The sequence below is a fragment of the Pseudomonas sp. P20 genome (genome assembly GCF_016463925.1).
In the GTDB taxonomy this organism is placed as follows: Bacteria; Pseudomonadota; Gammaproteobacteria; order Pseudomonadales; family Pseudomonadaceae; genus Pseudomonas; species Pseudomonas aeruginosa.
Window position 1 is genome coordinate 223454 of sequence record NZ_JAEMVM010000002.1, and the last position, 54614, is coordinate 278067.

Annotated in this window: 56 protein-coding genes and 1 tRNA gene (2 of these 57 running past the window's edge); 27 read left to right on the plus strand and 30 right to left on the minus strand. The window is 67.9% G+C overall.

Going from position 1 to position 54614, the window contains the following annotated elements; translation table 11 throughout:
- From JHD77_RS02035 to JHD77_RS02050, 4 genes are all read left to right on the plus strand, one after another.
- Positions 1-419, plus strand: the 3' end of a protein-coding gene (locus JHD77_RS02035; protein ID WP_003091003.1) for an aminotransferase-like domain-containing protein. The gene continues 1021 nt to the left of window position 1, outside the view; the window shows 419 of its 1440 coding nt (coding positions 1022-1440); its start codon lies off the left edge, out of view; its stop codon occupies positions 417-419.
- A gap of 328 nt (positions 420-747) precedes the next feature.
- On the plus strand, positions 748-1332 hold the full coding sequence (sbrI, locus tag JHD77_RS02040; protein WP_003119848.1) for an ECF family RNA polymerase sigma factor SbrI: 585 nt from the start codon (positions 748-750) through the stop codon (positions 1330-1332).
- The gene (gene sbrR, locus JHD77_RS02045; RefSeq protein ID WP_016253214.1) at positions 1329-2093 is read left to right on the plus strand and encodes an anti-sigma factor SbrR; all 765 of its coding nucleotides are present in this window, start codon (positions 1329-1331) and stop codon (positions 2091-2093) included. Before sbrI ends, sbrR begins: the two co-directional genes overlap by 4 nt.
- Before the next feature lie 345 nt (positions 2094-2438).
- Positions 2439-2861: a hypothetical protein gene (locus JHD77_RS02050; RefSeq protein ID WP_003091000.1), complete on the plus strand. Its 423-nt coding sequence runs from the start codon at positions 2439-2441 to the stop codon at positions 2859-2861.
- Positions 2862-2874: 13 nt separating this feature from the next.
- On the opposite strand, the gene JHD77_RS02055 is transcribed toward JHD77_RS02050, so the two are convergent.
- The 8 genes from JHD77_RS02055 to JHD77_RS02090 form a co-directional block, all read right to left on the minus strand.
- Positions 2875-4701, minus strand: coding sequence for a long-chain-acyl-CoA synthetase (locus JHD77_RS02055; RefSeq protein ID WP_003117644.1), 1827 nt, complete (start codon positions 4699-4701; stop codon positions 2875-2877).
- A 161-nt stretch (positions 4702-4862) separates the two neighbouring features.
- Complete coding sequence (locus JHD77_RS02060; protein WP_003101741.1) at positions 4863-5687, minus strand: SDR family oxidoreductase; 825 nt, start codon at positions 5685-5687, stop codon at positions 4863-4865.
- Positions 5688-5738: 51 nt separating this feature from the next.
- Positions 5739-7724 (minus strand): geranyl-CoA carboxylase subunit apha, encoded by a 1986-nt coding sequence (gene atuF, locus JHD77_RS02065; protein ID WP_019726505.1) that lies wholly within the window; start codon positions 7722-7724, stop codon positions 5739-5741.
- 45 nt (positions 7725-7769) lie between these two features.
- Complete coding sequence (gene atuE / locus JHD77_RS02070; protein WP_003119850.1) at positions 7770-8564, minus strand: isohexenylglutaconyl-CoA hydratase; 795 nt, start codon at positions 8562-8564, stop codon at positions 7770-7772.
- A 20-nt stretch (positions 8565-8584) separates the two neighbouring features.
- Entirely contained in the window at positions 8585-9745 is a 1161-nt protein-coding gene (gene atuD / locus JHD77_RS02075) for a citronellyl-CoA dehydrogenase (protein ID WP_003101733.1), read from the minus strand.
- A 116-nt stretch (positions 9746-9861) separates the two neighbouring features.
- Entirely contained in the window at positions 9862-11478 is a 1617-nt protein-coding gene (gene atuC / locus JHD77_RS02080; protein WP_003114738.1) for a geranyl-CoA carboxylase subunit beta, read from the minus strand.
- Between the two features lies 1 nt (position 11479).
- The gene (locus tag JHD77_RS02085; RefSeq protein ID WP_003090991.1) at positions 11480-12358 is read right to left on the minus strand and encodes an SDR family oxidoreductase; all 879 of its coding nucleotides are present in this window, start codon (positions 12356-12358) and stop codon (positions 11480-11482) included.
- A 69-nt stretch (positions 12359-12427) separates the two neighbouring features.
- A complete protein-coding gene (locus JHD77_RS02090) occupies positions 12428-14230 on the minus strand; it encodes an acyclic terpene utilization AtuA family protein (protein ID WP_003130781.1) in 1803 nt (600 codons plus the stop codon).
- A 253-nt stretch (positions 14231-14483) separates the two neighbouring features.
- On the opposite strand from JHD77_RS02090, the gene atuR reads away from it, so the two are divergent.
- Positions 14484-15107, plus strand: a complete 624-nt coding sequence (gene atuR / locus JHD77_RS02095) for an atu genes transcriptional repressor AtuR (RefSeq protein WP_003117641.1) — start codon at positions 14484-14486, stop codon at positions 15105-15107.
- Here the strand turns inward: atuR and JHD77_RS02100 are convergent, their stop codons facing one another.
- Both JHD77_RS02100 and JHD77_RS02105 read right to left on the minus strand, forming a co-directional pair.
- Complete coding sequence (locus JHD77_RS02100) at positions 15108-15872, minus strand: CPBP family intramembrane glutamic endopeptidase (protein WP_003090986.1); 765 nt, start codon at positions 15870-15872, stop codon at positions 15108-15110.
- 231 nt (positions 15873-16103) lie between these two features.
- Positions 16104-16271 carry a DUF2897 family protein gene (locus JHD77_RS02105; protein WP_003090984.1) on the minus strand — a complete coding sequence of 56 codons (168 nt, stop codon included), beginning with the start codon at positions 16269-16271 and terminating at the stop codon, positions 16104-16106.
- Positions 16272-16507: 236 nt separating this feature from the next.
- Here JHD77_RS02105 and JHD77_RS02110 point away from each other — a divergent pair, with 236 nt between their 5' ends.
- Both JHD77_RS02110 and JHD77_RS02115 read left to right on the plus strand, forming a co-directional pair.
- Positions 16508-17809, plus strand: a complete 1302-nt coding sequence (locus tag JHD77_RS02110; RefSeq protein WP_003160587.1) for a sensor histidine kinase — start codon at positions 16508-16510, stop codon at positions 17807-17809.
- Between the two features lies 1 nt (position 17810).
- On the plus strand, positions 17811-18722 hold the full coding sequence (locus JHD77_RS02115) for a response regulator (protein ID WP_003090981.1): 912 nt from the start codon (positions 17811-17813) through the stop codon (positions 18720-18722).
- Between the two features lie 8 nt (positions 18723-18730).
- Here the strand turns inward: JHD77_RS02115 and JHD77_RS02120 are convergent, their stop codons facing one another.
- A complete protein-coding gene (locus JHD77_RS02120) occupies positions 18731-19201 on the minus strand; it encodes a multidrug/biocide efflux PACE transporter (RefSeq protein ID WP_003101714.1) in 471 nt (156 codons plus the stop codon).
- Positions 19202-19292: 91 nt separating this feature from the next.
- Here JHD77_RS02120 and JHD77_RS02125 point away from each other — a divergent pair, with 91 nt between their 5' ends.
- A complete protein-coding gene (locus JHD77_RS02125) occupies positions 19293-20183 on the plus strand; it encodes a LysR family transcriptional regulator (RefSeq protein WP_003090978.1) in 891 nt (296 codons plus the stop codon).
- Between the two features lie 22 nt (positions 20184-20205).
- Here the strand turns inward: JHD77_RS02125 and JHD77_RS02130 are convergent, their stop codons facing one another.
- Positions 20206-20847: a DUF924 family protein gene (locus tag JHD77_RS02130; protein ID WP_003122518.1), complete on the minus strand. Its 642-nt coding sequence runs from the start codon at positions 20845-20847 to the stop codon at positions 20206-20208.
- A gap of 45 nt (positions 20848-20892) precedes the next feature.
- On the opposite strand from JHD77_RS02130, the gene JHD77_RS02135 reads away from it, so the two are divergent.
- The 7 genes from JHD77_RS02135 (at position 20893) to JHD77_RS02165 (ending at position 28328) form a co-directional block, all read left to right on the plus strand.
- Positions 20893-21786 (plus strand): LysR family transcriptional regulator, encoded by an 894-nt coding sequence (locus tag JHD77_RS02135; RefSeq protein WP_003101696.1) that lies wholly within the window; start codon positions 20893-20895, stop codon positions 21784-21786.
- 96 nt (positions 21787-21882) lie between these two features.
- A complete protein-coding gene (gene pyrF / locus JHD77_RS02140; protein WP_003090975.1) occupies positions 21883-22581 on the plus strand; it encodes an orotidine-5'-phosphate decarboxylase in 699 nt (232 codons plus the stop codon).
- Positions 22582-22809: 228 nt separating this feature from the next.
- On the plus strand, positions 22810-23727 hold the full coding sequence (locus JHD77_RS02145) for an AAA family ATPase (protein WP_003090974.1): 918 nt from the start codon (positions 22810-22812) through the stop codon (positions 23725-23727).
- Positions 23727-24680, plus strand: coding sequence for a DUF58 domain-containing protein (locus JHD77_RS02150; protein WP_031756750.1), 954 nt, complete (start codon positions 23727-23729; stop codon positions 24678-24680). The genes JHD77_RS02145 and JHD77_RS02150 overlap by 1 nt, the downstream gene beginning before the upstream one ends.
- Positions 24677-26683 (plus strand): protein-glutamine gamma-glutamyltransferase TgpA, encoded by a 2007-nt coding sequence (gene tgpA, locus JHD77_RS02155; protein WP_023517768.1) that lies wholly within the window; start codon positions 24677-24679, stop codon positions 26681-26683. Before JHD77_RS02150 ends, tgpA begins: the two co-directional genes overlap by 4 nt.
- Positions 26680-27450: a CHAD domain-containing protein gene (locus tag JHD77_RS02160; RefSeq protein ID WP_003101680.1), complete on the plus strand. Its 771-nt coding sequence runs from the start codon at positions 26680-26682 to the stop codon at positions 27448-27450. The genes tgpA and JHD77_RS02160 overlap by 4 nt, the downstream gene beginning before the upstream one ends.
- Positions 27451-27530: 80 nt before the next feature.
- A complete protein-coding gene (locus tag JHD77_RS02165) occupies positions 27531-28328 on the plus strand; it encodes an acyl-CoA thioesterase (RefSeq protein WP_003090970.1) in 798 nt (265 codons plus the stop codon).
- Positions 28329-28336: 8 nt separating this feature from the next.
- On the opposite strand, the gene JHD77_RS02170 is transcribed toward JHD77_RS02165, so the two are convergent.
- The 5 genes from JHD77_RS02170 to JHD77_RS02190 all read right to left on the minus strand — a co-directional run bounded on the left by JHD77_RS02170 (position 28337) and on the right by JHD77_RS02190 (position 33398).
- Complete coding sequence (locus JHD77_RS02170; protein WP_023095418.1) at positions 28337-29914, minus strand: GGDEF domain-containing protein; 1578 nt, start codon at positions 29912-29914, stop codon at positions 28337-28339.
- Between the two features lie 9 nt (positions 29915-29923).
- The gene (locus JHD77_RS02175; protein WP_023084131.1) at positions 29924-30412 is read right to left on the minus strand and encodes a hypothetical protein; all 489 of its coding nucleotides are present in this window, start codon (positions 30410-30412) and stop codon (positions 29924-29926) included.
- 86 nt (positions 30413-30498) lie between these two features.
- Positions 30499-30858, minus strand: coding sequence for an Mpo1-like protein (locus JHD77_RS02180; protein WP_003110282.1), 360 nt, complete (start codon positions 30856-30858; stop codon positions 30499-30501).
- Between the two features lie 125 nt (positions 30859-30983).
- On the minus strand, positions 30984-32456 hold the full coding sequence (locus tag JHD77_RS02185; protein WP_003110283.1) for a methyl-accepting chemotaxis protein: 1473 nt from the start codon (positions 32454-32456) through the stop codon (positions 30984-30986).
- A gap of 138 nt (positions 32457-32594) precedes the next feature.
- A complete protein-coding gene (locus JHD77_RS02190; RefSeq protein ID WP_009876725.1) occupies positions 32595-33398 on the minus strand; it encodes a TatD family hydrolase in 804 nt (267 codons plus the stop codon).
- 246 nt (positions 33399-33644) lie between these two features.
- Between JHD77_RS02190 and JHD77_RS02195 the strand changes: the two genes are divergently transcribed.
- Together JHD77_RS02195 and JHD77_RS02200 are read left to right on the plus strand one after the other, a co-directional pair.
- Complete coding sequence (locus tag JHD77_RS02195; RefSeq protein WP_003114749.1) at positions 33645-35075, plus strand: transglycosylase SLT domain-containing protein; 1431 nt, start codon at positions 33645-33647, stop codon at positions 35073-35075.
- A 98-nt stretch (positions 35076-35173) separates the two neighbouring features.
- Positions 35174-35608, plus strand: coding sequence for a DoxX family protein (locus tag JHD77_RS02200; RefSeq protein ID WP_003090958.1), 435 nt, complete (start codon positions 35174-35176; stop codon positions 35606-35608).
- Positions 35609-35774: 166 nt separating this feature from the next.
- Here the strand turns inward: JHD77_RS02200 and JHD77_RS02205 are convergent, their stop codons facing one another.
- The 3 genes from JHD77_RS02205 to thpR all read right to left on the minus strand — a co-directional run bounded on the left by JHD77_RS02205 (position 35775) and on the right by thpR (position 38526).
- The gene (locus JHD77_RS02205) at positions 35775-36797 is read right to left on the minus strand and encodes a lipase secretion chaperone (RefSeq protein WP_031756748.1); all 1023 of its coding nucleotides are present in this window, start codon (positions 36795-36797) and stop codon (positions 35775-35777) included.
- A gap of 49 nt (positions 36798-36846) precedes the next feature.
- Complete coding sequence (gene lipA, locus JHD77_RS02210; RefSeq protein ID WP_003104192.1) at positions 36847-37782, minus strand: triacylglycerol lipase; 936 nt, start codon at positions 37780-37782, stop codon at positions 36847-36849.
- 195 nt (positions 37783-37977) lie between these two features.
- Positions 37978-38526 (minus strand): RNA 2',3'-cyclic phosphodiesterase, encoded by a 549-nt coding sequence (gene thpR / locus JHD77_RS02215; protein ID WP_003119863.1) that lies wholly within the window; start codon positions 38524-38526, stop codon positions 37978-37980.
- A 176-nt stretch (positions 38527-38702) separates the two neighbouring features.
- Between thpR and JHD77_RS02220 the strand changes: the two genes are divergently transcribed.
- Positions 38703-39020, plus strand: coding sequence for a hypothetical protein (locus tag JHD77_RS02220; RefSeq protein WP_003104187.1), 318 nt, complete (start codon positions 38703-38705; stop codon positions 39018-39020).
- A 12-nt stretch (positions 39021-39032) separates the two neighbouring features.
- Here the strand turns inward: JHD77_RS02220 and greB are convergent, their stop codons facing one another.
- The 3 genes from greB to JHD77_RS02235 are packed head-to-tail and all read right to left on the minus strand — an operon-like array spanning position 39033 to position 42775.
- Positions 39033-39539 carry a transcription elongation factor GreB gene (greB, locus tag JHD77_RS02225; protein ID WP_003090951.1) on the minus strand — a complete coding sequence of 169 codons (507 nt, stop codon included), beginning with the start codon at positions 39537-39539 and terminating at the stop codon, positions 39033-39035.
- A gap of 51 nt (positions 39540-39590) precedes the next feature.
- On the minus strand, positions 39591-42083 hold the full coding sequence (locus JHD77_RS02230) for an ABC transporter permease (RefSeq protein ID WP_191519461.1): 2493 nt from the start codon (positions 42081-42083) through the stop codon (positions 39591-39593).
- Between the two features lie 8 nt (positions 42084-42091).
- Positions 42092-42775, minus strand: a complete 684-nt coding sequence (locus JHD77_RS02235; protein WP_003119866.1) for an ABC transporter ATP-binding protein — start codon at positions 42773-42775, stop codon at positions 42092-42094.
- Positions 42776-42785: 10 nt separating this feature from the next.
- Here JHD77_RS02235 and tesA point away from each other — a divergent pair, with 10 nt between their 5' ends.
- From tesA to JHD77_RS02250, 3 genes are all read left to right on the plus strand, one after another.
- On the plus strand, positions 42786-43391 hold the full coding sequence (gene tesA, locus JHD77_RS02240; RefSeq protein WP_003114753.1) for an esterase TesA: 606 nt from the start codon (positions 42786-42788) through the stop codon (positions 43389-43391).
- A gap of 55 nt (positions 43392-43446) precedes the next feature.
- A complete protein-coding gene (locus tag JHD77_RS02245) occupies positions 43447-43725 on the plus strand; it encodes a hypothetical protein (RefSeq protein WP_003090947.1) in 279 nt (92 codons plus the stop codon).
- 77 nt (positions 43726-43802) lie between these two features.
- Positions 43803-44774, plus strand: coding sequence for a L,D-transpeptidase family protein (locus JHD77_RS02250; RefSeq protein ID WP_003104177.1), 972 nt, complete (start codon positions 43803-43805; stop codon positions 44772-44774).
- A gap of 123 nt (positions 44775-44897) precedes the next feature.
- Here JHD77_RS02250 and oprI read toward each other — a convergent pair whose 3' ends face one another.
- Positions 44898-45149, minus strand: a complete 252-nt coding sequence (oprI, locus tag JHD77_RS02255) for an outer membrane lipoprotei OprI (protein ID WP_003090944.1) — start codon at positions 45147-45149, stop codon at positions 44898-44900.
- 416 nt (positions 45150-45565) lie between these two features.
- A tRNA-Ser gene (locus JHD77_RS02260) sits at positions 45566-45655 on the minus strand.
- A gap of 155 nt (positions 45656-45810) precedes the next feature.
- On the opposite strand from JHD77_RS02260, the gene earP reads away from it, so the two are divergent.
- The gene (gene earP, locus JHD77_RS02265) at positions 45811-46941 is read left to right on the plus strand and encodes an elongation factor P maturation arginine rhamnosyltransferase EarP (protein ID WP_003104174.1); all 1131 of its coding nucleotides are present in this window, start codon (positions 45811-45813) and stop codon (positions 46939-46941) included.
- Positions 46942-46983: 42 nt separating this feature from the next.
- The gene (gene efp / locus JHD77_RS02270; protein ID WP_003090942.1) at positions 46984-47550 is read left to right on the plus strand and encodes an elongation factor P; all 567 of its coding nucleotides are present in this window, start codon (positions 46984-46986) and stop codon (positions 47548-47550) included.
- An 87-nt stretch (positions 47551-47637) separates the two neighbouring features.
- Here the strand turns inward: efp and ohrR (JHD77_RS02275) are convergent, their stop codons facing one another.
- The 3 genes from ohrR (JHD77_RS02275) to JHD77_RS02285 form a co-directional block, all read right to left on the minus strand.
- The gene (gene ohrR / locus JHD77_RS02275; protein WP_003104171.1) at positions 47638-48066 is read right to left on the minus strand and encodes an organic hydroperoxide resistance protein OhrR; all 429 of its coding nucleotides are present in this window, start codon (positions 48064-48066) and stop codon (positions 47638-47640) included.
- Between the two features lie 144 nt (positions 48067-48210).
- The gene (gene ohrR, locus JHD77_RS02280) at positions 48211-48666 is read right to left on the minus strand and encodes a hydroperoxide stress response transcriptional regulator OhrR (protein ID WP_003104169.1); all 456 of its coding nucleotides are present in this window, start codon (positions 48664-48666) and stop codon (positions 48211-48213) included.
- Positions 48667-48751: 85 nt separating this feature from the next.
- Positions 48752-49708 (minus strand): LysR family transcriptional regulator, encoded by a 957-nt coding sequence (locus JHD77_RS02285; RefSeq protein WP_003104167.1) that lies wholly within the window; start codon positions 49706-49708, stop codon positions 48752-48754.
- A gap of 100 nt (positions 49709-49808) precedes the next feature.
- Here JHD77_RS02285 and JHD77_RS02290 point away from each other — a divergent pair, with 100 nt between their 5' ends.
- Entirely contained in the window at positions 49809-50558 is a 750-nt protein-coding gene (locus JHD77_RS02290; protein ID WP_003104166.1) for a sulfite exporter TauE/SafE family protein, read from the plus strand.
- A 1-nt stretch (position 50559) separates the two neighbouring features.
- Here JHD77_RS02290 and JHD77_RS02295 read toward each other — a convergent pair whose 3' ends face one another.
- Entirely contained in the window at positions 50560-51414 is an 855-nt protein-coding gene (locus tag JHD77_RS02295; RefSeq protein WP_003090936.1) for a LysR substrate-binding domain-containing protein, read from the minus strand.
- A 96-nt stretch (positions 51415-51510) separates the two neighbouring features.
- Here JHD77_RS02295 and JHD77_RS02300 point away from each other — a divergent pair, with 96 nt between their 5' ends.
- Entirely contained in the window at positions 51511-51744 is a 234-nt protein-coding gene (locus tag JHD77_RS02300) for a DUF1127 domain-containing protein (RefSeq protein ID WP_003104163.1), read from the plus strand.
- Between the two features lie 82 nt (positions 51745-51826).
- Complete coding sequence (locus JHD77_RS02305) at positions 51827-53035, plus strand: winged helix-turn-helix domain-containing protein (protein WP_003110986.1); 1209 nt, start codon at positions 51827-51829, stop codon at positions 53033-53035.
- Positions 53036-53075: 40 nt separating this feature from the next.
- On the opposite strand, the gene JHD77_RS02310 is transcribed toward JHD77_RS02305, so the two are convergent.
- Entirely contained in the window at positions 53076-54422 is a 1347-nt protein-coding gene (locus JHD77_RS02310) for a class II 3-deoxy-7-phosphoheptulonate synthase (RefSeq protein WP_003104160.1), read from the minus strand.
- A gap of 175 nt (positions 54423-54597) precedes the next feature.
- Between JHD77_RS02310 and JHD77_RS02315 the strand changes: the two genes are divergently transcribed.
- Positions 54598-54614: the beginning of a spermidine synthase gene (locus JHD77_RS02315; protein ID WP_003119872.1), read on the plus strand. It continues 733 nt past the right edge of the window; only the first 17 of its 750 coding nucleotides appear in the window; its start codon is at positions 54598-54600; its stop codon lies off the right edge, out of view.

Consider the following 54614-nt stretch of genomic DNA (forward strand, 5'->3'; position numbering starts at 1 on the left):
CCTTCACCACCCATTCGGCCTGCACCGTGACCCAGATGGGCGTCGCCGCCTACCTGGAGAACGGCGGCTACGACCGCCACCTGCGCTACATCCGCCAGGAGTACCGGAAGAACATGACCGCCTACCAGTTGGCGGTGCAGCAGTACTTCCCGGAAGGTACGCAGATGACCCGGCCCAAGGGCGGCTTCATCCTCTGGGTCAGCCTGCCGGCCAAGGTCAACACCAAGGAACTCCACGTGCGGGCCCTGGAGCAGGGCATCAGCATCGCCCCGGGGCTGATCTTCAGCAACACCGAGCAGTTCAACAACTGCCTGCGGCTGACCTGCGGGATTCCCTGGAACCGCGAGGCGGAGCGGGCGATCATGACCCTCGGCATGCTTGCCGGGCAGCTTTGCCAGGAAGGCCTTATCGCCGCCTGAGCGCGAGGCGCTCCCCTGGCTGAGGGGCGCCCCGCGACAGTCCGCGAAGAATTTTCCCGGGGATTAACCCGAATCCACCGACAGCTTCGTCTCAGCGGGTATCTCCGCTGCACGACGAGGTCGTCTCGATGTTTTTCCCGGCTTCCATCCGGACCGGCACTTTCGCCGAACTGTCCGACGCTGGAAAATGTCTACCGATAGCCGCTCCGGCCGCGCTTCTGGCGACGGCCCGGGCGTTTCGTGGCGACGCCGATGCGTGCCGCGAAGGATGTGGCCGATGAGCCTGCTCTCGGTCGCCTTTGACACAGGACAGGAGTCGACCAGCGGCATGCATGCCTCCACCAGCGCCACGACGGCCGCCGGCAGCGACGAAACGCTGCTGGCGCGTTACCGCAAGGGCGACAGCGCGGCCTTCGAGGTGCTCTACCAGCGCCATCGGCAGGGTCTCTACCGTTTTCTCTGCGGCCTGGCCGGACAGACCGAACTGGCCGACGAGATCTACCAGGAAACCTGGCTCAGCCTGATCCGCAGCGAGAGCCAGCCGCAGGGCCGGGCGAGCTTCCGCACCTGGCTCTACCAGATCGCCCGCAACCGCCTGATCGATCATTGGCGCAAGCATGGCCAGCGCCAGCCGTTGCAGGACAGCTACGACGAACAGTTGCACGCGCAACCCGACCAGGGCGCCGGCCCCGAGCAGCAGCTCAGCCTGAGCCGCGACGGCGAGCGCTTGCAGAGCGCGCTGGAGACCCTGCCCGAGGAACAGCGCGAGGTATTCCTGATGCGCGCCCACGGCGAACTGGAACTGGCCGAGATCGCCACGCTCACCCAGTCGCCGCTGGAGACGGTGAAGAGCCGTTTCCGCTACGCGGTGCAGAAGCTGCGCCGGCTGCTGGCCGAGGAGGTGGCGGTATGAACCCACAGAAGCATTCCGCGAGCGTCGCCGAAGAGCAGATGCTGGCGCATTTCCGCGCCCACGCGCCGCAGCAGCCGGCGCCGGCGCTGGACCAGGCGATCCTCGCCGCCGCGCGACGCCAGGCGGCGCATGTCGAACCCGCCCGGTCCTGGTGGCGGCGCTGGCTGGAAGCCTCCCGCAGGCCGCGTTGGCAGGCGGCTTTCGCCAGCCTGCTGGGCGTGGCGCTGGTGCTGGGGCTGGTCAGCCACAACGTGCTGGACGACGCCGAGCGCCAGGCCCGCCCCGAAGTGGCGTTCAGCGATGTGCCTCTGCGCGACGGAGTCGCCGGGGCCGCTGCGGCGAAGCGGGCCATGCGCGCGCCGGCGGCGCCGGCTCCGCTGTCCAGCGAGATGTCGGAGCCCCCGGCCTTGCTGGCCAGCTACGCATCGTCCGGGGAGGCGCCGCAACTGATGGCCGAGGCCGCGCCGGCGGCTCCGGCTGCCCTGGCCGACCGACCGCCGGCCCAGGCCGCGCAGCAGGCGAAGGTCCAGGCGGCGCTGGCCGGCGACTTCGTCGCCCAGGCCAGGGGCAAGGCGGTTGCGGTGAAGCCGGAGGTGCTCGACGAGGCGCTCGGGGCGGTCCTTGCCCTGCGTGAGCAGGGCAAGACGGAGCAGGCCGCGACCCAGTTGGCCGAGCTGCAGAAACGTTTCCCCGGAGAGAACCTGGTGGAACGACTGGAACGCCTCGCGACGATAGCCGCGAGCGCCAGGAAACGGCCGTGACGACCATGGCCCGCGACGCGGCGGCGGCGTCGCGGGCTGACATCAAGCGGTTATCCGCGCATGACAGGTTAGACATGGGGCGAACAACAGAGAGAGTGCCAGGATGACGATAGTGACCCCTTGCCTTGGTTGCAGTCTGCCGTCAGCATTGCCGCAATTGGCCATACCTGCGTGACTATGAAACGTCTTTGCCGAATTTGCGTCGTTGTTCTTTTCGGTTGCTTCCTGGCGGCCTGCGATGACGGCTCCAAGGCACCGGAAAAGAAAGCCCCGGAAGCACCGCCGCAGGAGCAGCGCGCCCCTGCCAAGCCAGTGAAGCCTGCACGAGCGGAGCCAGCGCCTGCCGTGCCTGCCGCGCCGAAAACAGCTTCGAAGAAGGTCGCGCCAGCCGCGGAGCAGGTTGCCGAACCCAAGCCGCCGGCCAAGCCGAAGCCTGCGGCTGCGCCGCCGAAGCCGGCCAGCAGGCCGGTCGCCAAGGACAAGCCGGCGCCGGCGAAGCGCGCTTCCACCGCTCGTCTCGACCCCGAGGTACGCAAGCCGCTGCCGAGCGCCAAGCTGGACCTGCGCCTGCCGAAGGAACTGGTGCAGAAGATGGCGCCGCCCGGCACGGAAGAGACCCATAAGCCCAAGCCGCTGTTGCCGCCGATGTTCGAGGAAAAGGACGACAGCGACTTCCGCCTCAACGGCCAGTTGCTCTATCGCGACCGCGAACTGGGCGTGTCGCGGCCCCTGGAAGGGGCCGAGTTGCAGTTCGAGTTCCGCCAGTAGGCCGCCACGGTGCTCAGAAGCGGTAGCGCTGCTCCTGCAACGCCTGGTACAGCTCCGCGTCCAGCGGCTGGTAGCCGGCGCTGCCGGGCAACCTGACGAAGAGTTTGTCGCTGACCCGCGCGGGATCGTAGGCGTCGCGCTTGAGGTCGGTCTTCTTGTACTTGAAGGTGCCGGTGGTCTCGACTTCGCGCAGCAGGCGCAGGAACACCGGTGTGGCATAGGCCGGCAACTCGCGGTCGAGGTGCGCGGCGAGAGCGTCGCGGTCCAGTTCGACGCCATCGGCCAGGCGCAGCGCGGCCATCCCGCAGCGGCCGTTGGTGCCGGGAATCTCCACGCCGTAGACCACCGCATCCTCGACCCCGTCGAAGGCGCCGAGGGCGTTTTCCACCTCGGTGGTGGAAACGTTCTCGCCCTTCCAGCGGAAGGTGTCGCCGAGACGGTCGACGAACTGGGTGTGCTTGAAACCGATGTCGCGCATCAGGTCGCCGGTGTTGAACCAGGCGTCGCCCTTCTTGAACACGTCGCGGAGGATCACCGCTTCGCTCTTGGCCGGATCGGTGTAGCCGTCGAACGGCCACTTCGCACTGATCTCGCTGATCAGCAGGCCGACCTCGCCCTTGCCGACCTTCTCCATGAAGCCCTTGGCGTCGCGCACCGGGTGGTCGTTCTCCAGGTCGTAGCGGACGATGGCGTAGGTGGCTGGGGAGAAGCCCACCGTATTGTCGAAATTGAATACATTGGTGAAGCCGATGTTGCCTTCGCTGGAAGCGTAGAACTCGGTGATCCGCTGGATCTCGAAGCGTTGCTTGAACTCGGCCCAGATCGACGGGCGCAGGCCGTTGCCGATCATGCAGGTCAGGCTATTGCCGCGTTCCTCGGCGCACGGTGGCTGGTTCAGCAGGTAGCGGCAGAGCTCGCCGATGTAGCCGAAGCAGGTCGCCCGGTAGTGTTGCACGTCCTTCCAGAAACCGCTGGCGGAGAACTTGCGGCGCAGGGCCATGGCCGCGCCGCCGGCGAGCGCCGCGCTCCAGCAGACGGTCACGGCGTTGTTGTGGTAGCAGGGCAGGGTTAGGTAGAGCACGTCGTCGCGGCCCAGGCCCAGACCGGAATGGCCGAAGCCGCCGTAGGCCTTGATCCACTTGCCGTGGCTCATGATCGAGGCTTTCGGCAGGCCGGTGGTGCCGGAGGTGTAGATGTAGAAGCAGGAGTCCTTGAGCCGCACCCTGCCGGTGTCCTCGAGGTTCTCCGAGGTCTGTCCCTGGGCCAGGCGCATCAGGTTGCGCCAGCCCATCGGCGGCGAGCCGGGATCGCCGAGGGTGTCGCCGTCGTCGACCCAGTAGCAATGGCCGGCGTTGCCGAGCACCTCCTGGCGGACTTCCTCGAACACCTCGCGCAACTCTTCGCCGACCACGAAGTGGCCGGGCTTCACCAGGTTCAGGCTGTGCACCAGGACCTTGCCGCGCTGGGTGGTGTTGACCAGTGCGCCGATGGCGCCGAGCTTGGCCAGGGCGGCGAGGATCGCCAGCAGCTCGACGCGGTTTTCCAGCATCACCGCGACCACGCTGCCGTGGCCTACGCCCTCGGCCTTGAAGGCGCGCGCCAGGCGATTGGCCCAGCCGTTGAACAGGGCGTAGCTGATCCGCCGCTGGCCGTCGAGCACCGCCGGGTTGTCCGGGTACAGGCGTGCCGCGCGCTCCAGCGCCCAGCCCAGGGACAGGCTCTTCTCGCGGTTACGGATCGCGGTGTAGTACAGGCCGCGCAGCATGCGCGGCACGCGGCCGAAGGTGGCAGGCAGGCGGGCAACGAAACGGTTGAAAGTGATCAGGTCGGCGTGGGTCATGGCTCTCGCGCTTGTCGTTGTTGTGCGGGGCGTAGGACGCTCCCGCGACTCTAGACCGCAGCCGCCGCCTCGGCTATGACCGTTGCGCGGTCGCCCCGGGGCACTTCGGCAAATAGCCCGGAAGCCCGCCGCAGAGCGCCGCGCGCCTTTCGTCGGAGACCTCAGTCGAGGAACAGGTCGGGCACCAGCGCGCCACCCTCCGGGTCGTAGCGGTACTGCTCGAAATCGCTCTGGCCGCGCTCGCGCAGCAATTCCTCGTCGACCAGCAGGCGCCCGCTGAGGCTGCGCCCCTCGCTGGTGAGAATGGCGTGCGCGGCGTCGGCCATGATCGCCGGGGTGCGCGCGCGGCGGAAGGCGTCACGGCTGCCCAGCTCGAACTCGATGGCGGCGGTGGCGATCATGGTCTTCGGCCACAGCGCGTTGACGCTGATGGCGTATTTCCCGAACTCCTCGTGCATCCCCAGGGTAAGCATGCTCATGCCGTACTTGGTGACCGTGTAGGGGCCGTGCTGGGCGAACCACCTGCCGGCCAGGTTGATCGGCGGCGACAGGCTGAGGATGTGGCCGTTGGCGCTCCTGCGCAGGTAGGGCAGGGCGGCCTGGCTGCAGACCAGCACCGCGCGGGTGTTGATCTGGTACATCAGGTCGAAGCGCTTGGGCTCCAGCTTCTCCACCCCGACCAGGCGGATCGCCCCGGCGTTGTTGACCAGCGCGTCGATCCCGCCGAAGCGTTCGGCGGCGCGGGCCATGGCCGCCGCCACGGCCTGCTCGTCGCGCACGTCGAGTTGCAGCGGCAGGGCCTGGCCGCCGGCGGCCTCGACCTCGGCGGCGACGCTGAAGATGGTGCCTTCCAGCTTCGGATGCGGCTCGGCGCTCTTCGCCGCGATCACCAGGTTGGCGCCATCGCGCGCGGCGCGCAGGGCTATCTCCCGGCCGATGCCGCGGCTGGCGCCGGTGATGAACAGGGTCTTGCCGTGCAGTGACATGGGCGTCTCCGTTTTCTTGTCGTTGTCGTTGCGGATGAGCGGCGGGGTGTCTCAGGCGTCGGCTTCCACCTCGACCAGCACCTGCCGGTTGCGCACCTGCTCGCCACGGCCGACCTGGACGCGGCGGACCACGCCGTCGACTCCGGCCTTCAGCGGGTGTTCCATCTTCATTGCCTCCAGCACCAGCAGCAGTTGGCCCTTGCCGACCCGTTCGCCCTCGCCGACCAGCACCTCGACGATGGCGCCGTCCATCGGCGCCTTGAGCGTGCCGGAACTGGCGCCGACCTGGGCGCTGGCGCCGGCGTGGGTGACGTCGAGCAGTTCGAGGTTGCCGCCGTGGCCGTATAGCCAGAGGCGCCCGCCGTCCAGGTGGTAGGCGTGGCGGCGGCGAATGCCGTCGAGTTCGGCGCTGGCCCAGCGTCCGTCGCAGTCGAGCAGGCGCACGGCGATCTCGCGTCGCTCCAGGCGCGCCAGCAGTCGCGGCCGGCGACCGCTTTCGAGGACGTCCAGGCCGATCTCCAGGCGCTGTTCGGCGTGCTTCAGGACGATCTTCCACGGTGCCCCGGCGGCGCTGCGCCAGCCGGCCAGGCCGGGCTGGTGCGCACTGGCCTCGGCGCCGGCCTGGTAGAGCAGGGCGGCGGCCAGGGCCAGTTCCTCGGCGCCCGGCTGGCGCGGTTGCAGGCTGGGGTCTTCGGCGAAGCGTTCGGCGATGAAGGCGGTGGTCGCCTCGCCGGCGGCGAAGTCCGGATGCGCCAGGAGGTTGGCGAGGAACCGCTGGTTGCCGTCGACCCCCAGCAGCACGCAGCGCTCCAGCGCGCGGATCAGCTTGCGCCGGGCTTCGTCGCGGGTCGCCCCGTAGGCGATCAGCTTGGCCAGCATCGGGTCGTAGAAGGGCGTCACCGCCTGCCCCTCGACCAGGCCATGGTCGATGCGTACGCCGGGCAGCAGTTCCGGGTCCCAGCGCAGCACCGTGCCGGTCTGCGGCAGGAAGCCGCGACCGGCGTCCTCGGCGTAGAGGCGGACCTCGATGGCATGCCCGCGCAGTTCCACCTGTTCCTGCCGCAGCGGCAGCGGATGGCCCTCGGCGACGCGGATCTGCCAGGCCACCAGGTCCTGGCCGGTGACCAGTTCGGTGACCGGGTGTTCGACCTGCAGGCGGGTATTCATCTCCAGGAAGTAGAAGCGGCCATCCTCGCCGAGAAGAAACTCGACGGTGCCGGCGCCCACGTAGTTGACCGAAGCCGCGGCCTTCACCGCCGCCTCGCCCATGGCGCGACGCAGGTCGGCATCGAGCACCGGGCAGGGAGCTTCCTCGATGACCTTCTGGTGGCGGCGCTGCACCGAGCAGTCGCGTTCGCCGAGGTAGAGCAGGTTGCCGTGGCGGTCGCCGAACACCTGGATCTCCACATGGCGCGGGCGCAGCACGGCCTTCTCCAGGATCAGTTCGGCGCTGCCGAAGGCGCCCAGCGCTTCCGAGCGTGCGGTGCGCAACTGCTCCAGCAGTTGGTCGGGTTCCTCCACCAGGCGCATGCCGCGGCCGCCGCCGCCGGCGCTGGCCTTGATCATCAGTGGGTAGCCGATGCGTTCGGCCTCGCGCCGCAGGGTCGCGTCGTCCTGTTCGGCGCCTTCGTAGCCGGGGATGCACGGCACCCCGGCGGCGAGCATGGCGATCTTCGACAGGCGCTTGCTGCCCATCAGGTGGATGGCTTCCGCATCCGGGCCGATGAAGACGATCCCGGCGGCTTCGCAGGCACGGGCGAATTCGGCGTTCTCGGAGAGGAAGCCGTAGCCGGGGTGGATCGCCTCGGCGCCGCTGCGACGGGCGGCGTCGAGGATCGCCTCGAGATTCAGGTAGGACTGCGCCACCGCTGCCGGGCCGATGCACACGGCCTCGTCGGCCAGTTGCACATGGCGGGCGTCGGCGTCCGCCTCGCTGTACACGGCGACGCTGCGGTAGCCCAGTTCATGGGCGGTGCGCAGCACCCGGCAGGCGATTTCACCGCGGTTGGCGACGAGGATCTTGTTGAAGCTGGGCATGTCGTTCGGCTCCTGGAGGCTGTTGCCCTGTTTCGCGGTCGTGGCTCACTGGGCCCAGACCGGCTTGCGTTTCTGTACGAAGGCCAGGGTGCCTTCGCTGCCTTCGGCGCCGCCCACCGCTTCGGCGAACTGTCGCGCCGCATCGTCCAGCAGGGCGCCGAGTTCGCCGCTTTCGCTGGCCAGCAGCAGGGCCTTGGTGGCGGCGTTGGCGTTCGGCGCGCAGCGGCGCAGTTGCTCTAGGGTTTCCTCCAGGCGCTGTTCGAGGGCATCGGCGTCGGCCTCGCAGAAATGCACCAGGCCCAGACGCAGCGCCTCGCGGCCGTCGAAGCGGGCGGCGGTGAGGGCCAGGCGGCGGGCCTGGGTCAGGCCGATGCGGCGGACCACGAAAGGCGCGATCTGCGCCGGGAGAATGCCGAGGCTGGTTTCCGGCAGGCCGAACTGCGCATCGGCGGCGGCGATCGCTACGTCCGACACGCAGGCCAGGCCGAAACCGCCGCCGAGCACCGCGCCTTCCACCAGCGCCACCAGCAGTTGCGGGGCGGCCTGGGCTTCCTCCAGCAGGCTGCCGAAGGCGCGGTTCAGCGTGCGGTAGGCTTCCGCCCCGGCGGCGCGGGCACCGGCCATGTCCTTGATGTCGCCGCCGGCGCAGAAGTGCCCGCCGGCGCCGCGCAGCACCAGCGCCCGCACGCTACGGTCGTCGCGCACGGCGGCGAGCACCGCGCGCAGTTCGCCGACCATCGCCAGGCTCATGGCGTTGCGGCTTTGCGGGCGGTTCAGGGTGATCCGCAGGACGCCCTCGACGGGTTCCAGCAGCAGGGTCTCGCAATGCGGCAGGCTCATGCCGGTTTCCTCCTGGAACGTCAGCCTTTCTTCTTGCCCGGCAGGATGCCCATCAGCTTGCAGATGATGCCGAGCATGATCTCGTCGGCACCGCCGCCGATGGATACCAGGCGGGTGTCGCGGTAGGCGCGGGAGACCGGGTTGTCCCACATGAAGCCCATGCCGCCCCAGTACTGCAGGCAGGCGTCGCTGACCTCGCGGCCGAGGCGGCCGGCCTTGAGCTTGGCCATGGAAGCCAGGCGCGTCACGTCCCTGCCTTTCACGTACAGCTCGGTGGCCTGGTAGACCAGGGCGCGCAGCGCCTCGACCTCGGTCATCATCTCGGCCATGCGGAAGTGGATGACCTGGTTGTCGATCAGCGGCTGGCCGAAGGTCCTGCGCTCCTTGCAATACTCGATGGTGACGTCGATGCAGTGCTCCAGGCCCTTGATCATGTTGGCCGCGCCGAACAGCCGTTCTTCCTGGAACTGCAGCATCTGCATCATGAAGCCGGCGCCTTCCGCGCCGATGCGGTTGCGCTGCGGTACGCGGACGTTATCGAAGAACACCTGGGCGGTCTCCGAACTGCGCATGCCGAGCTTGTCCAGGTGCGGGCTGAGGGTAATGCCCGGGGTCTTCATCGGGACCACGATCAGCGACTTGTTGACGTGCGGCTTGTCGTCGGAGGTATTGGCGAGCAGGCACATGAAGTCGGCCGACGGCGAGTTGGTGATCCACATCTTGCTGCCGTTGATCACATAGTCGTCGCCGTCCTTGCGCGCGGTGGTCTTCAGGCCGGCGACGTCGGAGCCGGCGCCGACCTCGGAGACGCCGATGCAGCCGACCATCTCGCCGGCGATGGCCGGGCGGAGGAACTCCTCGCGCAACTCGTCGGAACCGAAGCGGGCCAGGGCCGGGGTGCACATGTCGGTCTGCACGCCGATGGCCATCGGGATGCCGCCGCAGGTGATGCTGCCGAATTCCTCGGCGGCGACGATCGAGTAGCTGTAGTCCAGGCCCATGCCGCCGAACTTCTCCGGCTTGGAGATGCCCAGCAGGCCGAGTTCGCCGGCCTTGCGGAAGATCTCGTGGATCGGGAAGCGGCCGTCCTTTTCCCACTGGTCGACGTTGGGGTTGATTTCCCGCTCGACGAAGCTGCGAACGGTGCGGCGGAGTTCCTCGTGTTCCTGGGTGAAGATCATGGGTTGTCTTTCCTCCTGGGCATCATTGTTTTCCGGCAGGATCCGCTTGCTCTCTCCCAACCCTCTTCCTTCAGGGAGAGCGGGGAGAGGGGCTGTCGCCGGCTCGCCTGTTGCAGTCAGAACCTCGCGACCCCGAAGCTGTTGCCCTTCAGCGGCCGCGCCTCGGCTTCCGCGCAGATATCCAGCAGGTAGCCGAGCAGCCTGCGGCTGTCGCGCGGGTCGACCAGGCCGTCGTCCCACAGGCTGGCGGTGCCGTAGAGCGCGGTGGACTGGCTGTCGAGCTTCTGCGCGGTGACGGTTTCCAGCATCTCGAGCATCTTCGGATCGGCTTCCTTGCCTTCCTTGGCGTGTTTCTCCTCGGTGACGATGCGCAGCACCTTGCCGGCCTGGGCACCGCCCATCACCGCGGTGCGACTGTTCGGCCAGGCGAAGATGAAGCGCGGGTCGAGGCCGCGTCCGCACATCGCGTAGTTGCCGGCGCCGTAGGAGCCGCCGACCACCAGGGTCAGCTTGGGCACGCGGGCGTTGGCCACCGCCTGGATCATCTTCGAGCCGTGCTTGATCACGCCCTGGCGCTCCGACTCGGTGCCGACCATGAAGCCGGTGGTGTTGTGCAGGAACAGCAGCGGCGTGTTGCTCTGTTCGCAGAGCTGGATGAACTGCGCCGCCTTGGCCGCGCCCTGCGGGGTGATCGGTCCGTTGTTGCCGATCAGGCCGCAGGCGTGGCCCTCGATGCGCAGGTGGCCGCAGACGGTCTGGCCGTCGAACTCGTTCTTGAAGTCGAGGAACTCGGAGCCGTCGGCGATGCGCGCGACGATCTCGCGGACGTCGTAGGGCTTCTTCGGGTCGGCCGGAACCACCCCGAGCAGCTCCTCCACCGGGTACAGCGGTTCACGCCAGGAACGCGCCGGGCGCGCCGGCAGTTGTGCGTTCCACGGCAACATGCCGACGATCTCGCGGGCCAGGCGCACGCCGTCGGCGTCGTTTTCCGCCAGGTATTCCGCGGTGCCGGCGACCTGCGCGTGCAGTTCGGCTCCGCCGAGCTCCTCGTCGCTGGCGATCTCGCCGGTGGCGGCCTTGAGCAACGGCGGCCCGGCGAGGAACATCTTGGCCTTGCCGCGCACCACCACCACGTAGTCCGACAGCCCCGGCTGGTAGGCACCGCCGGCGGTGCTGGAACCATGCACCACGGTGACCTGGGGAATGCCCATGGCGGAGATCCGCGCCTGGTTGGCGAAGCCGCGCGCACCTTCGACGAAGATCTCCGCCGCGTAGTTGAGGTTGGCGCCACCGCTTTCGGTGAGGGTCACCACCGGCAGCTTGTTCTCCATGGCGATCTGCTGCAGGCGCAGGGTCTTCTTCAGCCCGGTCGGGGAGATGGTGCCGCCCTTGATCGCGCTGTTGCTGGCACTGACCAGGCAGCGCACCCCGGCGATGTAGCCGATCCCGGCGATGATCCCGCCGCCGGCCTGGGTGCCGTCCTTGTCGTCGTGCAGCTTGTAGCCGGCCAGCGAGGACAGTTCGAGGAACGGCGCGCCCGGGTCGAGCAGCAGCGCCAGGCGTTCGCGCGGCAGCAGCTGGCCGCGTTTCTCGAACTTCGGCCTGGCCTCGGCGGCCTTGTCCAGGACCTTCTGCTCCAACTCGCGGAAGCCGGCCACGGCGGCGAGCATGGCCTCGCGGTTGCGGGCGAAGTCCTCGCCGTTGACGTCGAGTTCCGACTGGATCGCGGGCATGTCAGTCCTCCTGGTCCTTCAGTACGTCGGGCAGGTAGGCGCGGTGGAAGCCGTTGTACGCGCGGCTCTGTCCCGGCTTGCCCTTGAATAGCGGGAAGGCGCGGCTGCCCTGGCTGGCGGCGCCGTCGATGCGGATCGTGTTGCCGCTGACGAAGGCGGCGCCGGGGGAGAGCAGGAAGACGATGGCGGCGGCGACTTCCGACTCGCTGCCGATGCGCTTGAGCGGCACGTGCTCGCGCAGGGTCGGGATCACCGCCTTGAACGCGCCTTCGTAGGTATCCATGCCGCTGGACGCGATCCAGCCCGGCGCCACCGCGTTGACCCGCACGCCGGCATGGCCCCACTCGACGGCGGCGGTCCTGGTGAAATTCTCCATGCCCGAGCGTGCGGCGCCGGAGTGACCCATGCCGGGCATGCCGCCCCACATGTCGGCGAGCATGTTGACGATGCTGCCGCCGGTCTTGCTCATCGACTGGTTGAACACTTCGCGGGCGACCAGGAAGCCGCCGACCAGGTTGGTGCGGAGCACGGTCTCGAAGCCCTTCTGGCTGATCGAGGCGAGGGGCGAGGGATACTGGCCGCCGGCGTTGTTGACGAGGTGATGGATGGTTCCGCGTTCGGCCAGGATATTCGCCACCAGCGTCTTCACCGCTTCCTCCTCGCGGATGTCGCAGGCGTGCCAGCTGACGCTGCCGCCGTCCTCGACGATCTCGCCGGCGGTCTTCTCCAGCTTTTCCGCCTTGCGTCCGACCAGCACCACGTGGGCGCCGAGGGCCGCCAGCTCGTGGGCGGTGCAGCGGCCGATGCCGCTGCCGCCGCCGGTGACGATGATGGTCTGGCCGTCGAACAGGCCAGGTCGGAAGATCGAGTCGTAGCTCATTGTTCTGGTGACTCCGATGAATCCCGTAGAGGGGCAGCGGAACGCCGCATTCGCCGTTCCTGGTTGTGGTTATCTGCCTTGCGTTTCCAGCGCGTCGGCGAGCGCCTGCGGCACCGCCACCGGGAACTCCAGCAACTGCTGGGCAAAGGCCTTGCCCTGCGGGTCGATGCGCAGGCTGGCGACGCCGCCGCCGCCGAGGGCGTTCTCCAGCAGGAAGTTCAGGCTGTGGCTGCCCGGCAGGTACCAGCGGCCGACCCGGCCGGTCTGCGGGTCGAGCACATGCTGCATCCAGTCCACCACGGCGCCTTCCTCCAGCGCCTCGGCGATCCACGGCAGGTACTCCGGGCGCCGCGCCATGACCCCGATGTTGCTGTGGTTGCCTTTGTCGCCGGAGCGCGCCACCGCTAGCTTCACCAGCGGCACGCTGGCGCTGGCGGGCTGCTCCGGGCGTGGCGGCTGGCGCGCCTCGGCCAATCGTGCCGGGTCGAAGGCTTCGAGGACCGGCAGTTCCAGCGGATGGCGCTGGCCGTCGATCTCTACGCTCAACGCGCATTGCGCCTTGTCGATCAGGAAAGAGAACAGGCGGATCACCGGATACACCGTCGGCCGGCCGCCGACGATGCCGGTCAGGCCGGGCGCCATCCCGGTGGCGGCCTGGGCGATCTCGCGGGAGAACAGCACCAGGGCTTCCTTGCGCGGATGCCGGACGGCCAGCTTGACCACCACTTCGCGGCTGTCCTGCCGTCGCCCATGGGGACCATAGGTGGCTTCGCTGCCGAGCAGTTCGACGTTGACCTCGCGGTAGGGCTCCCAGCCGCGCTCGGCGAAGATTTCCTCGGTCCTGGCGATGATCGCCTGGCTGACCCGCTCGGCCTTCTTCAGCGCATCGATGCCGGCGATCAGGCAACTGGCGGTGCAGCGGAAACCGTCCGGATAGGTGGCGCTGACCTTGTACCGGTCGGTGGGCGGCAGGCCGCGCGCGCCTTCCACCGCGACCCGGTCGGGTCCGACCTGGCGCAGGCGCACCTCGGTGAAGTCGCAGACCACGTCGGGCAGCAGGTAGGCGCGTGGGTCGCCGATCTCGTAGAGCATCTGTTCGCCGACGCTCAGTTCGCTGACCAGGCCACCGGTGCCGGGCGCCTTGGTCACCACGAAGCGCCCGTCGGCCTCGACCTCGACGATGGGGAAACCGATGTGCTCATAGTCCGGCACCTGCTCCCAGTCGGTGAAATTGCCGCCGGTGCATTGCGCGCCGCATTCGACGATGTGCCCGGCGAGGGCTGCCTGGGCCAGTCGGTCGTAGTCGTCCCAGGCCCAGCCGAACTCGTGCACCAGGGCGGCGCTGACCACCGCGCTGTCGACCACCCGGCCGGTGATCACGATATCCGCGCCCAGGCGCAGGGCCTCGACGATGCCCGGCGCGCCGAGGTAGGCGTTGAGCGAGACGCACATCGGCGGGAAAGGCGCGTCGCTGAACATCTCGCGGATGCCGGCCTTGGCCAGTTCGGCCTGGCGCGCTTGCAGGTTGTCGCCATGGAGCACGGCGATCTTCAGCTGCACCCCGGCCTTCTCGCAGGCCGCGGCGAGGGCGGCGGCACAGGCCTGCGGATTGATCCCGCCAGCGTTGCTGATGACGCGGATCTTCTTCTCGGCGATCTCGCCCAGCAGTGGTGCGAGGACCTCGACGAAGTCGGTGGCGTAGCCGGCGTCCGGCTGTTTCAGGCGGGCGCCGGCCATGATCGACATGGTGATCTCGGCCAGGTAGTCGAACACCAGGTAGTCCAGCGGCGCGCCGCGCACCAGCTGCGCGGCCGCGGTGCAGGTGTCGCCCCAGAAGGCCGAGGCGCAGCCGATGCGTACGGTCTTTTGCATTGTTCTTGACCCGTGACGGCGGAAGTGTGGGGCGACATTACCAAGCAAGCGCTTGGTTGAGAAGAGGGCGGAAACAAATCCGTTCTCGGCTGTTACCCAAGCGCTTGCTCGGTCGTCTTCGCAGGCATACATTTCATGAATGCCGACAAGCACTTGCGGGGCAATCCCGAGGCCGGTCGGCAAATACGGAGCGGCCGGGCGCGCGGATGAGCGGCACCGAGCCGCCGACGATCCGGAAAAGGGGTACTCAGCGTTGGACGATCAGAAAGCCCGGGAAGTGATGCTGGAGCTGGTGGCTACCGGACAGCTCACCGATCCGGAAAGCGCCCGCGGCAAGCTGCTGCAGACCGCCGCCCACCTGTTCCGCAGCAAAGGCTACGAACGCACCACGGTGCGCGACCTGGCCAGCGCGGTGGGCATCCAGTCGGGCAGCATCTTCCATCACTTCAAGAGCAAGGACGAGATCCTGCGCTCGGTGATGGAAGAGACCATCCTCTACAATACCGCCCTGATGCGCGCCGCCCTGGCCGACGCCGAGGACCTGCGCGAGCGGGTGCTGGGACTGATCCGCTGCGAGCTGCAATCGATCATGGGCGGTACCGGCGAGGCGATGGCGGTGCTGGTCTACGAGTGGCGCTCGCTGTCCGCCGAAGGCCAGGCGTACATCCTCGGCCTGCGCGACATCTACGAGCAGATGTGGCTGGACGTGCTGGGGGAGGCGCGGCTGGCCGGCTACTGCCAGGGCGATCCGTTCATCCTGCGGCGCTTCCTCACCGGCGCGCTGTCCTGGACCACTACCTGGTTCCGTCCGGAAGGACCGATGAGTCTCGATCAGCTCGCCGAGGAGGCCCTGGCGCTGGTGATCAAGGACGCCTGATCACTCGGAGATCAGGCGGAACGGGTAGCTCAGCAGGAGGAAGTGCAGGGTGTTGATCGAGGCGTGCAGCAGCACCGCCAGCGACAGCCGCCCGCTGAAGTGCAGGACCATGCCGTAGCCCAGCCCGGCGATCCCGGCCAGCAGCGCGTACACCGGGTTCACCAGCAGGTGCAGCGCGGCGTAGGCGAGGGTCGCGACGATGATTCCCGGCCAGGCGCCGAACCAGCGGATCAACTGGCTTTGCAGCAGGCCGCGGAAGAACGCCTCCTCGGCCAGCGAGACCACCCCGACGTTCAGTACCAGCCACCACCAGAAGGCATCCGGCCACTTCGGCTGCCAGCTCGCGGCATTGGTCATGATCGACAGCAGCGGCACCACGAAGAAGGTCAGGCAGAAGGCCAGCGCGGTGATATCCAGCGACACCAGCGGCTGCTTCGGCCGGCGTAGCCACCAGGCGAGCAGGGTAAGGGCGACCAGGGCCTTGTCCCAGGGCAGCCAGATCATCTGGATCGGCGGGCTGGCGCTGGCAAGGTCCCAGGGGAACAGGCGCAGGGGAATGAAGCCGGGCAGGTAGTGGATGGCGATCAGGGCGCTGGCGGCGAGGCTCACCGGCCACCAGAGCAGGGTCGGCAGCCAGCGCTCGGCGTAGGTCACCCAGATGATGTAGAGCAGGACGATGACCGCCGTCAGCAGCGCGATGTGCCCGGTGAAGAAGCCCCCGAGCAGGAACAGAATGGGTAGAAGCGGTATCAGACGCCCGAGCATGCAGCCTCCCGTTTAAAGGAGGGATTCTAAAGGCATTTCGACCCGCGGATGGGAAAAGCGCAAGGAACGAACCTTCTGCCAGAGGGAAACACACGGGGAACGAACCCCAAGTTGCGCAGGAAAAACCACGCGCGGCCCGCATGACTCCGCCCGCGAGCCTTCGCCTCGCCGGTTTTTCGCCCGCCGGGGTTTTCCTACGAGACCTAGTGACCCGCCGGCAGGCCAATAGGTTCAGCGGTCCTTCGCCTCCTGCGCGTCCAGCTCGGCGTTGCGTTCATGGATGCGTTTGAGCTGTTCCTCGCTCAACGGCAGCTTCTTCGCCGAGTCGCGCAGCAGCAGGAGTCCGCCGACGATGGAGCCCAGGGCGAGGACGATGATCAACCAGGCGTACCAGGGCATGTTGTTCTCCCTCATCGATATGAATGTTCACCATACGCCGGGTTTGCCTTTCTGTCAGACAACGCTCCGGCGCGAGGCCCTGTGGTTGAGACTCCCGGCGGCGCTCGGAAGTTGCGGGCGGAGAAAGCTCTGAGCCTGGCCGGCGTGATGCCTGTCACATGTTGGCAATCTGACATTGCTTAACTGGCGGGTATCCCTTCATTGCCCCGTCCGGGCCTGCCAGCGAGAGGTTGCCGATGTCTCCGAGCGCGTTGTCCCGTCTGTTGCGCCCGGTGGAACCCCTGACTCCGGCGATGAGCATCAGCGACGTCGCCGACCGCCTGCTGATGCCGGAGCACCGTGCCTTCCTCTCGCTGCCGGTGGTCGACGACGAGCGCCGGGTCCTCGGCCTGGTCAGCCGCTACACCCTCCAGGACATCTTCATGCAGCGTTTCGGCCGCGACCTCTGGGGCCGCCATCCGGTGCGCGACGTCATGAACCGGGCGCCCCTCAGCGTCTCCCTCGGCGCCAGCCTGGAGGAGGCGGCGCAGCAGGTCACCGGTCGCCTGCAGTATCCGATCACCGAGGACTTCGCCCTGGTCGACGAAGAGGGCCGCTACCGTGGCCTGGGCACCGTGCTCGACCTGCTGAAGGCCATGGAGGCGCGCATCGCCCAGCGCAACCGGGTGCTGCGCAAAGCGCTGGTGGACCTCAAGGAGTCCCAGGCGCAACTGGTGCAGTCGGAAAAGATGGCTTCGCTCGGGCAGATGGTGGCCGGGGTCGCACACGAGCTGAACACGCCGCTCGGCTACGTCGGCAACAACCTGGCGCTGCTGGAGGAGCTGAGCGATCCCTTGTTGCGCCTGGCCGATGCCCAGGCGGCGCTGGTCGACTGCCTGGGCGACCCGCAGTGCGACGAAGCGCGCCTGGCGCAGGCGCTGCAGGCGGCCGACGCGGTGCGCCGCGAAGCCGCCGTCGAACAGTTGCGCGAGGACCTGCGGCAATTGTTCGTCGATACCCGCTACGGCCTCGGCCAGATCGGCGAGCTGGTTTCCGGGCTCAAGGACTTCGCCCGCCTGGACCGCGCCTTCAGCGAGGAGGTCGACCTCAACGACTGCGTGCGCAACGCCGTGCTGATCGCCCGCACCGCCATCAAGGACAAGGCCGAGATCAGCAGCCAGCTCGGCGAGCTGCCGCTTATCGCCTGCGCGCCGTCGCAGATCAACCAGGTGCTGCTGAACCTGCTGACCAACGCCGCGCAGGCCATGGAGCGTTTCGGCCGCATCCTGCTGAAGAGCTGGGCCGACGAGCGCCAGGTGTTCCTCTCCGTGCAGGACAACGGCAAGGGCATGCCCGCCGAGGTCCTCGGGCGGATCTTCGACCCGTTCTTCACCACCAAGCCGGTGGGGCAGGGCACCGGGCTCGGCCTGTCGATCAGCTACAAGATCATCCAGCAACATGGCGGGACCATCCGCGTGGCCTCCGAACCGGGCCGCGGAACCCGCTTCCTCATCAGCCTGCCGCGAGAGCAGGCCCGCGAACTGAAACGGAGCGCCTGACATGAGCCCATCTCCCGTCCGCATTCTCTTCGTCGATGACGAGGAGCGCATCCTGCGCAGCCTGGCCATGCAGTTCCGCCGCCATTACGAGGTGCTCACCGAGAGCGACCCGCGGCGCGCCCTGGAGCGCCTGAAGACGGAACGGATACAGGTGCTGGTCAGCGACCAGCGCATGCCGCAGATGAGCGGCGCCGAACTGCTGGCGCAGGCTCGCGAGCGCTATCCGGAGACCCTGCGGATTCTCCTCACCGGCTATTCCGACCTCGATGCCGCCGTCGACGCGCTCAACGACGGTGGCATCTTCCGCTACCTGACCAAGCCCTGGAATCCCCAGGAAATGGCCTTCACCCTGCGCCAGGCGGCGGAGATCGCCAGCCGCCAGGGCCTGCCGGCGCCGCCCGCGGCCACGCTGGCGGCGCCGCTGAGCGTGCTGCTGCTCGACGACGACCCGGAAACCCTGGACTGCGTCGGGGCCTTCTGCCATGCCGGCGGGCATCGCCTGCTGCGTGCGCGCAACCTGGCCGAGGCGCTGGTGTGGCTGAACACCGAACCGGTGGAGGTGCTGGTCAGCGACCTGAAGCTGGCCGGGGAGCATACCGCGCCGCTGCTGAAATCCCTGGCCCAGGCCCATCCGCGCCTGCTCAGCCTGGTGGTCACGCCGTTCCGCGACACCCAGGCCCTGCTCGAACTGATCAACCAGGCGCAGATATTCCGCTACCTGCCCAAGCCGATCCGCAGGGGATTGTTCGAGAAAGGCCTGAAGGCGGCCGCCGAGCAGGCCTTGCTGTGGCGCGGGCGAAGCCTGCCGGAGGTCGACCGGCTGGCCGAGGTGCCGCGCGACGAGCGCGAGAAGGAACGGGTCGGCAGCCTGCTCGGCATGCTCGGCCGCCTGCGCGAGCGGCTGACGGCCTGAACGCCGGCCTAGCCGGCGTCGCAACCGGCGGCCTTGGCCTGGCGGCTTTCCACCAGGCGTGCGCGGAGGACGTCGTAGCTCCAGTTGAAGGCCATGGTGTAGGGCAGGAAGAACAGGATCAGGCCCATGTCCAGGAGGAACGCCTCGACCAGTCCGATCGACAGCCACCAGGCGGCCAGCGGTACCAGCACCACGATCAGGCCCAGCTCGAAGAGCATCGCATGCAGCACCCGGACCTGCAGGGTGCGCTGGAAGCCCATGCGCCGCTGGGCGCGGTCGAAGAGGCTGTTGAAGAGCATGTTCCAGAGCATCGCCACGGTGGAGAACATCAGCGTCAGCGCACCCATGTGCGCCAGGGGCTTGTTCATCACCAGCGACAGCACCGGCGCGGTGAGGAGGACGGCCAGGCCCTCGAAGGCCAGGGCGTGGAAGATCCGCTCCTTGAGAGTCTTGTCGAGGGCGGTGTGGGTGTGGGTCATGGCGAACGCTCCCGGTTCGTCGTTGAAGTCGGGCTGTATTGTCATCGGTCTTTGGGATAGGGTTAAGTTGGATACCATCGGAAAAACCGATATGCATTTGTCGCCCGAATCCCTCGAGGCCTTCGTCCAGGCCGTTTCCCTCGGCTCCTTCAGCGCCGCCGCGCGCAAGCTGGGCAAGAGCCAGTCGACCGTCAGCGAGGCCATTGCCCGGCTGGAGATCGACCTCGGCCTGGAACTCTTCGATCGCAGTGGCCGCCAGCCGCAACTGACCGAGGCCGGGCGCACCCTGCTGGGACGGGTCGAGGAGGTCCTCGGCGCATCCGACCGCCTGCGCCGGGTCGCCGCGCTGCTCGCCGGCGGCTCGGAACCACGGGTGACCCTGGCGCTATCCGACACCTACCATTCGGCGCGCTACGAGGCGCGCCTGGCCGAACTGGACGAGCGTTACCCTGAGCTGGAGTTCGAATGCCTGATCGCCGAGGACCAGGACGTGATCGCCCAGGTCAGCCGCGGCCGCGCCACCCTCGGCCTGCTCGCCGCGCAGCCGCACTACCCGCCGGAGCTGGGCGTGGCGGCGGTCGCCGAGCGTGCCGAGTTCGGCCTGTTCGCCGCCGTCGACCATCCGCTGGCGGGCCTGGAGCGGGTCAGCGAGCGTGACCTTTCCGAATGGCGTCTGCTGCGCCTGAACACCTATAGCGAGACCGGCGCGGCGATCAACGACGGCCTGCCGTCCAGCGGCGGGCGCTGCTGGTCGGCGCCCAACTACCTGTTGCTGCTGGAAATGGCCACCCACGGCTTCGGTTGGGCCGAGCTGCCGCGCTGGCTGGTCAGCGGCTACGCCAACGGACGGCTGAAGGAGTTGCCGGTGTCCGGCTGGCCGCGCAGCCAGGCGGTGGACGTGGTCTGGTCGCGGCAGCGGCCGTTGGGACCGGCGGCCAACTGGTTGCTGGACCGCTTGCTGGATCGCGACCTGCCTATCTAGGGAGGGCCGGCTGAGCCCCGGTTCAGCCGGCGAAGCCGCCGGCGGCGAGGAAGGCGAGTTCCTCGGCGCTGGACGGGCGACCGAGGATCGGATTGCGATGGGGAAAGCGCCCGAAGCGGCGGATGATCTCGCGATGCTCACGAGCGTGGGCGAGGAAGGGCTGGCCGAGTCCGTGGTTCAGCGCTACCGAGCGATCCTGGTCGGCAAGGTTCTCGGCATGGGCGAACGGCAGGTAGAAGAACAGCCGCAGCGCGTCCCCGACCTGGCGGTCGAGGCCTTGTCCCAGAGCCCGCTCCGCCCAGCGCCGCGCTTGGGCGTCGCTGGCGTACATGCGCGGGGTTCCACGGAAGGCGTTGCGCGGGTACTGGTCGAGCAGCAACAGCAGGCCGAGATGGTCCTCGGCTTCATCGGCAGCCGGGCGCAGCGCGTCGGCGCAGGCAAGCTCGTAGAGGTGGGCGAAGCGCTCGCGGAAGCGCCGGTCGAAATCGGCGTTCCTGGCGAACCAGAGGGTAGGGCCGGCATCGCGCCAGAAACCGACCACTTCCGGCAGCGGGGACGCGCTGGGAGGAAGCAAAAGCGCTGCATGGGGCATCTGCGGATCCAGGAAGTAGAGTAGGGACTCCAGGCTATTGGTCCGGGTTCTTTGGATAAACGTAGGTGGCATGGATAGACTGTCCAGCCATCCCGAATAGAGAGAAGGGGCCTGCCCATGGATCGTCTGGACAGCATGCGCGTGTTCCTGCGCGTTGCCGAAACCGGCAGCTTCACCAAGGCCGCGGACCTGCTGGACATGCCGCGGGCGACGGTCTCGGCGGCGGTCCAGCAGCTCGAAGCGCAACTCGGCAGCCGGCTGCTGCATCGCACCACCCGGCAGGTCCAGCTGACCCACGACGGCAGCGTGGTGCTGGAGCGTTGCCGCCACCTGCTGGAAGACATGGAGGAGCTGGAGAGCCTGTTCCACGACGGCAGCCGCGCCAGCGGCCGGCTCAAGGTCGACGTGCCGAGCCGGGTGGCGCGACTGCTGATCGCCCCGGCGCTGCCGGAATTCTTCCGCCAGCATCCGGACATCGAACTGGAACTGGGCTCCAGCGACCGTTCGGTGGACCTGGTGCAGGAGGGCGTCGACTGTGTCCTGCGGGTCGGCCAGTTGGGCAACAGCAGCCTGGTGGCGCGACGCCTCGGCGAGATGCAACTGATCAATTGCGCCAGTCCCGCCTACCTGGAAGAGCATGGCGAGCCACGGACGCCAGCCGACCTCGACCGGCACTGGGCGGTCAACTATGCCTCGCCCAGCAGCGGCCGGGTGTTGCCCTGGGAGTACCGCGAGGATGGGCGCACCCTGACCCGCGCGTTGCGCAGCCGGGTCACGGTGAACAACGCGGAAAGCTACATCGCCTGCTGCCTGTCCGGACTGGGCCTGATCCAGATCCCTGCCTACGACGTGCGCGAGCACCTCCAACGCGGCGAGCTGCGCGAGGTGCTGCCGCAGTGGCGGGCCGAAGCGATGCCGGCGTACGCCCTGTATCCGCACCGGCGGCATCTGTCGCGGCGGGTCAGGGCATTCGTCGACTGGCTGGAGCAACTGCTCCGCGCCCGCCTCTAGTCCACGACGTTCATCTCCCCGGCGCGTTCCGGGCTACGGCAAACGGCCGGATTCTGCGACAATGCGCGCCGTTTTCGATTCGCCGCGAGAGAGCCCATGTCCGCCTGCCAGTCCCCCATCATCGTCGCCCTGGATTTCCCCACCCGTGAGGCCGCCCTGGCGCTGGCCGATCAGCTGGACCCGAAACTGTGCCGGGTGAAGGTCGGCAAGGAACTCTTCACCAGTTGTGCCGCGGGTATAGTCGAGACCTTGCGTGGCAAGGGCTTCGAGGTGTTCCTCGACCTGAAATTCCACGACATCCCGAACACCACGGCGATGGCGGTGAAGGCCGCCGCCGAGATGGGCGTGTGGATGGTCAACGTGCACTGCTCCGGCGGCCTGCGCATGATGGCCGCCTGCCGCGAGACGCTGGAGGCCTTCAGCGGGCCCAGGCCGTTGCTCATCGGCGTGACCGTGTTGACCAGCATGGAGCGCGAGGACCTGGCGGGCATCGGCCTCGACATCGAGCCCCAGGAGCAGGTGTTGCGCCTCGCCGCCCTGGCGCAGAAGGCCGGCATGGACGGCCTGGTCTGCTCGGCCCAGGAAGCGCCGGCGCTGAAGGCCGCCCATCCGGGCCTGCAACTGGTCACGCCGGGCATCCGCCCGGCCGGCAGCGCCCAGGACGACCAGCGGCGCATCCTCACCCCGCGCCAGGCCCTGGACGCCGGCTCCGATTACCTGGTGATCGGCCGGCCGATCAGCCAGGCCGCCGACCCGGCCAAGGCGCTGGCGGCGATCGTCGCCGAACTGGGCTGAGGCGGCTTCCCCCACGCCTGCCGCCGGCGACCGTCGCGCGCCGTGTCGAGCCGGACTGGCGCAGGCACATCCGCGCCTGTCCCTCCCCAGCGTCTAGGCTTGTAGCGGGCACTCCGGCAAGTACCGGTGGCAACGGTTTCACAGTTTCGTGAGGAAAAATTGCAAGTGCCTTGCCGGCTGGCCCCAGGCCAGTAGGATCGCTGTTTTCCCCGGAAACGCGAGGTCGGGATGCTGAACACCCTGGAAGCCTGCCTGAAGGCGGTCGATGAGATTCTCCTGGGCAAGGACCGCCAGGTGCGCCTGGCCCTGGCCTGCCTGCTGGCCCGTGGGCACCTGTTGATCGAAGACCTGCCGGGGATGGGCAAGACCACCCTCAGCCATGCCCTGGCGCGGGTGCTCGGGCTCAGTTTCCAGCGCATCCAGTTCACCTCGGACCTGCTGCCGGGCGATATCCTCGGTACCTCGGTGTTCGACAAGGACAGCGGGCAATTCGTCTTCCATCCCGGGCCGATCTTCGCCGAACTGGTGCTTGCCGACGAGATCAACCGCGCCACGCCGAAAAGCCAGAGCGCCTTGCTCGAGGCGATGGAAGAAGGCCAGGTGACCATCGAGGGCGCCACCCGGCCCTTGCCGGAACCGTTCTTCGTCATCGCCACGCAGAACCCGGCCAGCCAGGGCGGCACCTTCTCCCTGCCGGAATCGCAGCTGGATCGCTTCCTGATGCGCCTGTCGCTGGGCTACCCCGGACGCGCGGCGGAACGCTCGCTGTTGCTCGGCGAAGCCCGGCGCGATCTGCTGCCGCGCCTGGAACCCTTGCTCGACCACGCGGCGCTGGCCGCTTTCCAGGCCGAAGTGCCGAAGGTCCGCGCCAGCGATGCGCTGGTGGACTACGTGCTGCGCCTGGTCGAAGCGACCCGCACGCAGCCGGCCTTCGCCCTCGGCCTGTCGCCGCGCGGTAGCCTGGCGTTGCTCGCCGCGGCGCGTGCCTGGGCGCTGCTGGCGGGACGCGACTATGTGATTCCGGAAGACGTCCAGGCGGTGTTGCCGGCGGTCGCCGGGCATCGCCTGCGCGACCAGGCGGACCCCACCGGGCACGGTGGCGGCGCGCTGGTGCAATGGCTGCTGCGCGAAGTCCCGGCGCTCTGATGCGCCTGCGCAACTGGCCGCGCTGGCAGCGCTGGCTGAACCGACGGATACCGCCGGCGAGCAGCGTCGAGCTGAACCAGCGCCGCGTATTCATCCTGCCGACCCGCCAGGGCGGCGCTTTCGGCCTGGCGCTGCTGGTGATGCTGCTGGCGGCGATCAACTACCAGAACAGCCTGGCCTACGGGTTGACCTTCCTGCTGCTGTCCCTGGGCGTGGTGACCATCCTCCATACCTATCGCAACCTTGCCGGCCTGCGCCTCACCGCGTTGGGAGCGGACCCGGTGTTCGCCGGCGAGCGCGCCGGTTTCCGGGTGCGCCTGGAAAGCCCGCGGCGGGCGCGCCAGGCCATCGCCGTCGGCTGGCCGGAGCGGCCGCTGGAATACGCCGACCTGGCAGGCGACGCGGCTGCCGAGGTGCTGCTGTTCCACCCGACCGAGCGACGCGGCTGGCTGCGGCCGGGGCGCCTGCGGGTGGAGAGTCGCTTTCCCCTCGGCCTGCTGGTGGCCTGGAGCTGGGTCGACCTGCGCCAGCAGGCGCTGGTCTACCCTCGGCCGCTGGCCGGCGAGCCGTTCCTCGGGCCGGGCGCGGAGGATGCCGAGGACCAGGGGCGCGCGCTGGCGAGCGCGGGCGTCGACGACTACCAGGGACTGCGCGCCTACCAGCCTGGCGACTCGCGGCGGCGCCTGCACTGGAAGGCGTTTTCCCGTGGCCAGGGGCTGCTGGTGAAGTACTTCGCCGCGCTCGGTGGGGAAGACTTGTGGCTGGAATTCGAGCGCCTCGGCGGGGATCTCGAAAGTCGCCTGGGCCGCTTGTGCCATGCAGTCCTGGAACTCTCCGCGCGGCAGCAGCCCTATGGCCTGGCGCTGCCCGGCACACGCCTGCAACCGGCCAGCGGCGAGGCCCAGCGCGAGGCCTGCCTGCGTGCGCTAGCGTTGTTCGGAGCGGCGCGATGAACGCGATTCCGCGGGTCGCGCTGGTCTGGCTGCTGGTGGCGCAGGTACTGGTGATCCTGCCGCACCTGGCCTACATGCCGCTGTGGATCGCGGCCATGTGGCTCGGTTGCGCGGCCTGGCGGGTGCAGGTCTTCCGCATGCGTGCCGGCTATCCGCGCGCCTGGGTCAAGCTGGCCCTGGCGCTGCTCGCCGGGGCCGGGGTCTGGTTGTCGCGCGGCAGCCTGGTGGGCCTGGACGCGGGGGCGGTGCTGCTGATCGCCGCGTTCATCCTCAAGCTGGTGGAAATGAAGACCCGCCGCGATGCGCTGGTACTGGTGTTCCTCGGTTTCTTCGCAGTGGTGGTGGGCTACCTGTTCGACGACGGTTTCCTCGCCGCGCTGTACAGCCTGCTGCCGGTGACCGCGTTGCTGGCGGCGCTGATCGGCTTGCAGCAGAGCGCTTTCGCCAGCCGGCCCTGGCCGACCCTGCGGCTGGCCGGCGGGCTGTTGCTGCAGGCGCTGCCGCTGATGCTCCTGCTGTTCCTGTTCTTCCCCCGCCTGGGGCCGCTGTGGTCGTTGCCGATGCCCGGCAACAAGGGGGTCACCGGACTCTCGGAGAGCATGGCGCCAGGGGATATCGCCGAGCTTGGGCGCTCCGCCGAACTGGCGTTCCGGGTCCGCTTCGAGGGCGCACCGCCGCCGCGCGAGCAGCTCTACTGGCGCGCCTTGACCATGGAGCGTTTCGACGGACGACGTTGGGCTCAGGCGCCGCAATGGTCGGGCGAGGATGCTATGCACTGGCAGAAGCGTGGCCCCGAGCTGCGCTACGATGTGATCATGCAGCCCAGTTCGCAGCCCTGGCTGTTCGCCCTCGACGTGGCGCAGACCGACCAGACCGACACGCGCCTGATGAGCGATTTCCACCTGCAGCGGCGGCAGCCGGTCGAGCAACGTCTGTTCTACCGAGCCAGTTCCTGGCCACAGGCGCTGCGCGAGTCCAGCATCGATCCGCGCATGCGCTGGCGCAACCTGCAGTTGCCGATGCACGGCAATCCGCGCGCGCGCGCCCTGGCCGAGCAACTGCGCCAGGCCCATGCGCAACCGCAGGCACTGGTCGCGGCCCTGTTGCAGCGCTTCAACCGCGAGCCCTTCGCCTACACCCTGAAACCGCCAGCGACCGGTGCCGACGGGGTGGATGATTTCCTGTTCGACACGCGCAGCGGCTTCTGCGCGCATTACGCCGGGGCGATGGCTTTCGTCCTGCGCGCCGCGGGCATTCCTGCGCGAGTGGTGGCCGGCTACCAGGGCGGCGAGCTGAATCCGGCGGGCAACTACCTGCTGGTGCATCAGTTCGACGCCCACGCCTGGGTCGAGTATTGGCAGCCGGAGCAGGGCTGGCTGAGCGTCGACCCGACCTACCAGGTGGCGCCCGAACGGATCGAACAGGGGCTGGAGCAGGCCCTGGCCGGGGACAGCGAGTACCTCGCCGACGCGCCGCTGTCGCCGTTGCGCTACCGTGGCCTGCCCTGGCTCAACGACATGCGTCTGGCCTGGGACAGCCTGAACTACGGCTGGCAACGCTGGGTCCTGGCCTACCAGGGTGAGCAGCAGGGCGCCTTCCTGCAGCGCTGGTTCGGCGGGCTCGATCCGACCCGACTGGGCCTGTTGCTCGGTGCCGCGGCGATATTGTCGGTCGGTCTGCTCGCGCTGTTCCTGCTCAAGCCCTGGCAAGGCCGTGACGATCTGCGCAGCCGCCAACTGCGCCGCTTCGAACGCCTGCTGGAGATGCATGGCCTGCGCCGTTCCCCCGGCGAAGGGCTACGCTCCTACGGCGAGCGCGCCGCCCGCGTCCTGCCGGCGCAGGCGCCAGCCATCGCGGCCTTCGTCGGCGCGTTCGAAGCGCAACGCTATGGACACGGCGGTGCCGATGATCCAGGGTTGCGTCTGCGCGCATTGCGCCGGGCGCTGCCCTGGCGCCTGGTGCGCACGCCCACGCGGGATGGCCGGGGAGAGGAGCAGGCATGACGGGGTTCATCGATGAACTGCTGGCCGAGGTGATCGGCCAGCAGGTGGCGTTGATGTCGGCGGTCGCCCGCCTGGAGGCGCGCACGGATGGCGAGGCACTGCACGACCTGCGCATCGCCCTGCGCCGTCTGCGCAGCCTGCTGCGGCCGATCCGCGGAGTCCCCGGCGTCGAGGAGCTGGAGCATGCCGCCGCCGAGGTCGGGCGGCTCAGCGGGCCGATCCGCGACCTGGAGGTGCTGCTGCCGGCGCTCGCCGCCGAAGGGCTGCGGGATGCGCTGGCGGTGCGCCGGCCGGTGCTGGAGTCCGGCTACGTGGCGGTTCTCGCCAGCCAGCCGCTGCACCGCCTGCAGCTTTGCCTGGACGTCTGGCCGGCCCTGTTGCGTACGGCCCAGCGGCATGCCGTGCTGGATGGCCTGCACGGCCGGGTGCGCAAGCGCCTGCGCCGGCAATGGAAGACCCTGCGCGCCGAGCTGGCGGACACCACCTACGAGCACTGGCACCCGCTACGGCTGCGGATCAAGCGCGTGCGCTACGGGCTGGAGGCCTATCCGCACGATTGCAGCATTCCCGGCTCGCTGCTGGCGCCGCTCAAGGCGGCCCAGTCGGCGCTGGGCGATTGGCACGACCTCGAACAGTGGCTGTTGCGATGCCAGCGCGAGCCGGACCTGGCGCCCGTGCGCGAGGTCTGGACGGCACGCTTCGAACTGGCCCGGGAGCGTGCCGGACGGGCCCTGTCGACATTGCAGCAGGCGCTTGCCGAGCGCTGAGGCCGCCGGTATTCCGATCGGCTTTTTCCCAAGGATCGCCTCGCCTAAGATGGGCCCTCGAATCCCCTCGCGAGGCACACATGAATTTTTCCGAATTGATCCAGGCGGTCCGCCGCGACCCTTCCTCGGTGGTAGTACCGGCCAGTTGGGGCCAGGGCCGCGCCACCTTCGGTGGCCTGGTGGTGGCGTTGGCCTACGAGGCCATGCTTGCGGTGGTCGAGGCGGGGCGTCCGTTGCGCTCCATCGGCGTCAGCTTCGTCGGACCGCTGGCCCCCGAGCAGCCGGCGAGCTTCAGCGCCCGGTTGTTGCGCGAGGGCAAGGCGGTGAGCCAGGTACAGGTCGAGGTCCGTCAGGGCGAGCAGGTGGTGACGCTGGTCCAGGCCAGTTTCGGCGTCGCCCGCGCGTCGGCGGTGGCGGTGGAAGCGTTGCCGGCGGCCGGGATGAAGGGCCCCGAAGAGAGCCAGGAGCTGCCCTATATCCGTAACGTGACCCCGGAGTTCACTCGCTACATCGCCATGCGCTGGGCAGTGGGCGGCCTGCCGTTCTCTTCGAACAAGTCGCGCCAGATGGGCGGCTGGATGCGTTTCCGCGACGAACCCGAGGGAGAGCCCATGGAGGTTTCCCACCTGCTGGCGCTGCTCGACTCCTGGCCGCCGGCGCTGTTGCCGCACCTGGGCACCCCGGCGATGGCCAGCTCGCTGACCTGGACCGCCGAGTTCCTCCAGCCGCTGCCGCAGCAAGGCAGCGGCGACTGGTGCCGTTACCTGGCGGAGATCGAGGAGGCGCGCGACGGCTACGGCCACGTGGCGGCGCGGATGTGGAGCGCCGACGGCCAGTTGCTGGCGATCAGCCGGCAGATGGTCACGGTGTTCGGCTGAGGCGCATGTCAGGCGGGCGCGTACTCGGTGCGGTTGCGCCCGCCGCTCTTGGCCTGGTAGAGCGCGCTGTCGGCGCGCACCAGCAGGCTTTCCAGGTCGTCCCCGGCGTCCCTGCGCAGGGCGACGCCGATGCTCACGGTCATCCGCAGCGGTTCGCCGTCGGGATTGCTCACCCGTAGCGCCTCGACGCCGGCGCGCAGCCGTTCGGCGACGTCCAGCGCCTGGTCCAGGCTGACCTCTGGAAGCAGCGCGGCGAATTCCTCGCCGCCCAGGCGACCGAGCAGGTCCACCTCGCGCAGGCCCTGGCGCAGGGTCTCGGCGACACGTTGCAGGGCGCGGTCGCCGGTCAGGTGGCCGTGGCTGTCGTTGATGTTCTTGAAGTGGTCGATGTCCAGCATCAGCGCCACGCAGGGGTGGCGGAAGCGTTCGGCGGCCTTGAGCATGAGTTCCGCCTGGTGCAGGAACGAGTGGCGGTTGTGCAGGCCGGTGAGGGTATCGGTGCTGGCCAGCAGGCGCAGTTCCTGCTCCATGGCCTTGCGCCGGCTGATGTCGTAGCACCAGATCAGGGTCGCCGGCTCGCCGTCGATTTCCAGGTGGCGCGCGCAGATCACCGCCCAGCAAGGCGTTTCCCCGCATAGCTGGGCTTCCCAGCCATCCACCTGGCCGCGCGCCTCCAGGGCGTTCTGCAGGCGGCTGTATTCGCTGGTGCTGGCGAACAGCCGGGGCAGGTTGAAGTCGTCCTGGGCCTGGCAACCCAGGCGCTTGAGCAGGCGTGGGCTGACGTAATGGATGCTGGCGCCGCAGGCGCTGAGCAGGACCACGTCGCTCGGGCTGGCCTCGAGGATGAAATGCAGCAGCGCCTTGCCTTCGCTGAGCTGGCGGGTGCGCTCGCCGACGCGTTTCTCCAGGGTGGCGTTAAGCTCGATCAGATGCCCGGCCAGTTGCTGTGCGCGTTTGAAGTCGGTGACCAGGCGCAGCACCAGCAGGGCACCGCCGGCACCGATCCCGAGCAGCGCCCAGAACAACGCGTAGAACGCCCGGTGCAGGCGCTTGCGGTCGACGTCCAACTGGTTGGTCAGGGCGATGTTGCTGGCAACGACGATCTGGTGGGTCGGTTCGAGCAAGGGCGGAACCTGCTGGACGATCTCCGCGGCCAGGCGGCGCGCGGCGACGGGATCGCCCCAGGGGGCCTGGTCCGACCAGCGATCGCTGAGCTCGATCAGGCGTTGCAGGGTGGCCTGTACCTCCGGACGCGGTTCGGCGAGATGCCTGAACAACGACTGGCGGCGCAGCGGCGCGATCAGGCTGGCGAGGACTTCGAGACGGATCGCCAGGTCGTCGGCTTGGCCTTCGCCGCTCTCGGTGTGCCGCGCGGCGTCCAGCGTGCGATCCAGTTCGGCGCGCAGCGAGTAGGTCTGCCACAGCTCGTTGTGCAGGTTCGGCTGGGCCAGTTGCTGGGCCTGGCGCACCGCCAGCCACAGCGCAGCCCCGGCGATCAGCGCCATGAGCAGCACCAGGCCGAGCAACAGCCCCATGATCTGGCGTTGCCGGCGCAGCTTTGTCGGATCGAGCAGCGGCACAGTCATGTCCGTTACTTACTCAAGAGTGATGGAGCTGACCTGCCAGACGGTACGGTTGTAGTAGACCTGGTTTCTCAACTCAGGATAGCGGGCCATCGGGTAGATGATGAAAAGCGGTCCGCGTTCGCGGATCGCCATGTAGGCGCCGTTGCGGCGATAGGCGAGGATGGGCTGGTAGCTGTCGAGGTCGCTGTACGGGATGATCGCCGAGTAGTCGTTCAGCGCCAGCACGCGCAGGCGCGTGGGCGGCGCCAGGTCCAGGTGGCGCAGCAACAGGCTGAGGCGCACGCCTTGCCAGCGGGCGTTGGCCTCGCCGGGGAGCTGGGCTTCCAGGGTCTCGCTGGGCAGGGCTTCGAGGTCGGACAGGGTCAGCCGTACGGGAGCGTCGCCGGACCGCTGCAGGGTGACGATCGGACGTCCGCCCAGCGGCACGGGCTCCGCGGCCTGGGCAAGAGGCAGCCCCAGGCAACAGAGAAAGACGATTAATTGACGCATTGACGGCATGTTGTCGGTCCACGACAGGATTCCGTCGATTATATCGGCAGCGTCGCGCTAAAACTGAAGGGCTGTGCAAAATCCCGGACGAACTGTCACTTATGCCGTTCGCGCCAAGCCCGCCACCAGGCGCCGCTGAGGACGAAGCGGGGGAAGGTGACGAACTGCTCGACGAGCAGGCGACTGACAGCGTCGCGCCGATCGCTGAATGGCTCGGGTGCCTGTTTCTCCAGCGCGTGTCCCTTGGCCTGGATCGCCAGGCCGGCGCCGATGCCGATGACACCGAGCACCACCTGCAGCAGGTCCAGGCCGAACAGGCCGCCGAGCAGCAGGATCGCAGCGACGATGAACAGCGGCACGGCGATCAGGTGCAGGACCAGGTTGGTCGGGTTGCGGTGGTTGGCGGCATAGCCGCGCCATTGCCAGGCGAGCAGGTTGGGATGACGTTTGCCCATGTTCTCGGTACTCCGTGACGGCGACCCGCGGGGCGGGTCGTTGCATGTCGTCGAGTCTAGGCGGGGTGCGGCAGCGCGGCGAATGATTCCTGCCTATCCGGGCGATAGGCAGGTGCGCCTGCGGATCAGAGGCGTAGCTGGCCGATGGCGCGGGTCAGATCGCCCGCCAGGTCGACCAGTTGCTGACTGGTGGCCGCCGACTCGACGGTCTGCTGCACGGTGAGTTCGGTGACGTCGCGGATGCCCACCACCGAACGGGTCATCTCTTCCGCGACCTGGCTCTGCTGTTCCGCGGCGACGGCGATCTGCGTGTTGCTTTCACGCATCTGCGCCACCGCGTTGGCGATCGCCGCCAGCGCCTCGCCGGCGTCGCCGGCCTGGCTGACGCAACCGTCGGCCTTGAGCGAGCTTTCCTGCATGAACTCCACGGCGTCGCGGGTACCCGACTGCAGGGCGAGGATCATCTGGGTGATCTCGTCGGTGGAGTCCTGCACGCGACGGGCGAGGTTGCGCACCTCATCGGCCACCACGGCGAAGCCGCGGCCCATTTCCCCGGCCCGCGCGGCCTCGATGGCGGCGTTGAGGGCAAGCAGGTTGGTCTGTTCGGCGATGCCGTGGATCACGTTGACCACGCCGCTGATCTTCTGGCTGTCCTCGGCCAGCTTCTGGATCATCTCGGCGGTGTCCTGGACGCCCTGGGACAACCCGGCGATCGACGCGCTGACCCGGCTCACCGCCTGCTGGCCGGCGCCGGCCAGGCGGTCGGCTTCCTGCGACTGGTCACGGGTGTCGGCGGCGTGCTGGGCGATATGGAAGACCGTGGTGGACATCTCGTTGATCGCGGTGGCGGTCTGGTCGGTCTCGCTCTGCTGGCCGAGCATGCCCTGGCGTACCTGGCCCATGCTGCGGGCCAGCGCCTGGGCGCCTTCGTCGAGCTTGGTAGCGGCCGCGGCGACGGTGCCGACGATGCGCTGGTAGCCGGCCTGCATGGCGTTGAAGGCACTGGCCATCTGGCCGACTTCGTCGCGTCCCTGCAGCGGTACGCGAGCGGACAGGTCGCCGCTCTTCTCGACGTGCAGCATCACGTCCTTGAGGGTATGCAGGTGGGTGAGGATGAAGCGGATCAGCAGTTGCGAGGCCGCCAGCAGCGCCAGCATCAGCACCAGCACGGCGACGGCGTAGGCGCCGGCCCGGTCGGCGAAGACCTGCCACAGGTCGCTGGCCGGGGCGAGCACGGCGAAGCGCTGGCCGGAGCCGGTCTGGCCGACCCAGGCGCCGAGCAGCGGGGTATCGCCCTGGCGCGCGCCGGACAACTCGATCCAACCCTGCCCCTTGCCCAGCGCCTGGGCAGCGGTGCCGCCCAGGCTCGCGGCCTGTTCCAGCGGCAGCAGGTTGCTGCGGGCGGGCAGGGCGCTGCCGGCTGGCCAGCTCTGAACCAGCTCGCCCTCGGCGGCGGCGGCGCGCTGGGCGGAAGCGTTGCGCCCGGCGGCTTCCTGCTGCATGGCGAACAACACCAGCAGCAGGGTGGTGAAGAAGGCCACCGCGTTGACGGCCCAGAACTTGTATTTCAGTGGAATGTCGCTGATCCAGGTGCCCATAGGGGGATTTCTTCTTATCGGCAAGCTAATGGCAAGGCGCCATTATCTTGAAAGCTGAGTAAGGGGCAATCGTTGATGCGGGTCAACGAGACCGTTCGTCAGCTTAGCGGCCGATCCGCCGGGAGCTTGAGGGCGATCTCAGTCGATCGTCGGCAGGCCGAAGAACGCCCGCGCCGCGGCGCTGGTGTGAGCGGCCAGGCGCTCTGAGCTCTCGCCGCGATGGCGGGCCACGCAGTCGAGCACCTCGACCAGGTAGGCCGGCTCGTTGCGCCCGTTCTTCGGCTTCGGCCGCAGGCTGCGCGGCAGCAGGTAGGGCGCGTCGCTTTCCAGCATGAGACGGCCGACCGGGATCTCGCCTACCAGATCATGCAGGTGGGTGCCGCGGCGCTCGTCGTTGATCCAGCCGGTGATGCCGATGTGCAGGTCGAGGTCGAGGTAGCCATACAGCGCCCGGCGCTCGCCGGTGAAACAATGTACGACGGCGGCCGGCAGGCGATCGCGGAAGTCGCGCAGGATCGCCAGCAGGCGCTCGCTGGCGTCGCGTTCGTGGAGGAACACCGGACGCTGTAGCTCGACGGCCAGTGCCAGTTGTTCCTCGAGGGCCTTTTCCTGGGCCGGACGGGGAGAGAAGTCGCGATTGAAGTCGAGGCCGCATTCGCCCACCGCGCGTACCCGCGGGTCGTCGAACAGGGCGCGCAGGCCGCGAGCGGTGTCGGCGTTCCAGTGGCTGGCCTCGTGGGGGTGGACGCCGGCGGTGGTAAACAGCCGGCCGCCCTCGTCGAGTTCGCCGCAGAGCTGCAGCGCCTGTTCGCTGTCGGCCAGGCTGGTGCCGGTGATGACCATCTGCACCACCCCGGCGGCGCGCGCGCGGGCGAGCAGTGCTTCACGTTCCGGGGCGAAGCTGGCGTGGGTCAGATTGACGCCGATATCGATGAGTTGCATGGTGCCTTCCTGGAATTCGCAGCGAGGCGGCGCCCCCTCGATCGCGCCGGACCCGCCGGGAGATGGGTGGCAAACCGCTTGTAGAACAATCCGTTATAATCGCAGATCGGGTTCTTCGGCGCCCGGATTATCTACCCAATGCCTCCGTTTGCAGCCGCTGTCGGAGAGGAACTTGCCAAGACTGCCATGCTCTGATTGATCCGGTCCCCCGGAGAGGGACATCGAGCCTGGCCTCTGGAGACCTGGATGACGCGTCTGTTGCTGCTTTCGCTTTGCCTGCTGGTGCTCGCACCCTTGCCGGCGGCTGCGCGCATCACCGGCCAGCCGGACAACTGGCACAGGGAACAGCCGGAGACCCGCGACCTGGCGAGCATCCGCCGCGCTGGCGTGCTCAAGGTGCTGGTCAACCAGAGCCGCAACAGCTCGGGCGAGGTGAAGGGCGAGCCGATCGGCGTCGAGTACCGTCGCCTGCGCGCCTTCGAGCAATACCTCAACAGCCGCTCGCCGTCCGCGCGGAACCTCACCCTCAAGCTCATACCCAAGCCCAAGGACCAGTTGCTTGCCGCCCTGCAGCGTGGCGAAGGCGACCTGGTCGCCCCCGGCGAACTGCTGCCGGCGCACGACGGCCTGCAGGTCAGCCCGAGCGCGCCGGTGCGCGCCGATGTGCCGCTGGTGCTGGTGGCGCGCAAAGGCAACCGGCGCTACACGCGCCTGGAGCAGTTGTCCGGGCGGACCATCCCGCTGCCGGCCGGCAGCGCCGCCGAGGGCGCCATCGAACTGGTCAACCAGCGCCTGGCGCAACGCCGCATGGCACCGATCCGTATCGAAAAGCTGGACGCTTCCCTGGCCGTCGAGGATGTGATGGAAATGGTCCAGGCAGGCATCCTCGGCTTCACCGTGGTCGAGCAGCCCATCGCCGAACGCTGGGCCAAGGTGCTGCCGAAGCTGCGCGTCGACCGCCACCTGGTGCTGGACAATCGCGCCGACATGGCCTGGTACGTGCGCCGCGATGCCAGCACCCTGCGCGCGACCATCGACCGCTTCCTCGCCGACTACCGCGCGCCGGCCGACCAGGACGTGGCTTTCCAGCGCGTCTACCGGCGCGCCTACAAGGTCCGCAACCCCCTCGGCGCGGCGGACCGCAAGCGCCTGGAAGCGGTCCGTCCACTGCTGCAGCGCTACGCGCGGCAGAGCAGCATGGACTGGCTGGCGCTGGCGGCGGTGGCCTACAAGGAGTCGCATCTGAACCCGAAGGCGCGCGGTTCCGGCGGCGCCAGCGGGCTGATGCAGATCACCCCGGCGGCGGCGCGCAGCGTCGGGGTCGGCAATGTGCACGACAAGGACAGCAACGTGCTGGCCGCCAGTCGCTACCTGACCAAGATCCGCAAGCAGTTCTTCTCCAGCAAGCACCTCGACGAACGCGAGCGCCTGGCGTTCACCCTGGCGGCCTACAACATGGGCCCGGAGCGGGTACAGAACCTGCGCACCCAGGCGCGTCGCCGGGGGCTCGATCCGAATCGCTGGTTCTTCCAGGTCGAGCGGGTGGCTGCGGAAGAGATAGGCATGGGTGTGGTGAGTTATGTCAGCAGCGTCAACAAGTACTACCTTGCATATGAGCGCGAACGGGTTCGCCTGGAGCCCGGGGTGCGTGCGAAGACGGCGACGGCTCAAAAATAATCTATAAATTCGATATTGATAACGCGTTTTTTACGGTTTTAATATCGAATTATCTTGCCTATAGTGTGCCCATCTTATCCCACACCTGAGGACGCACCATGAATCCACTGATCAAGACCATCCTGTCGACCAACGCCGGTGCCGGCCTGGCCATCCTGCGTATCGTCACCGGTCTTACCCTGATGTCCCACGGTTCGCAAAAGCTCTTCGGCATGTTCGGCGGCGCCGGCCTGAACGGCATGGCGCAGTGGTTCGAATCCATCGGCCTGACCCCTGGCTACCTGCTGGCGACCCTGGCCGGCAGCGCCGAGTTCTTCGGCGGCCTGGCGCTGGTGATCGGCCTGCTGGTGCGTCCGGCGTCGGTGGTGGTGGGCTTCACCATGATCGTGGCGATCTTCAGCGTGCACATCGGCAATGGCTTCTTCATCACCGACAACGGCTATGAATATGCCCTGACCCTGCTGATGATCAGCGTGGCGCTGCTGATCGATGGCGCCGGCAAGTTCTCGCTGGACGGCAAGCTGTCCCGCTGAACCGGGCTGGCGACGAAAAAGGGCGGACACCTTCGGGTGGCCGCCCTTTTTCGTTGCGGCGCGCAGCACAGGTTTCCGCCTCGCTGGCCACGCCAGGGCTGCACCCCTGAGGGTAGCGTTATCCGCCGAAGCGCCCTTCGCCGCGTTCTCGGCGTTTCCGTGCCGGTCAGCGCTGCTCGGCCTGGCGCATCTGTTCCAGCGCGCCCAGGCGCAAGCGTTCCTGTTCGCTGAAGCGCTCCTCGGCCAGGTGTTCGACCGCCGCGCGGCGGTCGGCTTCGCTCAGCCCGGCATTGCCTTCGATCCGGCTCTTCTCGGCGAAATAGTCGTCCAGCCGGCCCTTCCAGGCCGAGCGTTGCCGATCGAGTTGCTCCAGGCGGGTGGTGGCTTCGGCGCCCACCAGTTGCTGACGCATCTGGCGGATGGCTTCCGGGCCGGCGCCAGCGGCCTGGAGGGCGGCGGTCTGCTGCTGCAGTTCGCTTTGCAGTTGCGGCAGCACGCTTTCCTGCTGGTCTTCCGGCAGGCTGGCGCGCAGGCGGTCGATGGCGGCGGCCTTTTCCTCGGCGCTGAGCTTGCCATCCTGGCGGATCGCCAGGCGCTCCAGGGTGAACTGGTTGTAGGTTTCCTCGTCGGCGAAGAACGCCACGTGCGCTTCGTTGCTGAAGATCCGCGCGCGCAGGGCTTTCACCGCGGCTTCCCGCTGGCGCAGGGCGTCGAGGTCGGCCAGGCGCGGCAGGTCGCGTTCGAGCAGCACCAGTTCCTTCTTGTAGTCGATGTATTGCTGCATCAGCGCCAACGCCTGGCCGCGCGCCGGCTCCTGGAGTTCGGCGGCGATGTAGGCGCGCAGGCGGTCCAGGCTTTGCTGCAGGGGCTCTTCGCCGACGGCGCTGAGGAAGTAGTCGAACAGGTTGCGGATGTCGCGGGTGATCAGCAGGTTGCCGCTGGCGTCGACACTGAAACTGCCATCGACGCTGGTGCCCCTGAAGGAGGTTGGCAGCGGCGCGACCTTGGCCGGCATGACCTGGGGGGCCGGCACCGCTTCTCCCGCGGAGGCTGCTGGCGGGGCGTGGACTGCGCCCGCCTGCGCGCTGGCCGGGGGCGCCGTCTCGGGTGCGGGGGAAGGTTCCAGCCAGACGAACCAGGCCAGGCTGGCGGCGAACGCCAGTGGAATCAGCAGGAGGATTTTCTTCACGCGAGGGGGCTTCCGGGAAAGGGCCGGGGCCGAGGCCCCGGCCGGGGTCCTACAGGCTGGCGTTCTTCAGGCGGTTGGCGTGCTGGCGGTAGACGCTGACCGGGCTGGTCTCGAACAGGCTGGTGAGGCCGAAGACCTGGTTCACCTCGTCCAGGTGGTTCATCCGGTAGTTGTCGCGGATCACCATGCCCAGGTGCGAACTGCAGGTGCCGACCAGGCCGTCGTTGGCGGTGCCGTTCTTGAAGGTCAGCGACGAGGCGCCGAGGAAGGCGTCGCTCGGATCGAGGAAGTTGGTCAGCGGCGAGGAACCGCTCCAGGAGTAATAGCTCACGCCGTTGACCTTGTAGGCGCCTTCGCCGCAGGCCGAGGTGGGGATGCCCTGCGGGTACTTGGCGTTGAAGCGCGCGGCACCCTCGCTGTTCAGCGACTCCAGCGAGCCCAGTGAATTCTGCGTACCGGTGCTGCCGCTGGAAAGGAAGCTGATCAGCGCGCCGAGGCTGTTGACCAGCCCGGAGAGGATTGCCTCGCCGGCCGAACCCGGTGGGATCTGGCGCAGGAAGTCGGCGGTGTCCGAACCCTTGTGCGGGGCGCCGACGCTGGTGGCGGAAGCGATCAGGTCGGGACGTACGGCGGCGACGTAGCGGATGGTCGGCCCGCCGTGGCTGTGGCCGATCAGGTTGACCTTGGGCTGGCCGCTGAGGGCGACGATTTCCTCCACCTGTTGCAGCAACTGCTCGCCGCGGACTTCCGAGGTGTCCAACTGGCTGACTTCGGTGACGTAGACCTGGGCACCGTCACGGCGCAAGGCGCTGGGAATGCCGAACCAGTAGTCGACCCCGAGGATGTTGTCGAAGCCGAGCATGCCGTGGGCCAGCACGATGGGGTATTTGGTCTGGGTGTAGGTGCTGGCCTGGATCAGAGGGCTGGCAGCGAGAGAGGCGAGGCCGATGGCCAGGCCGAGGGGGAGCAGAGACTTCTTCTTCATGTTGTTCTCATCTCAGGTTGATGGGGCCGAGGGGCGCATCCTGCCAGCCATCGCCCGAATCCTTCCGGGAGAACCGCTTCGCTGTCCCTTGCGCAGGAACCGTGCCAGCTTCGGCTTTTTTCCTCCAGGCCAGGAAATCCGCGGCTTCCTGGCGGCCGGTCATAACCTGCGTGGCAGAGCGGAAGAGGCGGGTTGTTACGGCGCGAAACGCTCGTTTGAATCTTCCCCGCACAACGCCCAGCGACCGAGTGTGCGGTAGCGCACGCCCGCTGCGTCGTTTTGCGAGCAAAACAGGCTGAAATGGTCGACCTGCCATACGAAGGTTGGGGGTGGCGGGGCGTCCTCCAGCGGCGCGGCATCGCGAGCCAGGGTCAGATGGGCGCTGAATGAGCGGGTTTCCACGGGCAGCTCCAGTTCGGCAAGGCCGGAGCGCAGGGCGCGGCGCAGGCGCAGGAGGGCGCCGGGCGGTTGGCTGGGGGCCAGCAGCAGGATGCCGTTTCTCCAGCGCAGCAGGCGGTCGAGATACAGGTCGAAGGGCGCGGCCTCGATGGCCGCGGCCATGTCCAGCAGGGCCTCGAGCCGAGCGGACGGGACCTGCCCGAGGAAGGCCAGGGTCAGGTGCAGGTTCGCCGTCGCCACCTGGCGTCCGGGCAGTGGCCGGTCATCGCGCCACCGGCCGATCCGCTCGGCGAGGGGAGGTGGGCAGGGCAGGGCGAAGAACAGGCGAAGAAAGCGATCGGGCATGGGCGCCTCCGCGTGTTTCTTGACAGTCTCCATGCGGCTTTTCTAGGATGCGCGTGCGCCGATTTAAACAGCAACTTGCGGGGCGCCCGGCAGCAGCCGAAATACCGCTAAAGCGCTGGCTCGGTGTTGCCTCTCACCGCTGTCCAGCGGGACCGAAGAGGCGGAGACATGACGTCATGACCTGTCCCAGCACGCAATTGCGCCTGGCACCCATCACCACCGGCCTGGTCCGGCGGAACCCGAGGATTCTCCTCAGCGGCCCGCACCAGCCGACCCTCGTCCGTTACCTCGAAGGCTGGCCGAAGCGCTGGAACGGTTCGCGTACCTTCCTTATCCAGTTCGCCCAGGACGGCAAGGACCTGGCGCGCTTCCCCAGCGACGCGTTCGACTTCGCCGTGGTCCAGGCCCCCGAGGCGGAAGACCTGGACCTGGTGGTCCGGCAACTGATCCGGGTCGCCCGCCAGGGCCTGATCACCCGCCGCATCCTGCGCTGAGCGCGTGGCCTCTCAGGGCGCCGGCGGATACTCGATCTCGACGACGAACCAGAGCTTTTCCCCGGCCGGGGTGCGCACCAGCACCTCGGCGTCCAGCTCCTTGCCGACCAGTGCGCGGGCGAGCGGCGAGTCGATGCTGATCTGGTTGTTGCGCAGGTCCAGTTCGTCGGGGCCGACGATGCGATAGCGGGCCTGCTCGCCGTCTTCGTCTTCCAGGGTCACCCAGGCGCCGAAGTACACCCGGTTCGGATCCGCCGGCCGCTCGCCGACCACTTTCAGGTTCTCCAGGCGCTTGCGCAGGAAGCGCACGCGACTGTCGATCTCGCGCAGCATCTTCTTGCCGTAGATGTATTCGGCGTTTTCCGAGCGATCGCCGAGGGCGGCGGCTTCGCTGACCGCCTGGGTCACCTGGGGACGGCGCACGTGCCAGAGTTCATGCAGCTCTGCGCGTAACCGCGCGGCGCCCTCCGGAGTGATCAGCGGGGTGCCGGCGGTGCGCGGTGGACGATAGCGACTCATGGTTCGGGTGGTTCCACAAATGAACGGATGAAAGCCTGCCAGTGTATCCGATCAGCCCTCGCGCAGGACCCGCAGCGGGCTGCTGTTGAGGGCGCGACGGGTGCCCAGCAGGCCGGCGCCGCCTACCAGCACGGCGCCCACCAGAGGCAGCGCGAGCAACCAGGGATGCGCTTGCCACGGCAGGTCGAAGACCAGTCGGTAGAGCAGCAGGCTGACCGCCTCGCAGCCGAGCGCCGCGAGCAGGCCGCTGACTGCGCCGAGCAGGGCGAACTCGACCCGCCGGGTACGTTGCAGCAACTCGCGCTCGGCACCCAGCGCGCGCAGCAGGGCACCCTGGCGCACGCGCTCGTCGAGGGTCGCCTGGAGACCGGCGAAGAGCACCACGAAGCCCGCCGCGAGAACGAACACCAGCACGTACTCCACGGCCAGGGTGACCTGGTCGAGGATGCTCCGCAGCTGGCTCAGCAGGGCGTCTACCGGCAGCAGGGTGACGGTGGGGAAGGCGCGGGCCAGTTCGATCAGGTCGCGTTCCTTGCTGGCCGGCAGGTAGAAGCTGGTCAGGTAGGTCACCGGCAGGTCGGTCAGGGTGCCGGGCTGGAAGACCATGAAGAAGTTCGGCTGGAAATTGTCCCACTTCACCTTGCGCAGGCTCTGGACCTGGACCTCGCGATTCTGCCCGGCGACGCTGAAGGTGAGCCGGTCGCCGACCTGGATACGCAGGTTGGCGGCCAGCTTCTCTTCCACCGACACGCCCGGCAGGGCCCCCGGCTGCGGCGCGCTCCACCAGCGTCCGGCGGTGAGCTGGTTGCCGGAGGGCAGTCGCTCCGACCAGGTCAGGCCGAGGTCGCGCTGCAGGGCACGCTCGCTGCGCACGTCTTCGTCGAGCGCCTGGACCGGCTTGCCGTTCACCGCTACCAGGCGCCCGGGAACCATGGGGAACAGCGGCTCGGCGCCGGGGGAGAGCTTTTGCACGCGACGTTCGAAGGCGTCCTTTTCCGTCGGCAGGATGTTCAGGGCGAAATGGTTGGGGGCGTCCGGCGGCAACTGGGCCTGCCAGGTATCCAGCAGTTCGCCGCGAAGCAGGGCGATCAGGGCCATGGCCAGCAGGATCAGGCCGAAGGCCAGGCTCTGTCCGGCGGCGGCCAGCGGGTGCCGCAACAACTGGCCGAGTCCCAGCCGCCATGGCAGGCTGGCACGCGCCAGTGCCCGGCGCAGGCCGTTCAGGCCGAGCAGCAGGAGGGCGCCGAGCACCAGCGTGGCGACCAGGCCGCCGCCGAGCAGGGCGAGGGTCAGCTTCAGGTCGAGACTCAACCGCCACATGATCAGGCCCAGGGCGAGCAGGGCGCAGGCGTAGGCCATCCAGGTGCGCATCGGCACCGGCAGCAGGTCGCTGCGCAGGACCCGCAACGGCGGTACCCGGCCCAGGGCTGCCAGCGGCGGCAGGGCGAAGCCGGCCAGCGCTACCAGGCCGGTGGCGATCCCGGCGAAGGCGGGGAACAGGCCGCCGGCTGGTACGTCCGGCGGCAGCAGCGTGGCGAGCAGGCGGAACAGGCCGAGCTGTGCCAACCAGCCGAGCAGGGCGCCGATGGCGCTGGCGAGCAGGCCCAGCAGCAACAGTTGCAGCGCGTAGAGGAGCAGGGTTTCGCTGCGCGACAGACCGAGGCAGCGCAGCAGCGCGCTGGCGTCGTAGCGCCGTGCAGCGAAACGGGCGGCGGACAGCGCCACGGCGACGCCGGCGAGCAGCACCGCGGCCAGGCTGGCCAGGTTCAGGTAGCGCTCGGCACGGCCGAGGGCATCGCCCACCTGGCGGTTGCCGTCGCGGGCATCCTGCAGGCGCTGGTTGGCGGCGAGGCTGCCCTTGACCTGCTGGCGATAGGCCTGGAGGGCTTCCGGCGGGCCTTCCCACAGATCGCGGTAGCGCACCCGGCTGCCCGGCTGGACCACCCCGGTGGCATCGAGGTCGGCCAGGCTCATCATGGCGCGGGGCGTCAGGCTGTAGAAGTCGCCGGCGCGGTCCGGCTCGTAGGTGAGGATGCGCGCGATGCGCAGCGGCTTGCGGCCGATCTCGATGCTGTCGCCGACCTTCAGGTCGAGGCTGACCAGCAGGCGCGATTCGACCCATACCTCGCCCGCCTGCGGACGACCGCCGGCCTGCTCGGCGGCGAACGGCGCGGCAGCGCTCTTGAGCTGCCCGCGCAGGGGGTAGCGGTCGCCGACCGCCTTGATGCTGCTGAGCTGGATGCCCTGGTCGGTGGCGATCACGCTGGAAAACTCGACGCTGTCGGCGTGGCGCAGGCCCAGACGGGTGCCGCGTTCGATCTGTTCGGCGCTTGCCGGCTGGGTACCGTTGAGCACCAGGTCGGCGCCGAGGAACTCGGCGGCGCGGGCGAGCATGGCGCCGTTCAGGCGGGCGCTGAAATAGCCGATGGCGGTGCTCGAGGCGACCGCGATCAGCAGGGCGAAGAACAGCACGCGCAGCTCGCCGCTGCGCGACTCGCGGAACAATTGGCGACCGGCGAGGCTCAGCAGGCGGGAGAGGGGCACCGGCTTCATCAGGGTTCGACCCGGTCGATCAGGCGTCCGCTTTCCAGACGGATCAGGCGCCGGCAGCGATGCGCCAGACGTTCGTCGTGGGTAACCAGAACCAGGGTGGTACCGCGTTCGCGGTTGAGTTCGAAGAGCAGGTCGCTGATCCGCTCGCCGGTGGCGCTGTCGAGGTTGCCGGTGGGTTCGTCGGCGAACAGCACGTCCGGCTGCGCCGCGAAGGCACGGGCAATGGCGACCCGCTGCTGCTCGCCGCCGGAGAGCTGGCGCGGATAGTGGCCCAGGCGTTGGCCGAGGCCGACTCGCTCAAGCAGTTCTCTGGCGCGCTGGCGAGCGTCGGCGCGGCCTTCCAGTTCCAGGGGCAGCATCACGTTCTCCAGCGCATCGAGGCTGTCGAGCAACTGGAACGACTGGAACACGAAGCCTACATGGGCCGCGCGGACGCGCGCCCGCTGGTCCTCGTCGAGGTCGCCGAGGGCGTGCCCGGCGAGACGGACCTCGCCGCCGCTGGGCTGGTCGAGCCCGGCGAGCAGGCCGAGCAGGGTCGACTTGCCGGAGCCGGAGCTGCCGACGATCGCCAGGCTGTCGCCGCGGGCGAGGTCGAGGGAGAGGTCGTGGAGGATGGTCAACTTGCCTTCCGCGCTACCGACAACCTTGCTAAGGTTCTGCGCGTTGAGAATGCTGGCGCTCATGGAGGTTCCGATGCGTGCATTGCTGTTGAGCGGCTGCCTGGCCCTGGTCCTGCTGACCCAGCAGGCCGCGGCGCAGACGCTGTTGGTCGTGGGCGATAGTATCAGCGCCGCTTTGGGACTGGATACCAGCCAGGGCTGGGTCGCCCTGCTGCAGAAGCGCCTCGCCGACGAAGGTTACGACTACCGGGTGGTGAACGCCTCGATCAGCGGCGACACCTCCGCGGGTGGCCTGGCGCGCCTGCCGGCGCTGCTTGCCGAGGAGAAGCCGGCGCTGGTGGTGATCGAGCTGGGAGGCAACGACGGGCTGCGCGGAATGGCACCGGCGCAATTGCAACAGAATCTTGCCAGCATGGCGCAAAAGGCCCGGGCGGAAGGAGCGAAGGTGCTGCTGCTGGGTATCCAGTTGCCGCCGAACTACGGCCCGCGCTACATCGAGGCCTTTTCCAGGGTCTACGGCGCGGTCGCGGCGCAGGAAAAGACCGCCCTGGTGCCGTTTTTCCTCGAAGGGGTCGGCGGGGTCCAGGGGATGATGCAGGCGGATGGCATCCATCCGGCGCTCGCCGCCCAGCCGAGGCTCCTGGAAAATGTCTGGCCGACGCTGAAACCGCTGCTTTGAGACTTCCCCGGGAAACCGCTTTCGGCTAAGGTTGCGCACCCCTCAGGAGCCCCCCATGCCGCGTCCCGCCTGGACCCTCTATGCCTATCAACTGATCGAGCCCGACGATCAGCTGGACCTGTTCGCCTGTCGCGAGGTCCGGGTGCATGTGGTGGCGCGTCAGCTGGAGCTGGATACCCCGGCGGACCGCACGCTTTGCGGCAAGCTGCTGCCGGCCCAGCCGCGCTGGCAGCCGCTGGAACGGGCGCGTCTGCGCGACCGGCTGCTGTGTCCCGATTGCCGGAAACAACTGGAGGCGGAAAAGCGCGGGGAGCGCCTGTCCTGGTTGGTCTGAGCCCTCCCGGTGAAACCTGGCGGGGTGTTACACTGTCTTTCCTACTCCTTCATCGCACTCGCCAAGGATTCTCCGGAATGTTGTCGCGCGTACCCGTTGTCTCACTGTCTTTCGCCGCGCTGCTTTCGGCCGGCTCCGCATCGGCCCTGGAACTGCAGCTCCCGCCTCCGGGCGAGGACGTCGTCGGCCAGGTCCAGGTGATCAAGGCCAAGTACGAGGACACTTTCGCCGACCTCGGCGAGCAGTACAACCTGGGCTACAGTGAAATGATCGCCGCCAACCCCGGTGTCGATCCCTGGCTGCCGGGCGTCGGCACCGAGGTGATCATCCCTACCCGCTTCGTGCTGCCGCCTGGCCCGCGCGAAGGCGTGGTGATCAACCTGGCCGAATACCGCCTGTACTACTACCCGAAAGGGCAGAACGTGGTGCACACCTATCCGCTGGGCATCGGCCGCGAGGGCTGGGGTTCGCCGATCGCGAACACCCGCATCACCGCCAAGACCAAGGACCCGGCCTGGTATCCGCCGGCCTCGATCCGCGCCGAGCACGCCGCCGATGGCGATCCGCTGCCGACCGTGGTGCCGCCGGGCCCGGACAATCCGCTGGGGCCGTACAAGCTGACCCTGGGCGTGCCGGGCTACCTGATCCATGGTTCGAACAAGAAGTTCGGCATCGGCACCCGCACCAGCCATGGCTGCTTCCGCATGTACAACGCCGACGTGACCCACCTGTTCTCGATGATCAGCGTCGGCACCAGCGTGCGTATCATCAACGAGCCCTACAAGTTCGGCGTGAGCAACGGCAAGGTCTACCTGGAGGCGCATACGCCGCTGAACGACCATGGCGACCCGTCGGTGGTGGACAAGCACACCGCGGTGATCAACACCCTGCTCAAGCGCGACGACCTGGCCAAGCGTATCCAGTTGAACTGGGACGTGGTCCGCGAAGTGGTGGCCTCGGAGGATGGCGTGCCGGTGGAAATCGCCCAGGAATCGGCGCCGGCGATGACCGCGACGGTGGATAGCGATCCTACCCAGCTTACGCCCTGACGGAGAGCGTCGAGGCAGAGGCCCGCGTACCCGCAAGGGACGCGGGTTTTTTCATGCCCGGCGAAACGCAGGCATAAAAAAACCGGCCCCGAGGGACCGGTTTTCAACAGGTCGTGAGACCTATTACTTGCGGCTGGCTTTTTCCAGCATGCGCAGGGCACGCTCGTTAGCCTCGTCAGCGGTCTGCTGAGCCTTCTGAGCAGCGCCCAGAGCTTCGTCAGCCTTGCGATAGGCTTCGTCAGCGCGAGCCTGAGCACGAGCAGCTGCGTCTTCGGTAGCGGTCAGACGAGCTTCGGTTTCTTTGGAGTGGCTGCTGCAACCGGTGGCCAGAACAGCAGCCAGAGCCAGAGCAGAGAATTTCAGAACGTTGTTCATCGTGTTCCCCTTAAGGTGGACATTTCCATAACAGCAATCTCCCCAGCCGGGGAAATTAGCCGGCTACATACTACCCATTACTTGTAGTAAGTAAACTGACCAAGCGCAAGCCGAGCAACTTTTTTTTTAGTCCCCCCGACTTTAGCAGTAGTTGGAGTGTCGTTTGTTCAAAAAATATCCAGCGTGCGGCGCAAGTAAGCAATTTCCCGGACCTTGGCTAGAGTTGCTGCAAGAGGCGGGGGATGAGGGCTGCCGGGTTGTCGAGAATGTTCCGCCGGAGTGGCTGGCGCTTATCGACTTGGCGGGGAGTGGCAAGTAACAACTAAGTTGCCAGCATGTTGCCGGAAATGCCGTAAGTATTGGTGCGGAAATGAAAAAGGCCCGGCTAACTTGATTAGCCGGGCCTTCTTGCGATCTGGCGGTGAGGGAGGGATTCGAACCCTCGATACGGTTTCCCGTATACACACTTTCCAGGCGTGCTCCTTCAACCACTCGGACACCTCACCAGGTTCTCGACAGCGCCGTGTCTGTCGAGGCGCGCAATTTACTCGAACATTTCCCGCTTGGCAAATATTTTTTTAACTTTTTCATCGGCTTAGGTCGTCGGAGGAAAGTCCGCGGGGTGCCTTGGTAGACTGCCGGGCACGAAGAGGAGAGGCGGATGGCGAGCTGGGAGATTTTCTGTAGCGTGGTCGACAACTATGGCGATATCGGCGTCACCTGGCGCCTGGCTCGCCAACTGGCCGCCGAGCACGGTCAGGCCGTGCGCCTGTGGGTGGACGAGCCGCAGGCCTTCGCCCGGATCTGTCCGCGGGCGGACCCGGCGGCGCACGTGCAGTGCCTGGATGGGGTCGAAGTGCGTGCCTGGGGCCGGCCGTGGGCACCGGTGGCGGCCGCCGATGTGGTGATAGAGGCCTTCGCCTGCGAAGTGCCGGAGGCGCACCGGCAGGCCATGCGCGAGCGCAAGCGGCCGTCCCTGTGGCTGAACCTGGAGTACCTGAGTGCCGAGGAATGGATCGGCAGTTGCCACGCATTGCCGTCGCTGCAGGCGTGCGGGCTTTCCAAGTACTTCTTCTTTCCCGGGTTCCGCGAGCCCAGTGGCGGCCTGTTGCGCGAGGCCGGCCTGCTGGAACGTCGGCGCCGTTTCCAGGCCTCCGTCTCGGCGCAGGATGAGTTTCTCGCCTCCCTCGGCGTGCGGCGGAAGGTTGGCGAGCGACTGATTTCGCTGTTTGCCTACGAAAACCCGGCGCTGCCTGGCTGGCTGGAACAACTGCGCGACGCCCGCCAGCCGAGCCTGCTGCTGGTGCCGGAGGGGCGGGTGCTGGCGGATGTCGCCGATTGGCTGCGGGTGGCTACCCTGGCCGTCGGGGACGTCCACGTGCGCGACGCGTTGCGGGTCCAGGTGCTGCCGTTCATGGCGCAGGACGACTACGATCGCCTGTTATGGTGCTGCGACCTGAACGCGGTGCGCGGCGAGGATTCCTTCGTTCGCGCGCAGTGGGCGGGACGGCCGCTGCTCTGGCACATCTATAGACAGGAAGAGGAGGCGCACCTGGCGAAGCTCGAGGCATTCCTCGAACTCTATTGCGCCGGCCTGCCCGCCGACCTGGCGGAAAACCTGCGCACCTTCTGGCTGGCGTGGAACGCCGGCGGTGGACTTGCCGGGGCCTGGGAGGGGCTGGAGAGGCAACTGCCCGAGTGGCGTCGGGAAGCGCAGCGCTGGGCCGACGAACAGGGCATGCGTCCGGATCTTGCGGCAAGGCTGGTGCAATTTTACGCAGATTGGCTATGATACGCGGCCTGATTTTTTGTCTTTCATCCATCGGATATTCGTATGAAAACCGCTCAAGAGTTCCGCGCCGGCCAGGTTGCCAACATCAATGGCGCTCCCTGGGTCATCCAGAAGGCCGAGTTCAACAAGTCCGGCCGTAACGCTGCCGTCGTCAAGATGAAGCTGAAGAACCTGCTGACCGGCGCCGGTACCGAGACCGTGTTCAAGGCCGACGACAAGCTGGAGCCGATCATCCTCGATCGCAAGGAAGTGACCTACTCCTACTTCGCCGACCCGCTGTACGTCTTCATGGACAGCGAGTTCAACCAGTACGAGATCGAGAAAGACGATCTGGAAGGCGTGCTGACCTTCATCGAAGACGGCATGACCGACATCTGCGAAGCCGTGTTCTACAACGACAAGGTGATCTCGGTAGAGCTGCCGACCACCATCGTTCGCCAGATCGCCTACACCGAGCCGGCCGTCCGCGGCGACACCTCGGGCAAGGTGATGAAGACCGCGCGCCTGAACAACGGCGCCGAGCTGCAGGTTTCCGCGTTCTGCGAAATCGGCGACTCGATCGAGATCGATACCCGCACCGGCGAGTACAAGTCCCGCGTCAAGGCCTGATCCTTTCGTGCGACGAGAAAAAGCCCGGCATTCGCCGGGCTTTTTCGTTTCCGCTGTCCGCCGCCGCGGCGCGGAGAGTCGGAAGCTTCAGACCGACACGTTCAGGCGTACGTCGATATTGCCGCGGGTAGCGTTGGAGTAGGGGCAGACCTGATGGGCGGCGGCTACCAGCGCTTCGGCGGCTTCGCGCTCCAGGCCCGGCAGGTTGATGTGCAGTTCGACCTCCAGGCCGAAGCCGCCGGGAATCTGGCCGATGCCGACCTTGCCGGTTATCGAGGCGTCGGCGGGAAGGGTCTGCTTGCGCTGGCCGGCAACGAACTTCAGGGCTCCGATGAAGCAGGCGGAGTAGCCGGCGGCGAACAGTTGTTCCGGGTTGGTGGCCGCGCCGCCCTGGCCGCCCAGTTCGCGCGGAGTGCTGAGTTTCACGTCGAGCACGCCGTCCGAGGATACCGCACGGCCGTCACGGCCTCCGGTGGCGGTTGCGGTTGCGGTGTAGAGAGCCTTGATGGTTTGCATGAGGGTCACCTGTTTGATTTGTACGTTAAGTTCTTGCGCGCTAAGTAAGTGCGTGAAGTGAAATTTATCGTCATGTTATTTTGTGCGCAAGATAAATAGTTGGAAGATTTGGCGATAAAAACCAGACGGGTAGGTATAAGCCCTTCAATCCGGTGCTTGCAGGTTGCTGCGCAGGGCCAGCAGCTCATCCTTTAGGGCGACCAGCTGTGGCAAGTCGAGGCCGGTACTCTCCAGGATGCAGGCGGGAATGCTCTCGGCCTGTCGCTGCAGGGCGCGGCCCTTGTCGGTCAGGCGCAGCAGGACTACCCGCTCGTCTTCGCTGCTGCGAGTGCGGGTAATCAGACCTTCGCCCTCCAGGCGCTTGAGCAGAGGCGTGAGCGATCCCGGGTCGGTAAGCATGCGTGCGCTGATTTCGCCCACGGTCAGGCCGTCGCGTTCCCACAGCACCAACATGGCGATGTACTGCGGATAGGTGAGGCCGAGCGCTTGCAGCAGGGGCTTGTAGACCTTGGTCATCTGCAGCGAGGTGGAATACAGGGCGAAGCACAGCTGGTTGTCCAGCTTGAGCTGCTCGCAAGGGGTGGTGGGCAGTCGGGACATGGCTGTCTTCCAAGTAAGTAGGGCACTGTGCATGAATTTAGCGTAGTGGCTATTGGCTTTCCAGGTTTCCCGCCGGGTGGTGTCCTCAGCGCTCGCCGAGACGCTGCTGCAGGGCCTGGTCCCAGGGCGGCGGAAAGCCGAAGCGCTCGCGGAGGAAAGCCAGCAGCAGACGGGTTCGCGAACTGGCTTCGCGTTCCAGGCGCAGGGCATAGATGCAGGTGGGCTCGGCGGCGGGCAAGCCGTCGTCGCAGAACAGCGCCTGCAGTTCGCCGCGTAGCAGGTACTCGCTGCACAACCAGGTCGGCAGGTGGGCGATGCCGAGGCCGGCCAGCGCCGCGTCGACCATCGCTTCGGCGTTATTGGTGGCCAGCCGCGCCCGTTTCGGCCGCAGGTGCTGGAGCTTGCCGTCGTGCTGGAAGCGCCAGGCATAGGGTGGCGACAGGTTGTCCCAATCGATGCCGGCATGCTCCGGCAGTTCGCCTGGGGATGCGGGAACGCCGTGTTCGCGCAGGTATTCCGGGCTGGCGCAGACCACCCGCACCATCGGCGCCAGCGAGGTGGCCACCAGGCGGCTGTCGGGTAGCGGGCCGGCGCGCAACACCAGGTCGACCTCGCCGAGATGTTCGCCCTGCAGGTCGATGAAGCTGCCGATCAGGCGCAATTGCACGTCGAGGCCGGGGTTGGCCTTGAGGAAGTCGGCGACCGCCGGGGCCAGGTGGCGGCGGCCGAAGGGCACCGGCGCATCGATACGGATCAGGCCCTGCGGCGCGGTGCTCAGGGACACCGCTTCGGCACGGGCCAGGCGCAGTTCGGTGACGATCCGCCGGGCGCGGTCGGCGAAGGCCAGGCCGGCCGGAGTAGCGCGCACCGCATGGGTGGTGCGCACCAGCAGAGTGCTGCCGACGGCGCGTTCCAGGGCGTCCATCCGGCGCGCCACGGCGGACGGGGTGAGCGGGTGCTTGCGCGCAGCGGCGGAGAAGCTGCCGCCATCGAGGACATCGAGGTAGAGAACGAACTGTTCGCTGAGGGTATCGGGCAACATGCTCATGCCTTTGCGTAATTGGCATAGCCATTGTGCTTTCTTGTGCGTTTCCCATCCAGCCACGCTTGCCTAGCATGGAGGCGTCGAAAGAGGGGCTGACATGCTGGATGTATTTCTCGATTTCCTGCTGGGGATGGTGCTCGGTTGCCTGGGCGGTCTGTTCGGGATAGGCGGCGGCTTGCTGGCGATCCCGGCGCTGGGGGTGATCTTCGGTCTCGACCAGCAACTGGCGCAGGGTACCGCGCTGGTGATGGTGGTACCGAACGTGGTGCTGGCGTTGTGGCGCTACCACCAGCGCAACCGCATCGATCCGCGCCAGGCCGGAGTCCTTGCCCTGACCGGCCTGCTTTGCGCGTTCCTGGCGTCCAGCGTGGCCGCGCGGATCGATGCGGCGCGGATGCGCGAAGCGTTCGTGATCTTCCTCCTGGCGCTGGCCGGCTACATGTTCTGGCGCCTGTTCCGGCGCCCGCCGCAGGGCGGCGCGACGCCGCGCTACGGTTTGCCCTGGATGGGCGTGCTGGGCCTTGGCGCGGGCTCGCTCGGCGGGCTTTTCGGGGTCGGTGGCGGGGTGCTGGCGACACCGGTGCTGACTTCGGTGTTCGGCCTCGCCCAGGTCGTCGCCCAGGGCCTCGCGCTGGCCCTGGCCGCGCCGAGCACGGCGGTGGCGCTGGGGACCTACGCCATGCACGGCCATGTCGACTGGCGGATGGGGATCCCCCTGGCGCTGGGCGGCCTGCTGAGCATTTCCTGGGGCGTGAGGCTGGCCCACGCCTTGCCCGAGCGCAGCCTGCGCATGGCCTTCTGCGCCTTCCTCGCATCGTGCGCGGTGCTCCTGCTGGTGCGCGGTTGAGTCAGAGACGGAAGCCCTCGCCGATGTATTCGGCGAGCTTCTCGGTGACCGGTGACTGGCTGTGCGGGTTGCGCATCAGCATGATGCTGGCCGAGGGCAGGGCGGGCAGGCCCTCGCTCTCGTCGAGGATGCGCAGGTTGCCGGTGAGCAGGCTGCGCAGTTGCACGGTCACGGCGAGGCCGGCGCTGACCACCGCGAACAGCGCCGACAGGCTGGGGCTGCTGTAGGCGATGCGGTAGTCCAGTTCCGCCGCCTCCAGGGCGTTGCAGGCCCAGGCCCGGCAAAAGCAGGTGGTGTTGAACATGGCCAGCGGGATCGGCCGCTGGTCGTGGGGGCAGAAGCCCTCGGCGGCCATCCAGACGAAGGGCTCCTGGCGCAGCAACTGGCCGATCTCGGTGCCCGGCTCGCGGGTGACGATGGACAGGTCGAGGTCGTTGCGCGCCAGCAGGTTGAGCGAGGTGTCGCAATGCACCTCGACCTGCACCAGCGGATAGGCTTCGGCGAAGCGCGACAGGATCGCCGGGAGGAAGCGCATCACGTAGTCGTCCGGGGTGCCGATGCGCACCGAACCGACCATGTGCGGGCGGCGCAGGGTGTTGAACACCTCGCCGTGCAGCTTGAGGATCCGCCGGGCATAGCCGAGCAGCACCTGGCCTTCGGCGGTGAGGCGGGTCTGCCTTCCGTCGCGCTCGAACAGCGAGCGCTGCAGGACGTCCTCCTCGAGCCGCTTCATCTGCATGCTGACCGCCGACTGGGTGCGATTCACCGCCTCCGCGGCGCGGGTGAAACCACCGTGCTCGGCGATGGCGACGAAGGTGCGGAGCAATTCCGTATCAATGCCGGGCTGGTAGCTCATTCATCAATCTCCAAGATGCATTGCATAAAAATGATTCGTTGGATTGATCCTATGCTTGGCGGGACACTGTGCCTATCCCGAACGGAGGGCAAGACGATGAAAGGTCAACAGGATTATTTCGGCAGTCACTTCCACGCTGCATCCCATCCCGCCTCGACCGCTGCGCCGTCGTTGTGGCGTCGCTGGCGGCGCTGGTTGCAGTTGGCCCGCGAGCGCCGGGAACTGCTGAGGATGAGCGACGAAGCGCTGAAGGACCTCGGCCTGAGTCGGGCGGATATCTTCCAGGAGGGCGAGCGGCATTTCTGGGACGACCCGCTGCGTCGGCATTGAGCGAACCGCAGCGGCGCGCCAGGCTGGCACGGCGGCGGAGGCGCGATAGACTCGCAGTCTCCTTCATCGACTGGGGCGCTCCATGAGTCTTTCGCTTTCCCTCGCCGAAGCCCGCCGCCTGGCCCTGGCCGCGCAGGGCTTCGACGGCCGGCGGACGCGCCGCAGCGTGCAGCGGCGGCATCTGCGCGAAATGCTCGCGCGCCTTGGCCTGTTGCAGATCGATTCGGTGAATGCGCTGGTGCGCTCGCACTACCTGCCGCTGTTTTCCCGTCTCGGTCCCTACTCCATGACGCTGCTCGACGAGGCGGCCTGGAGTGTCGGCCGTCACCGCCAGTTGTTCGAATACTGGGGGCACGAGGCCTCGCTGCTGCCGCTGGAACACTACCCGTTGATGCGCTGGCGGATGCGCCAGGCCGCCGACGGCCAGGGCATCTACCAGCAACTGGCACGTTTCGGCCGGGAACAGCAGCCACTGATCCGCCAGGTGTTGCAGGCGGTGCGCGAGCAAGGTGCGCTAGGTGCCGGCAGCCTGAGCACGCGGCAGGAGCGGGCCGGTCCCTGGTGGGACTGGAGCGCGGAAAAGCATGCGCTGGAATGGCTGTTCGCCGCCGGCGAGCTGACGGTGGCCGGACGGCGCGGCTTCGAGCGGCTCTATGACCTGCCGGAGCGGGTGTTTCCCGCGGAATTGCTGGCGCGCCCCGAGCTTTCGGAGGCACAGGCCCAGCGCGAGCTGTTGCGGATGGCGGCGAGCGCCCTGGGCGTGGCCACCGAAAAGGACCTGCGCGACTACTATCGGCTGAGCCCGGCGCAGAGCCGCGCGCGCCTCGCCGAACTGGTGGAGGCTGGCGAGCTGCTGCCGGTCCGGGTCGAGGGCTGGAGCCAGCCGGCCTACTGCCCCGGCGAACCGCAGGTGCCGCGGCGGCTAGGCGCCAGTGCCTTGCTCTCGCCCTTCGACTCGTTGGTCTGGGAGCGGGCGCGGGCCGAGCGCCTGTTCGATTTCCGCTATCGCCTGGAGATCTACACGCCGAAGGAAAAACGCGTGTACGGCTACTACGTGCTGCCATTCCTGTACAACGGCCGTCTGGTCGGCCGCGTCGACCTCCGCGCCGAGCGGGCGCGCGAGCGCCTGGCGGTGCATGCGTTGCATGCCGAGGCGAACGGCATGGACGATGCCGCCCTGCACGAGCTGGCCGAGCAACTGCGCAGCATGGCCGCCTGGCTGGGCCTGGCGACGGTGGCGATCGAGGGGCGCGGGGAGTTGGCGGTACGCTTGCGCGGGGTGCTGCTCTAGCGAGCGCTCCCGCCGGGCGGCGGGAGCGGCCGCGGCGCGCTCAGCGGCGCACCTGCTTCAGGGTTTCGGCGATCAGGAAGGCCAGCTCCAGCGACTGGTCGGCGTTCAGCCGCGGGTCGCAGTGGGTGTGGTAGCGGTCGCTGAGGCCGTCTTCGGTGATCGGTCGCGAACCGCCGATGCACTCGGTGACGTTCTGCCCGGTCATCTCGATGTGGATGCCGCCGGCGTAGCTGCCTTCGGCCTGGTGCACCTCGAAGAACTGGCGGACTTCGGCGAGCACGCGGGCGAAGTCGCGGGTCTTGTAGCCGCTGGAGGCCTTGATGGTATTGCCGTGCATAGGATCGGAACTCCACAGCACCTGGCGGCCCTCGCGCTGGATGGCCTGGATCAGGCGCGGCAGGTGGTCGCCGACCTTGTCGGCACCCATCCGCACGATCAGGTTGAGGCGGCCCGGATCGTTGTCCGGGTTGAGAATATCGATCAGGCGGATCAGCTCCTCGCTGTCCATGCTCGGCCCGACCTTGACCCCGATCGGATTGCCCACGCCGCGCAGCATCTCGACATGAGCGCCGTCGATCTGGCGGGTGCGGTCGCCGATCCAGAGCATGTGCGCCGAGCAGTCGTACCACTCGCCGGTCAGGCTGTCGCGGCGGGTCAGGGCTTCCTCGTAGTTCAGCAGGAGCGCTTCGTGGGCGGTGAAGAAGCTGGTTTCGCGGAGCTGCGGCGCACTGTCCAGGCCGCAGGCGCGCATGAAGGCGAGGGTCTCGTCGATGCGGTCGGCGAGTTGCTGGTAGCGCTCGGCCAGCGCCGAGTTGGCGATGAAATCGAGGTTCCAGCGGTGCACCTGGTGCAGGTCGGCGAAGCCGCCCTGGGCGAAGGCGCGCAACAGGTTGAGGCTGGCGGTGGACTGGTGGTAGGCCTGCAACAGGCGCTCCGGGTCCGGCACGCGGCTCTTCTCGTCGAAGCCGATGCCGTTGACGATGTCGCCGCGATAGGCGGGCAGGGTCACGCCGTTCTGCGTTTCGTCGCCGGAGGAGCGCGGCTTGGCGAACTGGCCGGCCATGCGCCCGACCTTCACTACCGGGCAGCCGGCGGCGAAGGTCATTACCACCGCCATCTGCAACAGTACCTTGAAGGTATCGCGGATCTTCGCCGCGGAAAATTCGGCGAAGCTTTCCGCGCAATCCCCGCCCTGGAGCAAGAAGGCGCGTCCGGCGGTGACTTCGGCGAACTGCCGGCGCAGCTCGCGAGCCTCGCCGGCGAAGACCAGCGGCGGGTATCCGGCGAGGGTCTGCTCGACCCTGGCCAGGTGCGCGGCATCGGGGTACTCGGGTTGTTGCTGGATCGGCTTGGCCCTCCAGCTCTCGGGGCTCCAGGACTGGCTCATCTACGACTCTTGGCAATGCTCGGGAAAGCGGATTGCGGCATGGTAGAGCAGCTCGCCGCAGCGCCGCCAGCGATCGTTGCAATAGCGGAAATCCATCGTCGGGCCGGCTTTGCTATGCTGCGGTGCTTTTGCCGGAGCGCCTGGCGATAGCCGGCGAAGCGGCGGGGGGAGGTGAGTGGTGAGCGAAGAACG

Bases quoted from the DNA above. Each gene is read 5' to 3' on its own strand.
- tgpA (WP_023517768.1), top strand. From the start codon at position 24,677: ATGAACGCGATTCCGCGGGTCGCGCTGGTCTGGCTGCTGGTGGCGCAG.
- JHD77_RS02055 (WP_003117644.1), bottom strand. From the start codon at position 4,701: ATGACCCACGCCGACCTGATCACTTTCAACCGTTTCGTTGCCCGCCTG.
- greB (WP_003090951.1), bottom strand. From the start codon at position 39,539: ATGAGTCGCTATCGTCCACCGCGCACCGCCGGCACCCCGCTGATCACT.
- JHD77_RS02085 (WP_003090991.1), bottom strand. From the start codon at position 12,358: ATGAGCTACGACTCGATCTTCCGACCTGGCCTGTTCGACGGCCAGACC.
- JHD77_RS02195 (WP_003114749.1), top strand. From the start codon at position 33,645: ATGACGCGTCTGTTGCTGCTTTCGCTTTGCCTGCTGGTGCTCGCACCC.
- sbrR (WP_016253214.1), top strand. From the start codon at position 1,329: ATGAACCCACAGAAGCATTCCGCGAGCGTCGCCGAAGAGCAGATGCTG.
- JHD77_RS02060 (WP_003101741.1), bottom strand. From the start codon at position 5,687: ATGTCACTGCACGGCAAGACCCTGTTCATCACCGGCGCCAGCCGCGGC.
- atuC (WP_003114738.1), bottom strand. From the start codon at position 11,478: ATGCCCGCGATCCAGTCGGAACTCGACGTCAACGGCGAGGACTTCGCC.
- JHD77_RS02100 (WP_003090986.1), bottom strand. From the start codon at position 15,872: ATGCTCGGGCGTCTGATACCGCTTCTACCCATTCTGTTCCTGCTCGGG.
- earP (WP_003104174.1), top strand. From the start codon at position 45,811: ATGGCGAGCTGGGAGATTTTCTGTAGCGTGGTCGACAACTATGGCGAT.
- JHD77_RS02185 (WP_003110283.1), bottom strand. From the start codon at position 32,456: ATGGGCACCTGGATCAGCGACATTCCACTGAAATACAAGTTCTGGGCC.
- JHD77_RS02175 (WP_023084131.1), bottom strand. From the start codon at position 30,412: ATGCCGTCAATGCGTCAATTAATCGTCTTTCTCTGTTGCCTGGGGCTG.
- atuE (WP_003119850.1), bottom strand. From the start codon at position 8,564: ATGAGCCTGCCGCATTGCGAGACCCTGCTGCTGGAACCCGTCGAGGGC.
- pyrF (WP_003090975.1), top strand. From the start codon at position 21,883: ATGTCCGCCTGCCAGTCCCCCATCATCGTCGCCCTGGATTTCCCCACC.
- JHD77_RS02200 (WP_003090958.1), top strand. From the start codon at position 35,174: ATGAATCCACTGATCAAGACCATCCTGTCGACCAACGCCGGTGCCGGC.
- JHD77_RS02115 (WP_003090981.1), top strand. From the start codon at position 17,811: ATGAGCCCATCTCCCGTCCGCATTCTCTTCGTCGATGACGAGGAGCGC.
- JHD77_RS02145 (WP_003090974.1), top strand. From the start codon at position 22,810: ATGCTGAACACCCTGGAAGCCTGCCTGAAGGCGGTCGATGAGATTCTC.
- JHD77_RS02290 (WP_003104166.1), top strand. From the start codon at position 49,809: ATGCTGGATGTATTTCTCGATTTCCTGCTGGGGATGGTGCTCGGTTGC.
- JHD77_RS02250 (WP_003104177.1), top strand. From the start codon at position 43,803: ATGTTGTCGCGCGTACCCGTTGTCTCACTGTCTTTCGCCGCGCTGCTT.
- JHD77_RS02170 (WP_023095418.1), bottom strand. From the start codon at position 29,914: ATGACTGTGCCGCTGCTCGATCCGACAAAGCTGCGCCGGCAACGCCAG.
- JHD77_RS02220 (WP_003104187.1), top strand. From the start codon at position 38,703: ATGACCTGTCCCAGCACGCAATTGCGCCTGGCACCCATCACCACCGGC.
- JHD77_RS02235 (WP_003119866.1), bottom strand. From the start codon at position 42,775: ATGAGCGCCAGCATTCTCAACGCGCAGAACCTTAGCAAGGTTGTCGGT.
- atuD (WP_003101733.1), bottom strand. From the start codon at position 9,745: ATGATCTTCACCCAGGAACACGAGGAACTCCGCCGCACCGTTCGCAGC.
- JHD77_RS02120 (WP_003101714.1), bottom strand. From the start codon at position 19,201: ATGACCCACACCCACACCGCCCTCGACAAGACTCTCAAGGAGCGGATC.
- efp (WP_003090942.1), top strand. From the start codon at position 46,984: ATGAAAACCGCTCAAGAGTTCCGCGCCGGCCAGGTTGCCAACATCAAT.
- ohrR (WP_003104169.1), bottom strand. From the start codon at position 48,666: ATGTCCCGACTGCCCACCACCCCTTGCGAGCAGCTCAAGCTGGACAAC.
- JHD77_RS02130 (WP_003122518.1), bottom strand. From the start codon at position 20,847: ATGCCACCTACGTTTATCCAAAGAACCCGGACCAATAGCCTGGAGTCC.
- JHD77_RS02245 (WP_003090947.1), top strand. From the start codon at position 43,447: ATGCCGCGTCCCGCCTGGACCCTCTATGCCTATCAACTGATCGAGCCC.
- JHD77_RS02165 (WP_003090970.1), top strand. From the start codon at position 27,531: ATGAATTTTTCCGAATTGATCCAGGCGGTCCGCCGCGACCCTTCCTCG.
- JHD77_RS02135 (WP_003101696.1), top strand. From the start codon at position 20,893: ATGGATCGTCTGGACAGCATGCGCGTGTTCCTGCGCGTTGCCGAAACC.
- JHD77_RS02310 (WP_003104160.1), bottom strand. From the start codon at position 54,422: ATGAGCCAGTCCTGGAGCCCCGAGAGCTGGAGGGCCAAGCCGATCCAG.
- JHD77_RS02160 (WP_003101680.1), top strand. From the start codon at position 26,680: ATGACGGGGTTCATCGATGAACTGCTGGCCGAGGTGATCGGCCAGCAG.
- oprI (WP_003090944.1), bottom strand. From the start codon at position 45,149: ATGAACAACGTTCTGAAATTCTCTGCTCTGGCTCTGGCTGCTGTTCTG.
- JHD77_RS02300 (WP_003104163.1), top strand. From the start codon at position 51,511: ATGAAAGGTCAACAGGATTATTTCGGCAGTCACTTCCACGCTGCATCC.
- JHD77_RS02305 (WP_003110986.1), top strand. From the start codon at position 51,827: ATGAGTCTTTCGCTTTCCCTCGCCGAAGCCCGCCGCCTGGCCCTGGCC.
- ohrR (WP_003104171.1), bottom strand. From the start codon at position 48,066: ATGCAAACCATCAAGGCTCTCTACACCGCAACCGCAACCGCCACCGGA.
- JHD77_RS02090 (WP_003130781.1), bottom strand. From the start codon at position 14,230: ATGCAAAAGACCGTACGCATCGGCTGCGCCTCGGCCTTCTGGGGCGAC.
- sbrI (WP_003119848.1), top strand. From the start codon at position 748: ATGCATGCCTCCACCAGCGCCACGACGGCCGCCGGCAGCGACGAAACG.
- JHD77_RS02150 (WP_031756750.1), top strand. From the start codon at position 23,727: ATGCGCCTGCGCAACTGGCCGCGCTGGCAGCGCTGGCTGAACCGACGG.
- JHD77_RS02285 (WP_003104167.1), bottom strand. From the start codon at position 49,708: ATGTTGCCCGATACCCTCAGCGAACAGTTCGTTCTCTACCTCGATGTC.
- JHD77_RS02105 (WP_003090984.1), bottom strand. From the start codon at position 16,271: ATGCCCTGGTACGCCTGGTTGATCATCGTCCTCGCCCTGGGCTCCATC.
- atuF (WP_019726505.1), bottom strand. From the start codon at position 7,724: ATGCCCAGCTTCAACAAGATCCTCGTCGCCAACCGCGGTGAAATCGCC.
- thpR (WP_003119863.1), bottom strand. From the start codon at position 38,526: ATGCCCGATCGCTTTCTTCGCCTGTTCTTCGCCCTGCCCTGCCCACCT.
- lipA (WP_003104192.1), bottom strand. From the start codon at position 37,782: ATGAAGAAGAAGTCTCTGCTCCCCCTCGGCCTGGCCATCGGCCTCGCC.
- tesA (WP_003114753.1), top strand. From the start codon at position 42,786: ATGCGTGCATTGCTGTTGAGCGGCTGCCTGGCCCTGGTCCTGCTGACC.
- JHD77_RS02190 (WP_009876725.1), bottom strand. From the start codon at position 33,398: ATGCAACTCATCGATATCGGCGTCAATCTGACCCACGCCAGCTTCGCC.
- JHD77_RS02125 (WP_003090978.1), top strand. From the start codon at position 19,293: ATGCATTTGTCGCCCGAATCCCTCGAGGCCTTCGTCCAGGCCGTTTCC.
- JHD77_RS02180 (WP_003110282.1), bottom strand. From the start codon at position 30,858: ATGGGCAAACGTCATCCCAACCTGCTCGCCTGGCAATGGCGCGGCTAT.
- JHD77_RS02110 (WP_003160587.1), top strand. From the start codon at position 16,508: ATGTCTCCGAGCGCGTTGTCCCGTCTGTTGCGCCCGGTGGAACCCCTG.
- JHD77_RS02295 (WP_003090936.1), bottom strand. From the start codon at position 51,414: ATGAGCTACCAGCCCGGCATTGATACGGAATTGCTCCGCACCTTCGTC.